This window comes from Burkholderia sp. JP2-270, from assembly GCF_003233675.1.
Taxonomy (GTDB): Bacteria; Pseudomonadota; Gammaproteobacteria; order Burkholderiales; family Burkholderiaceae; genus Burkholderia; species Burkholderia pyrrocinia_C.
Map to the genome: position 1 here is coordinate 346029 of NZ_CP029826.1, position 57671 is coordinate 403699.

Annotated in this window: 47 protein-coding genes and 1 pseudogene (1 of these 48 only partly in view); 16 read left to right on the forward strand and 32 right to left on the reverse strand. The window is 68.4% G+C overall.

Annotated features, from left to right (window positions below):
* Positions 1 to 187 precede the first annotated feature (187 nt).
* The gene (locus DM992_RS34215) at positions 188 to 2146 is read left to right on the forward strand and encodes a phosphatase PAP2 family protein (RefSeq protein WP_111020709.1); all 1959 of its coding nucleotides are present in this window, start codon (positions 188 to 190) and stop codon (positions 2144 to 2146) included.
* Positions 2147 to 2182: 36 nt separating this feature from the next.
* Here DM992_RS34215 and DM992_RS34220 read toward each other — a convergent pair whose 3' ends face one another.
* From DM992_RS34220 to DM992_RS34260, 9 genes are read right to left on the reverse strand one after another with little or no spacing between them, the layout of a single operon-like run.
* The gene (locus DM992_RS34220) at positions 2183 to 2476 is read right to left on the reverse strand and encodes a hypothetical protein (RefSeq protein WP_111020710.1); all 294 of its coding nucleotides are present in this window, start codon (positions 2474 to 2476) and stop codon (positions 2183 to 2185) included.
* A 55-nt stretch (positions 2477 to 2531) separates the two neighbouring features.
* The gene (locus DM992_RS34225; RefSeq protein ID WP_111020711.1) at positions 2532 to 4055 is read right to left on the reverse strand and encodes an altronate dehydratase family protein; all 1524 of its coding nucleotides are present in this window, start codon (positions 4053 to 4055) and stop codon (positions 2532 to 2534) included.
* Positions 4052 to 5215, reverse strand: coding sequence for a mannitol dehydrogenase family protein (locus tag DM992_RS34230; RefSeq protein WP_111020712.1), 1164 nt, complete (start codon positions 5213 to 5215; stop codon positions 4052 to 4054). Before DM992_RS34230 ends, DM992_RS34225 begins: the two co-directional genes overlap by 4 nt.
* Positions 5216 to 5246: 31 nt before the next feature.
* Positions 5247 to 6257, reverse strand: a complete 1011-nt coding sequence (locus tag DM992_RS34235; RefSeq protein ID WP_111020713.1) for a zinc-binding alcohol dehydrogenase family protein — start codon at positions 6255 to 6257, stop codon at positions 5247 to 5249.
* A 22-nt stretch (positions 6258 to 6279) separates the two neighbouring features.
* Positions 6280 to 7155 (reverse strand): amidohydrolase family protein, encoded by an 876-nt coding sequence (locus DM992_RS34240; RefSeq protein ID WP_111020714.1) that lies wholly within the window; start codon positions 7153 to 7155, stop codon positions 6280 to 6282.
* Positions 7152 to 8168 (reverse strand): aldo/keto reductase, encoded by a 1017-nt coding sequence (locus DM992_RS34245; protein ID WP_111020715.1) that lies wholly within the window; start codon positions 8166 to 8168, stop codon positions 7152 to 7154. Before DM992_RS34245 ends, DM992_RS34240 begins: the two co-directional genes overlap by 4 nt.
* Before the next feature lie 49 nt (positions 8169 to 8217).
* Positions 8218 to 9165, reverse strand: coding sequence for an ABC transporter substrate-binding protein (locus DM992_RS34250; protein WP_111020716.1), 948 nt, complete (start codon positions 9163 to 9165; stop codon positions 8218 to 8220).
* Positions 9166 to 9203: 38 nt separating this feature from the next.
* Positions 9204 to 10235 (reverse strand): ABC transporter permease, encoded by a 1032-nt coding sequence (locus tag DM992_RS34255; protein ID WP_111020717.1) that lies wholly within the window; start codon positions 10233 to 10235, stop codon positions 9204 to 9206.
* Positions 10228 to 11781, reverse strand: coding sequence for a sugar ABC transporter ATP-binding protein (locus tag DM992_RS34260; protein ID WP_111020718.1), 1554 nt, complete (start codon positions 11779 to 11781; stop codon positions 10228 to 10230). Before DM992_RS34260 ends, DM992_RS34255 begins: the two co-directional genes overlap by 8 nt.
* Before the next feature lie 233 nt (positions 11782 to 12014).
* Here DM992_RS34260 and DM992_RS34265 point away from each other — a divergent pair, with 233 nt between their 5' ends.
* The 7 genes from DM992_RS34265 to DM992_RS34295 all read left to right on the forward strand — a co-directional run bounded on the left by DM992_RS34265 (position 12015) and on the right by DM992_RS34295 (position 20976).
* A complete protein-coding gene (locus tag DM992_RS34265) occupies positions 12015 to 12716 on the forward strand; it encodes a FadR/GntR family transcriptional regulator (RefSeq protein ID WP_111020719.1) in 702 nt (233 codons plus the stop codon).
* 306 nt (positions 12717 to 13022) lie between these two features.
* Positions 13023 to 14066 (forward strand): helix-turn-helix domain-containing protein, encoded by a 1044-nt coding sequence (locus tag DM992_RS34270; protein WP_239511520.1) that lies wholly within the window; start codon positions 13023 to 13025, stop codon positions 14064 to 14066.
* A 288-nt stretch (positions 14067 to 14354) separates the two neighbouring features.
* Positions 14355 to 15794 (forward strand): APC family permease, encoded by a 1440-nt coding sequence (locus tag DM992_RS34275; protein ID WP_111020720.1) that lies wholly within the window; start codon positions 14355 to 14357, stop codon positions 15792 to 15794.
* Positions 15795 to 16055: 261 nt separating this feature from the next.
* On the forward strand, positions 16056 to 17501 hold the full coding sequence (locus DM992_RS34280; RefSeq protein WP_111020721.1) for an aldehyde dehydrogenase family protein: 1446 nt from the start codon (positions 16056 to 16058) through the stop codon (positions 17499 to 17501).
* Positions 17502 to 17556: 55 nt separating this feature from the next.
* Positions 17557 to 18921 carry an aspartate aminotransferase family protein gene (locus DM992_RS34285; RefSeq protein ID WP_111020722.1) on the forward strand — a complete coding sequence of 455 codons (1365 nt, stop codon included), beginning with the start codon at positions 17557 to 17559 and terminating at the stop codon, positions 18919 to 18921.
* 148 nt (positions 18922 to 19069) lie between these two features.
* Positions 19070 to 19633, forward strand: a complete 564-nt coding sequence (locus DM992_RS34290; RefSeq protein ID WP_111020723.1) for a cytochrome b/b6 domain-containing protein — start codon at positions 19070 to 19072, stop codon at positions 19631 to 19633.
* Between the two features lie 194 nt (positions 19634 to 19827).
* Positions 19828 to 20976 carry a porin gene (locus DM992_RS34295; protein ID WP_111020724.1) on the forward strand — a complete coding sequence of 383 codons (1149 nt, stop codon included), beginning with the start codon at positions 19828 to 19830 and terminating at the stop codon, positions 20974 to 20976.
* 59 nt (positions 20977 to 21035) lie between these two features.
* Here the strand turns inward: DM992_RS34295 and DM992_RS34300 are convergent, their stop codons facing one another.
* On the reverse strand, positions 21036 to 22091 hold the full coding sequence (locus tag DM992_RS34300) for a porin (protein ID WP_111020725.1): 1056 nt from the start codon (positions 22089 to 22091) through the stop codon (positions 21036 to 21038).
* Positions 22092 to 22404: 313 nt separating this feature from the next.
* Between DM992_RS34300 and DM992_RS34305 the strand changes: the two genes are divergently transcribed.
* The gene (locus DM992_RS34305) at positions 22405 to 23133 is read left to right on the forward strand and encodes an IclR family transcriptional regulator (RefSeq protein ID WP_111020726.1); all 729 of its coding nucleotides are present in this window, start codon (positions 22405 to 22407) and stop codon (positions 23131 to 23133) included.
* A 14-nt stretch (positions 23134 to 23147) separates the two neighbouring features.
* Here DM992_RS34305 and DM992_RS34310 read toward each other — a convergent pair whose 3' ends face one another.
* The 9 genes from DM992_RS34310 to DM992_RS34350 all read right to left on the reverse strand — a co-directional run bounded on the left by DM992_RS34310 (position 23148) and on the right by DM992_RS34350 (position 32231).
* Entirely contained in the window at positions 23148 to 24605 is a 1458-nt protein-coding gene (locus DM992_RS34310; protein WP_204356212.1) for an NAD-dependent succinate-semialdehyde dehydrogenase, read from the reverse strand.
* An 84-nt stretch (positions 24606 to 24689) separates the two neighbouring features.
* Complete coding sequence (locus tag DM992_RS34315; RefSeq protein WP_111020728.1) at positions 24690 to 25022, reverse strand: NIPSNAP family protein; 333 nt, start codon at positions 25020 to 25022, stop codon at positions 24690 to 24692.
* On the reverse strand, positions 25012 to 26643 hold the full coding sequence (locus tag DM992_RS34320) for a bifunctional 3-(3-hydroxy-phenyl)propionate/3-hydroxycinnamic acid hydroxylase (protein ID WP_111020729.1): 1632 nt from the start codon (positions 26641 to 26643) through the stop codon (positions 25012 to 25014). Before DM992_RS34320 ends, DM992_RS34315 begins: the two co-directional genes overlap by 11 nt.
* A gap of 3 nt (positions 26644 to 26646) precedes the next feature.
* Positions 26647 to 27525 (reverse strand): alpha/beta hydrolase, encoded by an 879-nt coding sequence (locus DM992_RS34325; protein ID WP_204356205.1) that lies wholly within the window; start codon positions 27523 to 27525, stop codon positions 26647 to 26649.
* Positions 27526 to 27552: 27 nt separating this feature from the next.
* A complete protein-coding gene (locus DM992_RS34330; protein WP_111020731.1) occupies positions 27553 to 28158 on the reverse strand; it encodes an amino acid synthesis family protein in 606 nt (201 codons plus the stop codon).
* A gap of 49 nt (positions 28159 to 28207) precedes the next feature.
* A complete protein-coding gene (locus tag DM992_RS34335; RefSeq protein ID WP_111020732.1) occupies positions 28208 to 28723 on the reverse strand; it encodes a VOC family protein in 516 nt (171 codons plus the stop codon).
* A 12-nt stretch (positions 28724 to 28735) separates the two neighbouring features.
* Positions 28736 to 29773: a sialidase family protein gene (locus DM992_RS34340; RefSeq protein WP_111020733.1), complete on the reverse strand. Its 1038-nt coding sequence runs from the start codon at positions 29771 to 29773 to the stop codon at positions 28736 to 28738.
* Between the two features lie 15 nt (positions 29774 to 29788).
* Positions 29789 to 30601 (reverse strand): SDR family oxidoreductase, encoded by an 813-nt coding sequence (locus DM992_RS34345; RefSeq protein WP_111020734.1) that lies wholly within the window; start codon positions 30599 to 30601, stop codon positions 29789 to 29791.
* Between the two features lie 49 nt (positions 30602 to 30650).
* Positions 30651 to 32231 (reverse strand): acetolactate synthase large subunit, encoded by a 1581-nt coding sequence (locus DM992_RS34350; protein WP_111020735.1) that lies wholly within the window; start codon positions 32229 to 32231, stop codon positions 30651 to 30653.
* Positions 32232 to 32635: 404 nt separating this feature from the next.
* On the opposite strand from DM992_RS34350, the gene DM992_RS34355 reads away from it, so the two are divergent.
* Positions 32636 to 34741 (forward strand): TonB-dependent receptor, encoded by a 2106-nt coding sequence (locus DM992_RS34355; protein ID WP_111020736.1) that lies wholly within the window; start codon positions 32636 to 32638, stop codon positions 34739 to 34741.
* A 30-nt stretch (positions 34742 to 34771) separates the two neighbouring features.
* Here the strand turns inward: DM992_RS34355 and DM992_RS43105 are convergent.
* From DM992_RS43105 to xylA, 7 genes and pseudogenes are all read right to left on the reverse strand, one after another.
* Positions 34772 to 34961: pseudogene (locus tag DM992_RS43105) on the reverse strand (ArsB/NhaD family transporter); the annotation flags it as partial.
* A 486-nt stretch (positions 34962 to 35447) separates the two neighbouring features.
* Positions 35448 to 35777, reverse strand: a complete 330-nt coding sequence (locus DM992_RS34365; RefSeq protein WP_111021594.1) for a hypothetical protein — start codon at positions 35775 to 35777, stop codon at positions 35448 to 35450.
* Between the two features lie 35 nt (positions 35778 to 35812).
* Positions 35813 to 37015, reverse strand: a complete 1203-nt coding sequence (locus tag DM992_RS34370; protein ID WP_111020737.1) for a sugar ABC transporter permease — start codon at positions 37013 to 37015, stop codon at positions 35813 to 35815.
* Positions 37012 to 38571, reverse strand: coding sequence for a D-xylose ABC transporter ATP-binding protein (gene xylG, locus DM992_RS34375; RefSeq protein ID WP_111020738.1), 1560 nt, complete (start codon positions 38569 to 38571; stop codon positions 37012 to 37014). Before xylG ends, DM992_RS34370 begins: the two co-directional genes overlap by 4 nt.
* A 60-nt stretch (positions 38572 to 38631) precedes the next feature.
* Positions 38632 to 39660, reverse strand: a complete 1029-nt coding sequence (xylF, locus tag DM992_RS34380; RefSeq protein ID WP_111020739.1) for a D-xylose ABC transporter substrate-binding protein — start codon at positions 39658 to 39660, stop codon at positions 38632 to 38634.
* 93 nt (positions 39661 to 39753) lie between these two features.
* Positions 39754 to 41244, reverse strand: a complete 1491-nt coding sequence (xylB, locus tag DM992_RS34385; protein WP_111020740.1) for a xylulokinase — start codon at positions 41242 to 41244, stop codon at positions 39754 to 39756.
* Positions 41245 to 41248: 4 nt separating this feature from the next.
* Positions 41249 to 42571, reverse strand: a complete 1323-nt coding sequence (gene xylA / locus DM992_RS34390) for a xylose isomerase (RefSeq protein ID WP_111020741.1) — start codon at positions 42569 to 42571, stop codon at positions 41249 to 41251.
* Between the two features lie 273 nt (positions 42572 to 42844).
* On the opposite strand from xylA, the gene DM992_RS34400 reads away from it, so the two are divergent.
* Both DM992_RS34400 and DM992_RS34405 read left to right on the forward strand, forming a co-directional pair.
* Positions 42845 to 44038 carry a DNA-binding transcriptional regulator gene (locus DM992_RS34400; protein WP_111020742.1) on the forward strand — a complete coding sequence of 398 codons (1194 nt, stop codon included), beginning with the start codon at positions 42845 to 42847 and terminating at the stop codon, positions 44036 to 44038.
* A gap of 27 nt (positions 44039 to 44065) precedes the next feature.
* Positions 44066 to 45154, forward strand: coding sequence for an aldose epimerase family protein (locus tag DM992_RS34405; RefSeq protein WP_111020743.1), 1089 nt, complete (start codon positions 44066 to 44068; stop codon positions 45152 to 45154).
* 123 nt (positions 45155 to 45277) lie between these two features.
* On the opposite strand, the gene yjfF is transcribed toward DM992_RS34405, so the two are convergent.
* The 4 genes from yjfF to DM992_RS34425 form a co-directional block, all read right to left on the reverse strand.
* Positions 45278 to 46366, reverse strand: coding sequence for a galactofuranose ABC transporter, permease protein YjfF (yjfF, locus tag DM992_RS34410; RefSeq protein WP_111020744.1), 1089 nt, complete (start codon positions 46364 to 46366; stop codon positions 45278 to 45280).
* The gene (locus tag DM992_RS34415) at positions 46363 to 47403 is read right to left on the reverse strand and encodes an ABC transporter permease (RefSeq protein WP_111020745.1); all 1041 of its coding nucleotides are present in this window, start codon (positions 47401 to 47403) and stop codon (positions 46363 to 46365) included. The genes yjfF and DM992_RS34415 overlap by 4 nt, the downstream gene beginning before the upstream one ends.
* Complete coding sequence (locus tag DM992_RS34420) at positions 47400 to 48914, reverse strand: sugar ABC transporter ATP-binding protein (RefSeq protein ID WP_111021595.1); 1515 nt, start codon at positions 48912 to 48914, stop codon at positions 47400 to 47402. Before DM992_RS34420 ends, DM992_RS34415 begins: the two co-directional genes overlap by 4 nt.
* Positions 48915 to 48975: 61 nt before the next feature.
* The gene (locus tag DM992_RS34425; RefSeq protein WP_034182440.1) at positions 48976 to 49938 is read right to left on the reverse strand and encodes an ABC transporter substrate-binding protein; all 963 of its coding nucleotides are present in this window, start codon (positions 49936 to 49938) and stop codon (positions 48976 to 48978) included.
* A 523-nt stretch (positions 49939 to 50461) separates the two neighbouring features.
* On the opposite strand from DM992_RS34425, the gene DM992_RS34430 reads away from it, so the two are divergent.
* Positions 50462 to 51547 carry a DNA topoisomerase IB gene (locus DM992_RS34430; protein WP_111020746.1) on the forward strand — a complete coding sequence of 362 codons (1086 nt, stop codon included), beginning with the start codon at positions 50462 to 50464 and terminating at the stop codon, positions 51545 to 51547.
* Positions 51548 to 51675: 128 nt separating this feature from the next.
* On the opposite strand, the gene DM992_RS34435 is transcribed toward DM992_RS34430, so the two are convergent.
* Positions 51676 to 51903 carry a hypothetical protein gene (locus DM992_RS34435; protein ID WP_111020747.1) on the reverse strand — a complete coding sequence of 76 codons (228 nt, stop codon included), beginning with the start codon at positions 51901 to 51903 and terminating at the stop codon, positions 51676 to 51678.
* Positions 51904 to 51918: 15 nt separating this feature from the next.
* Entirely contained in the window at positions 51919 to 52194 is a 276-nt protein-coding gene (locus DM992_RS34440; protein ID WP_111020748.1) for a DUF4148 domain-containing protein, read from the reverse strand.
* A 269-nt stretch (positions 52195 to 52463) separates the two neighbouring features.
* On the opposite strand from DM992_RS34440, the gene DM992_RS34445 reads away from it, so the two are divergent.
* The 3 genes in view from DM992_RS34445 to DM992_RS34455 are tightly spaced (at most 49 nt apart) and all read left to right on the forward strand, a layout consistent with a single transcriptional unit that may run on beyond the window.
* Positions 52464 to 55703, forward strand: coding sequence for an efflux RND transporter permease subunit (locus tag DM992_RS34445; RefSeq protein WP_111020749.1), 3240 nt, complete (start codon positions 52464 to 52466; stop codon positions 55701 to 55703).
* 49 nt (positions 55704 to 55752) lie between these two features.
* Positions 55753 to 57114 (forward strand): efflux RND transporter periplasmic adaptor subunit, encoded by a 1362-nt coding sequence (locus DM992_RS34450; protein WP_111020750.1) that lies wholly within the window; start codon positions 55753 to 55755, stop codon positions 57112 to 57114.
* A gap of 31 nt (positions 57115 to 57145) precedes the next feature.
* Positions 57146 to 57671 carry the 5' end (the start) of an efflux transporter outer membrane subunit gene (locus DM992_RS34455; protein WP_111020751.1) on the forward strand. It continues 1004 nt past the right edge of the window, so 526 of the gene's 1530 nt are visible here — the first part of the coding sequence; its start codon is at positions 57146 to 57148; its stop codon lies off the right edge, out of view.

Consider the following 57671-nt stretch of genomic DNA (forward strand, 5'->3'; position numbering starts at 1 on the left):
CAGCGTCGCACCACTACCGACATCCATATTGCTCGACACCCGTCCCGTTCAGGAACACAAACTAAACATCATTCCCCGAAAGCGGGACGCTCTCGATCGTGCCGAATGACGTGAAGCGGTTTCGTAACCGTCGCGTCACGATCGGCCACCACAATGCTCCGTCTTCTACCCTCAGGATGGAGTTTGCATGTTTGCGTCACCGAGCCGTCTCCCGCTGCACATCGCAGCGCTGTCGACCGCGATCCTACTGGCTGCCTGCGGCGGCGACGATGTCGTCGCAACGAACTCGACGAACGCCGCGGTCCCGGCGCCGCCGGCCGACCCCGGCTTCGTCGACAGCGCGCCCGTTCCGAGCGTGCCCGCGTTCGTCGACAACGTCGCGACCAACCAGCGCGGCGACGCTCGTTATGCAACGCTGTCGACCAACGCCGCCGTGCGCGTGGTGAGCCGCTTCCTCGACCTGTGGCAGCCGTCGACGATGCTCGTCGATGCGGGCGTGACCGCGCCGGCCAACGGCGCGTTTCCGGCCGTCTCGCCTTCCACCTGCACGGGGTTGCCCGGCAGCGGCACGCCGTGCGGCACGATCCTGAACGACGCGGTGCTGTCGGCGAACGTGCAGTACGTGATCAACGCGACGACCGCGCGCACGCCGCAGCAAGCCGACGCCGCCTATTACGACGACCGGCGTGGCAAGGGCTACAGCGTGACGGACGGCATGGGGCCGCTTACCGCGGCATGGCGCACCGCGGCCCAGCAGACGACCAGCATCACCAGCGTGCCGGCCGATGCCACGACCGTGCTGTACAACGACACCGGCAACAACGTCGGCGTGGGCAGCAGCAGCGGCAACGCGAGTTTCGGGAAAGTCGTCGACCTGCTCAACGAAATGGGCAACAACGCGTCGACCGAACCCGCGAAGCGCTTCTACAAGTATGCGCGGCCGTATCGCTGGAGCCCGAGCGTCGTCGTCGCGCCCACGCTCGTGCCCGCGGAAAGCACGACGCCGGCGACCGACGGCGGCTTCATCAGCGGCCACCAGGCCGAAGCGATGCGCGATGCCGTGACGATGGCGTGGCTCGTGCCCGAGCGCTTCCAGGAAATGGTCGGCCGCGGCCTCGAACTTGGCGAGAACCGGATCCTCGCCGGCATGCACTCGCCGCTCGACGTGATCGGCGGCCGCATGCTCGCGCTGGCCGTCAGCGCGGCCAACCTCGCCGCGTACGCGAGCGATGCGCAGGCCGCGTATGGCCAGGCGCACCAGACGCTGCAGCAGCTCACCGGCACCACCGATGCGACCTTCCCGGCGTTCGCGCGCTCGGGCGCGACGGCGACCGACCGGTTCGCCGACTATGCGGCGAACAAGGCGGCCTTCACGCGCCGCATGACGTACGGTTTCGGCGCGATCGACGCGACCGGCGCACCGCCGGTCGTGCCGAAAGGCGCGGAGATCCTGCTTCAGACGCGCTTCCCGTACCTGGGCGCGGACCAGCGGCGCGTCGTGCTGAAGACCACCGAACTGCCGTCCGGCTATCCGGTGATGGACGACGCGGAAGGCTGGGGCCGGCTGAACCTGTTCGCCGCCGCCGACGGCTACGGCGCGTTCAACGGCAACGTGACCGTCGCGATGGATGCGTCGAAGGGCGGCCTCAACGCCGCCGACCTGTGGCGCAACGACATCGCGGGCGCCGGCAAGCTGACGCTGCAAGGCAGCGGCACGCTGACGCTGGCGGGCAACAACAGCTATACGGGCGGCACGCAGGTCAGCGGCGGCACGCTCGCCGCCGCTTCCACGATGGCGTTCGGCAACGGCGACGTGTATGTCGGTTCCGGCGGCGGCATCCGGATCGCGGCCGGCGCGCCCGTCACGATCACAACCCGCTACACGCAGCTCGACAACACGACGCTCGAACTCGACATCGACGGCAACGGCGGCGGACGCCTGCGCGTGGGCGGCGCGTTCACCGTCGCGGGCGGCACGCTGCACGTGAAGTTCGTGAACGGCTATGCGCCGAAAGCCGGCGACACCATCGCGCTGATCGACGCGGCAGCAGGCGCCGCGAAGTTCTCGACGGTGACGGTCGACGGCTTCAAGGCGACGCCGGTCTATACGGCAACGGGCGTGTCGATCACGCTGCCGGCGGCATAAGCGGCTGCGGGCATCGATCCGTGCCGGCGGCCTCGGCTATGCAAAGCGGCCGGATGCCGGCCCTTCGTCGCGCATGCCGGCTTCGCCCGACGGGTGAAGCCGCGTGCCGAAGCGCCGTTGCAGATCGATGATCGCGGGCAGGTTGAAATCATGGACGTCGGGCACCGTGCCGCCTTGCCGGCGGGTCACCTCGGCACAAAGCTCCAGCGCACGGGCGCGGGTCTCGGCGAGCAGCCGCAGCGCCTCGCCGAGCAGCCCCTTCTCCAGGTCCGACAGATGAAAGTCCCGGCTGGTCTCGCCGACCGCCGGTTCGCGCATCAGGGTATGCATCGCCGGTTCTCCTTCGCAGTCCGATTGCGCGGGCGGCCGCACGCCGCCGCGCGTCTCACATGATCGCGCCGCGCAGCCACGGCACGAACTCGCGGTCGCCGATGCCGTTCTCTTCGCTGCAGGTCTTGCGTCCGGACGCGACGTCGAGCATCAGCCGGAACAGGCGTGCGCCCGCGTCGTCGACGCTCAGCGAACCGGTGACGATCCCGCCGCTGTCGAAATCCATGTCCGATCGCATCCGCTCGTACAGGCCGGTCGTCGTCGCGATCTTGACCGTCGGCACCGGTTTCGACCCGAACACCGAACCGCGCCCGGTGGTGAAGCAGACGAGATTCGCGCCGCCGGCGACCTGCCCGGTCGCAGACACCGGGTCGTAGCCGGGCGTATCCATGAAGACGAGGCCGGGCTGCCGCACCGGCTCCGCGTAGTCGTAGACCGCGCGAAGCGTCGAGCGTCCGCCTTTCGACACCGCGCCGAGCGACTTCTCGAGAATGGTCGTGATGCCGCCGGCGATATTGCCGGGCGACGGGTTGTTGTTCATTTCGCCGCCGTTGTCGGCAACGTAGCGCTCCCACCACTGCAACCTGCCGCGCAGGCGCTCGGCCACGTCGCGCGACGCCGCACGCGCGATCAGCAGATGCTCCGCGCCGTAGATCTCGGGCGTCTCGGACAGAATCGCGGTTCCGCCGTTGCGCACCAGCAGATCGACGGCCGCGCCGAGCGCCGGGTTCGCGGTCATCCCGGAGTAGCCGTCGGACCCGCCGCATTGCAGGCCGACCGTCAGCCGCGCTGCCGGCACGGCGCTGCGACGGGCGCCATCGGCTGCCTCCAGCAACTCGCGCACGATCGACATGCCGCGGGCAACCGTCTCGCGCACACCGCCCTCGTCCTGGATGACCAGCGTGCGGACCGTGCCCGGCGCCGACGCGTCGAGCCGTGCCGCGAGCGCCCGGACCTGGTTGACCTCGCAACCGAGGCCGACGAACAGCACGCCGGCGAAATTCGGGTTGCGCGCATAGCCGACGAGCGTGCGCCGCAGCAACTCGACCCCGTCCCCGGTCGCCGACATCCCGCAACCGCTCTGATGGGTGATCGCGACCACGCCGTCGACATGGCCGAACGCATCGAGCGCATCGTGCCGATACGCATCGGCGATCGCATCGCATACGCTCGCCGAACAGTTGACGCTCGCGATCACGCCGATGTAGTTGCGGGTACCCACGCTGCCGTCGGGCCGCACGAATCCGTCGAAGGTATCGCTGCGGTCGGCCGGTGCGTCGCGCGCCGCGCCGACGGGCCCGTCGTCGTGCGCATGCCGCTCGGGCATCCCGACATTGTGCACGTGCACGTGCTCGCCCGCGGCGATGTCGCGCAGCGCGATGCCGATCGACTGGCCGCATTTGACGACCCGCTCGCCGCGCGCGATCGGCGCCGTGGCGATCTTGTGGCCGGCCGGCACCGCGGCCGCCGGCCGCAGCGGCGTGCCGTTCACGTCGATCGGCCCGTCCGGCGCTAGCGCGTCGAGCGCGACGGCGACGTTGTCGTTGCGGTCAAGGATCACGACTGCCGGCTGGTTCATGGTGCGGTTCTCCCGGTGGTTGCCCCGCGCATCGGATCGCAGCGGGCAGCGATGTGCCGCAAGCGCGGCTGCTCGGCCGGCAGTGCCAGCGACTCCGCGAGCGCGAGCAGCGGTTCGATCCGCCGCGCCACCTTCTCGCGATGGTTTCCGGCGATATCGGCGAGGCGGTGCGCGAGATACGGATTGAGAAAGCGCTCGCGCACGCTGTCGACGTAGCGTTCGGCCGTTTCGCGCAAGCCCAGCGCGGCGAATACCGGTGCGACTTCATCGCGCCACACCGCCTCGAGGCCGTCGCGCAGCCGCACGTCGCTCATGGCGTCGAGCACCGTTTCCGATGCGGGGCGCCCCGTGACGAGCCACTGCTCCGCGAGCCAGCTGTGCCCGAGGTTGAGGAAAAACAGCTTCAGGCGCTCGTGGCTGCGCAAATCGTCGGTGACGACGATCTGCGCGTGCCGGCACGGCAGCGTCATGCCGGCACGCCGTTCGATCGCCCACAGGGCATAGGGCTCCGCGACCGCGCCGACCGGATGGATCGGCTCGGACACGATGCGGTCGACAAGCGAGTTGACCCAGACGCAGCGGTCGTTCAGATAGTCGGCGAACGTGTCGGGCAGCCGCCACTGGCGCGCGAGGTCGAGCACGATGCCGCGCAGCGTGTCGCCGTTGTCCGCGACCAGCTCGCACGGCAGCACGCAGACGCCGTCGTCGGGCCGCACCCGCCAGCGCGCATGAAGCAGCGCGAGCAGCTTCGCGGGAAAGCCGTGCGGCGCCTGCTCCGGGCGATCCAGCAGGTCCGCAGAATCGCGCGGGTCGGTGCGATAGCCCGCGTCGCCGGTGTTCGACACGATGACGCGCACCGTCTCGATCGCCGCGCGCCGAATCTCGGCCCAGTCGGCCTCCGCATCCCACGCGCGGCGCACCGCGCGGCACTCGACCCATTCGTCCACGACCCGGCCGCCATCGCGTCCGCGAATCCGCACCGGATAGTGATCGGCCGCGCGCAGCGCGTCGATGCGGGCGCGGCTGGCCGGATGGCCGGTCGTCTGCACGATGCCGATACCGCCCAGCGCGTCGCCTTCGTCGAGCGCCTGCGACACGAACAGGTCGACGTGCGCGAGCAGGAAACGGCTCGTGCCGAACTGCAGGATCGGCGGCGTCATGACGTGCGCTCCGGACGTCGCGTGAGGCGGATCAGCATTCGACGAGCGCCTTCACGACGGTCTGCCCCGCGTCCAGCAGGCGCGGCAGCGCGTCCGGCACGTCCTCGAGCCGCATCCGGTGCGTATTCAGCGCGCGGTCGGGAACGCGCCCCGCGCGCATCGCGTCGAGCACGGTCGCGAAATCCTCGGCCGTCGCATTGCGGCTCGCGAGCAACGTGGTTTCCCGCTTGTGGAATTCCGGATCCGAAAACGCGACGTGCCCGCGCACGATCGAGATCAGCGTGTATTTGCCGCCGTGCGCGACGAATTCGAAACCGCGGTTCATCGCATCGAGGTTGCCCGTCGCGTCGAACACCGCATCGAAATACTCGCCGTCCGTCAGCGCCGCGAGGCGTGCCGCGTCGTCCGGCCCGACCTCCACCGCCGCGTCGACACCCAGGTGCTGCCGGCAAAACGCCAGGCGGTCGGCCCGCGTGTCGAGGCACGTCACGTCGGCGCCGCGCAGCTTCGCGAAGATCATCGCGGCCATGCCGATCGGCCCGGCGCCGACGACCAGCGCCCGCTGCCCGGGACGGACCTCCGCGCGCCGCACCGCATGCGCGCCGATCGCGAGGAATTCGAGCATCGCCGCCTGGTCGAGCGAAATGCCGTCGGCCTTGTGAACGAACTGCGCGGGCACGCTGAGATATTCGGCCAGCGCGCCGTCGCGATGCACGCCGAGCACCTTGATGTTCATGCAGCAGTTCGTGTTGCCATGACGGCATGCCACGCAGTGCCCGCACGAGAGATACGGCATCACGTACACCGCATCGCCGACGCCGAGCCCTGACTCGGGCTCCGCCTCGACCACGACCGCGGACAGTTCATGGCCCATCACGCGCGGATACTCGAGATACGGCTGGGTGCCGGTGAAGATGTGCAGGTCGGTGCCGCAGATGCCGACGCGTTGCACGCGCAACAACACTTCGCCGCTGCCGCGCACGGGCAGTTCGCGATGCTGCACGCGCAGCACGCCGGGGGATTCGCAAATCACGCTGAGCATGTCGGGGTCCTTTCGATCAGGGTCATGCGCCGCTGCTCGCGGCGTCGATCCGGTAGAAGCGGCGCGCGTTGCCGCCGAAGAGGTCGGCAAGCGCCGCGGAGCCGAGGAACTGCGCGCAGTCGTCCTCGCACGCGGCCAGCCAGTCGCCGTAGCCGCCGCACGCAGACGCAACCCGCAGCACCGGCCAGTCGCTGCCCCACATCAGTCGCGCCGGCCCGAACAGGTCGGCCAGCGCACGTACATAAGGCCGCGTGCGGGCGCGCACGGCGTCCGTGCCGGCCGACGGCCCGGCCTCGGTCCACAGGCCCGACAGCTTGCAGTGCAGGTTCGGCAGGCTCGCGAGGCGGCGCATCGCCGACAGCCACGGCTGCAGCTCGCCGCGCTCGACGAACGGCTTCGCGCCATGGTCGATCACGATCGGCAGATCCGGGTAGCGCCGCGCGAACGCATGCAGCGCATCGAGATGGCGCGGCATCACCAGCGCATCGAAACGCAGCGCATGCTCGAGCATCGCGGCGACCGCGCGATCCAGCACCGGATCGTCGATCCACGCATCGTCGGGCAGATCCTGCAGCATCGGTCGCAACCCGCGCGCCTTCGGCGCCGCCGCAAAGGCCGCGATCCGCGCGGGCGCGTCGGCGGCCTTCAGGTCGATCCAGCCGACCACCGCGCCGACCGTCGGGGTTTCGTCCGCGAGATCGAGCAGGAAGCGCGTGTCGGCTTCGCTCGGCAGCGATTGCACGAGCACGGTGCCGTCGATGCGCGCCGCGTCGAGCAGCGGCGCCAGATCGGCGGGGCCGAAATCGCGGTGAATCGCGTCGAGTTCGGCCGGTGGCCAGCCGCCGGCCCGTGCACCGATCCGCCAGTAGTGCTGATGTGCGTCGATGCGCGCCGTCATGCGCGCGCTCCCGGAACCGGGGCGCGCGCCGCGATCAGCCCTTCGTCGCGCAGCGCGGCCCACAGTTCGGCCGGCACGGGGCGCTCGAACCATTCGATGTTCTGTCGCAACTGGGCCACGCTGCGCGCGCCGACCACGCACGACACGACCGCCGGATGGCCGAACGGAAACTGCAGCGCGGCGGCGGCCAGCGGGACGTCGAAGCGCATGCACAGCGTGCCGAGCCGCGTGGCCTTGTCGATCACGTCGGCGCTTGCATCCGCATAGTTGAACTTGCCGTTGCCGGCCAGCACGCCTGAATTGAATACGCCGCCGACCACGATGCCCGTCCCCGCGCGGCTGCACGCGTCGAGCAACGGTTCGAGCGCCGTCTGTTCGAGCAGCGTGTAGCGGCCGGCCAGCAGCACGGCATCGAGCGCCGCTTCGTTCAGCGCAGCGGCGGCGACTTCCCATTCGTTCACGCCGAGGCCGAACGCGCCGATCTCGCCGCCCGCACGCAGCGCATCCAGCGCGCGAAACCCGCCGCCGCGGGTCAGCTGTTCCCAGTAGTGCGCGTCACGATCGCCGTGCGTCATCGCGCCGATGTCGTGCACGTACAGGATGTCGATCCGCGCGAGCCCGAGCCGCTGCCGGCTGTCGTCGTGCGACCGCATGATGCCGTCGTAGCTGTAGTCGTAGACGGGCCGGAACGGCAGCGGCTCGGCCCAGCCGTCGTCGCCAGGGCGCACGCTCGCGTCGGCGCGCATCAGGCGCCCGACCTTCGAGCTGAGCGTGAACGCGCCGCGCTCGCGCGGGGCGAGCCCCGCGCCCACGCGCCGCTCGGACAGCGTGTAGCCGTAATACGGCGCGGTATCGAAGTAGCGCAGGCCGGCGGCCCACGCGGCTTCGACGAGCGAGCCGGCATCGGCGGCCGACATCGGGCGATAAAGGCCGCCGAGCTGCGAGCAGCCGAGGCCAAGCGCGGACACCGTCAGCCCGCTGCGCGGCAATGCGCGCATATCGTTTGCGTTCATGAGTCGTGACAGGGTGCGGGAAATAGGCACAGGCGGCTTGCGCGGTCGCTCAGTACAGGACGTTCCTGGCCGCCTCCGAATCGAGGTTCTGCTTGTCGACCATCACGACGCCGGTATCGATCAGCTTCGGCGCCGGCTTGCGTTCGACGACGTCGAGCGCCGTGCGCACGCCCTGGTTCCCCATCTGCCACGAGCCCTGCACGGCGATCGCCTGCACCGTGCCGTCGCGCACGAAGCCCTGCAGGTCCTCGTTGCCGTCGAACCCGATCGCCACCACCTTGCCCGCCTTGCCCGACTGCTTCAGCGCGCGGCCCATCCCGACCGCGGTCGGCTCGTTCGCGCCGAAGATGCCCTTCAGGTCGGGGTTCGCCGACAGCACGTCGGTCGTCTGGTTCAGCGCGTTCGCCATTTGCGATTGCGAGTAGTACGGGCCGACGACCTGCAGCTTCGAATGGCTCGCGATGTACTTGCGGAACCCGCCGACGCGGCTGACTTCGGAACCCGCGCCCGGCACGTACGACATGATCGCGATCTTGCCAGACTGCCCGACGCGGTCGATCAGCGCCTTCGCGCAAAGCGCGCCCGCCTTCTCGTTGTCGGTCGACAGGAATGCCTGGTAATACGGCTTGCCGGCGTCCGAGATCGCCGAGTCGATCAGCACGACCGGAATGTGCGCTTCCCACGCCTTCTTGATCGCGGGCACCAGCGCATCGGGATCGGACGGCGCGAGCACGATGCCCGCCACGTGGCGCGTAACCGCGTTGTCGACCATGTTGACCTGCCCGCTGATGTCGGACTCGGCCGCGGGGCCCTGGAACGTCATCGTGTAGCCCTTGGCGCCGTCGAGCGCCGCCTTCGCGCCTTTCTGCACGTTCTGCCAGTAGTTCGAGTTGACCGTCTTGACGATCACGGCGATCTCGCCGCCCGCCGCGTACGCACCGCTGTTGCACACCGCGAACAGGCATGCCGATGCTGCCAGCAGGATGGATTTGTTCATGTCTCGCTCCGCTTCTCGTTGGTGGGAACTGCTGCCGGTCAGGGCCGGCGATTGCGCAACTGGTCGATCCAGACCGTGCCCAGGATCACGACGCCGATGATGATCTGCTGGATGAAGCTCGACACGCCGTTCATGTTCAGGCCGTTGCGCAGCACGCCGATCACGAATGCACCGATCGCCGTGCCGGAAATCGTCCCGACGCCGCCCATCAGCGACGTGCCGCCGATGACCGAACTGGCGATGGCGTCGAGCTCGTACATGACGCCTTCGTTGGGCTGCCCGGTGACGAGCCGCGACATCAGCACGCAGCCGGTCACGCCGGCGAGCGCGCCGGACAGCACATACGTGAAGAGCTTCACGCCCTGTACGTTCACGCCCGACAGCCGAGCCGCCTCCGCGTTCGACCCGACCGCGTAGATATGGCGGCCGAGCGACGTTCGCGACAACAGCACGGAAACCACGACGAACAGCACGACCATGATCACGACCGGATACGGAATGCCGGGAAACGTCGTGTCGGGGAAGCCGTCCGCGCCGATGCGCGAGATGCGCAGCAGCGCGCCGTTGCCGAGCGCGCCGAACGCGTCGCCGAGATCCGATACCGGCCGTGCGCCCGTGATCTGGAGCGCGATGCCGCGCGCGACGAGCATCATGCCGAGCGTCGCGATGAACGGCGGCAGGCCCATGCGCGTCACGCACATGCCGTTGACGAACCCGCACAGCGCGCCGACCAGGATCCCGGCCGCCATGGCCGCCGGCACCGGCACGCCCGCCTTGACCAGCAGCGCGGACGAGACGCCGGCCAGCGCGAGCACCGAGCCGACCGACAGGTCGATGCCGCCGGTGATGATCACGCAGGTGGCGGCCACGCCGAGATACGCGATGGAGGTCACCTGCAGGCCGACGGTCATCAGGTTGTCGACCGAGAAGAACGCCGCGCTCGATACGGAAAACGCGAACACGAGCGCGACCAGGCTGCCCAGCGCCGCGAACTTCTGGATGAGATCGCGCCGCCGCTGTCGCGCCGCCCTTTCGTCGGCCTGGCTTCGATCCGATGTCATTTCAAGCATGGGAACGCCCCGACGCATAGTGCATGATCTCCTCCTGACTGGTGTGTTTGGTGTCGAGAAATGCGGTCAATCGACCTTCGTGAAAAACGGCGATCCGGTCGGTCATGCCGAGCAGTTCCGGCAGTTCCGAACTGATCAGCACCACGCCGACGCCGTCGGCGGCGAGCCGGTCCATCAGCCCGTAGATCGCGAACTTCGCGCCCACGTCGATGCCGCGCGTCGGCTCGTCGAAGAACAGGATCTTCGAACCGCGGTAGAGCCATTTGCCGATGACGACCTTCTGCTGGTTGCCGCCGGACAAGTTGCGCACGATCTGCTGCACCGACGGCGTGCGAATCGCGAGGTCCTGCACATAGCGCCGCGCCACATCGAGCTCGTCGTCGAAACGCAGGAAGCCCAGGCGCGACGCAATGCCCCGCACGTTCGCGAGCGTGAGGTTCGCCGCGACGGGCATCGGCAGCGCCAGCCCCTCCTTCTTGCGGTCCTCCGACAGATACGCGATGCCGTGGTGGATCGCCTCGCGCGGCGAGCGGATCGTCACGGGCCGGCCGTGCAGCGCGATCGTGCCGCCGTCCGGACGGTCCGCGCCGAAGATCGCACGCGCGACTTCGGTGCGCCCGGCGCCCATCAGTCCCGCGAAACCCAGGATCTCGCCCTTGCGAAGCGCGAACGACACCGGCCCGAACACGCCGTCGCGGCGCAGCTCCCGCACGTCGAGCAGCACTTCGTCGGTCGGCGTCGACTGCCGCGACGGATACGCGTCGTCGAGCGTCCGTCCGACCATGCGCGCGACGATGTCGTCGATGCTCACGTCGACGAAATCGTCGGTCGAGATGTGGCGCCCGTCGCGCAGCACGGTCACGCGATCGACGATCTGCGCCATTTCGTCGAGCCGGTGCGAGATGTACAGAATCGCCACGCCGTCGGCACGCAGTTCCTCGATGATGCGAAAGAGCTGAACCGTTTCCGACTCCGTCAGCGACGACGTCGGCTCGTCCATGATCAGCACGCGCGCGTCGTGCGACAGCGCCTTCGCGATTTCGACCATCTGCTGCTGCGCGATGGACAGCACGCCGACCTTCGTCGTCGGTGCGACGTTCAGGCCGATCCGCGCGATGCAGCGTGCCGCATCCGCATTGAGCCGTTTCGTGTCGACGAACGGCCCGCGCCGCGGCTCGCGCGCGAGGTACAGGTTCTCCGCCACGCTCAGGTGCGGCACGAGATTGAGTTCCTGGTGGATGATCGCGATGCCGGCCGCCTGCGCTTCGGAGGCCGAACGAAACCGCACCGGCGCGCCGCGATAGCGAACGACGCCCTCGTCGGGCAGGTACTGACCGCTGATGATCTTCATCAGCGTGGACTTGCCCGCGCCGTTTTCACCGCACACCGCATGCACCTCGCCGCGGCGCAGGTCGAGCCGAATCCCGTCGAGCGCGAGGACGCCCGGGAAGCGCTTGCGAATCCCTTCCAGGCGCAGGATCTCCCGGTCCGCTTCGACCTGTGGGGCCTGTGGGGACTGACCGGGCAGATTGCGAGGCATTGCCATTGCGTCTCCTTGGGAAGGGCCGACCTCGATTCCATCTGGTCAGTCCAATTTCGATGGATTACATCAAGCCAGCCACTTTTGGTCAAGCCAATTTACGTATTTACATCCCATCTTACCAATAGTAAAAACCCGGACATCGGCACGAACAGGCCGCTGTACAGGGCGATGAGGCGAGCGTGATAGACTTTGCGACGCGCGCTTGCGCCGAAAGCGCATTGACCAAGATCCATCGGATGAAATCGACAGAACCCAAGCGGCTTTACCAATCGGTCGCGGCCCAGATCGTCGCGTTGATTCGTCAGGGCGAATTCGCGATCGGCGAACGCCTGCCGCCCGAGCGCGAGCTGGCGCTGACGCTCGGCGTATCGCGTCCGTCGCTTCGCGAGGCGCTGATCGCACTGGAAATCGGCGGCCAGATCGAGATCCGGATGGGCTCCGGCGTCTATGTGCGCGACACGGCGGCCGACGACGTCGGCACGATGGGCACGCTCGGCGACAGTCCGTCGGAACTGATGCAGGCACGCGCGGCCATCGAAGGCAGCGTCGCCGCGCTGGCCGCCGCGCGGATGACGGCCGCGATGCTCGATCGCCTGCGCCGCACGGTTCAACGCATGAAGCGGCTCGCGGAGGCCGGCAAATCGCCTGTCGAAGCCGACCGGCAGTTCCACATGCTGATCGCGGAAGCCGCCGGCAATTCGGTGCTCACGCGCTTCGTGGGCGAGCTGTTCGACAGCCGCCACGACCCGATCGCCGCGGCGATGCGCGGTCATGCGGAGAATCCACAGACCTGGACCGCCGCCGTGCAGGAGCACGAGGACGTGCTCCACGCGTTGCAGGCCGGCGATCCGATCGCGGCCCAGACGGCCATCCGCGCGCATCTTCGCGCGTCCGAAGCGCGATGGATCGACGGTGGCCTGAAAGCCGACCCGGAATAAGCGGCATACGGGCGCTTTCGCGCCCTTGTCGCAACGCGTCGCGCGGCAGCATGTGCAAACCCCACCTCGGAATTAAATTGAATCCCTGATAATGGGATTTCTATAATATATTCCAGCATCCATCGTAGATTATTATGTGAATTGTCCCGTATTTCGGGCCTCCATTTCATTTCCCTTGCGGTCGCCCGTCGCCATCCGCGCCGCACGGCAACCGGGTCTTGCCGCCGCGTCACCCGGCGGTTTTTTTCTGGATATGATCGTCGGCACGACCGGTCGGGTTGCACGACACCTTCCGGGAGATTCCGGGTGGATCGCGTGCATGGCGCGATCGCGCTGCCCGCGCCCGGGCAGCGTGCGCCGGCTTCGGCCGGCACCGAATTTGAGAAGGGACGCATTGGCCATACCATGAACCTGCACGCTGAAACACTGTGCTTCTCGGATGTGTTCCTCCATTCCCAGGCGATCGTGAACTGGTCGCAGCACTACGACCAGATCAGCCCCGGCACCGCCACGACCACGCTGCGCCAGGTTGCCGGCCAGCGTTTTCACGTCTTTCGCGAACGCATCAACCAGCGCGTCATGCAGCACGGGCTGGCGCCGCGCGACCGCCTCTGCTTCGCACTGCCGATCGCAAGCGCGGTCGCGCCGGTGGTCCAGGGGCGCACCGTCGAGCGCCCGAGCCTGCTGACCTTGCGCGGCGGCGAGGAGTTCGTCGCCCATCTGCCGTGCGATACCGAAGTGCTCGCCTTCACGATCGATCGCACGCTCACGGCCGATCATGAGCTCGACGAACTCGCGAACCTGCCCTCGCGCATCCTGAAGCAGCCGGTGCTCCCCATTTCACCCGCGCGCTACCGCAATGCGCTGGACGGCCTCGAGCGCGTGCTGTGCCAGGCGCTCGACAGCGGCTCGCTCACGGCACGCGACGCGTTCGACGAACGCGTGCTCGCGCACAGCGTCGTCGGCATCCTGCTCGATCTCGTACAGTCCGACGAATCGGATGCCGGTGCGCTGCCGTCGGCATCGACGCAAAGCTACATCGTTCGCCGCAGCCAGGAGATCGCGCTGCAAAGCGACGACGTGCCGACGGTCATCGATCTCTGCCATCACCTCCGGATCAGCCGCCGCACGCTGCAATACAGTTTCCAGAACGTCGTCGGTACCACGCCGACGGCCTACCTGCGCTCGATCCGGCTGAACGCGGTGCGACGCTTCCTGATGACGACGCCCGGGACGATGCGGATCGGCGACGCGGCGGCGCAATTCGGCTTTTGTCACTTCGGGCGCTTCTCCGCGTACTACCAGCAACATTTCCACGAGCTGCCGTCGCACACGCCGCGCCTGAGCTGAAACCGCGCATACGCGCCGCGGCGTCGCATCCGGGTAATCCCCTGCCGCCCGGCGCATGCGGATTGCCGATAGCGGACAACGTCCGGTTTTTCGGCACCGTAAATTTTGTCGTCGACCCGCTCGCGCGCTCCGTGCGCGTCACCGGGCGGCCGTCGAAGCGCATACCTGTGTCGTCGGCGGACGGCAGCATCCACTGCCGGATCGTCAGGATCGGCCCGCGGCGCAGGGATATTGATCAGGCATGCCGGTGTCGACTCCTGACGGACGATCCGGTCAGCGGGACTACTTATGAACGAATTGTCATCCCGGTCCGAAGCGGGGCTCAGCAAAAACGCCGTCGGACTTTCACACATCGTCTTCTTCGTCGTCGCCGCGGCCGCGCCGCTCACCGCGATGGTCGGCGCGACCCCCGCCGCATTCTCGCTCGGCAACGGCCCGGGCGTGCCCGGCGTATTCGTGCTGGCGGGCGTGATGTACCTGATCTTCAGCATCGGGTATGCGGCGATGAGCCGGCACATCTCCAATGCGGGCGCATTCTATGCGTACATCGCGAACGGGCTCGGGCGCCCCGTCGGCGTGGGCGGCGCGTTCGTCGCGATCGTCGCGTACAACGCCGTGCAGATCGCGATCTACTGCATGTTCGGCTTCTTCCTGAACAACGGCGTCCAGCAGCACTACGGCGTCGACGTGCCGTGGTGGGCGTTCGCGCTCGCCTGCGTCGTCGCCGTCCACTTCTGCGGCGCGCGGCACATCGAGTTCAGCGGGCGGCTGCTCGGCATGCTGATGATCGGCGAGATCGCGATCGTGATGCTGCTCGATCTCGCGATCGTCGTGCACGGCGCGAGTGCCGGCGGCTTCAGCGCGAAGCCGTTCAGCCCCGCGATGGTGTTTGCGCCCGGGCTCGGCACCGCGCTCGTGTTCGTTCTCGGCTCGTACATGGGCTTCGAGGCGACGGCGATCTTCTCCGAGGAAGCCCGCGATCCGAAACGCACGATCCCGCGCGCCACGTACCTGGCCGTGATCCTCATCATGGTGTTCTATGCGCTGTCGTCGTGGGCGATCGTCGAGGCGTGGGGCGAGGGGCAGATCGCCGCGCAGGCGAACCGCGATCCGGCCAACCTGTGGTTTGCCGTCAGCGGCCGGCTGCTCGGCGCCATCGCGACGGACGCGATGAACGTGCTGCTCGTCACGAGCCTGTTCGCGGCCATCCTGTCGTTCCACAATACGATTACGCGCTATTTCTACGCGATGGGCCGCGAACGCGTGCTGTGGCGCAAGCTCGGCCAGACCTGCCCCGTGCATCGCTGCCCCGACGTCGCCGGGAAAGTGCAGACGCTGATCGCGCTCGCGGCCATCACCGGCTCCGCCGCCTTCCGCCTCGATCCGTTCGCGGTCGTGTTCTCGTGGATGAGCGCGCTGGCGACGATCGGCATCATCGCGGTGCAGATCCTCGTGGCGGCCTCGGTCATCGCGTTCTTCGCGCGCGACCACCGCGACGCCGGCCTCGTGCACCGCCTGATCGCGCCGCTCGTCAGCGTGATCGCGCTCGGCGCGTGCCTCGTGCTGGTCGTGCGCAACCTGTCCGTGCTGAGCGGATCGGATTCGACCTTCGTCGCAATGTTTCCGTATTTCCTGCTCGCCATCGGCGCGCTCGGCATCCGCGCCGCGCTGCGCTTGAAGCGCAGCGATCCCGACCTGTACCGCGAACTCGGACGCGCCGTCCAGTAGTCGCCGTCCAGTAGTCGCCGTCCAAACGGTGCCGCACCCCTGACGCTTTCCCGCCGCCGGCGCGACACGCATCGATGCGTCGCGCCGGCGCCGCTGCGCGGGTATTCCCTATCCCGATCGCGCGGCAACGATTGCCGATAGCGGACAAGGCCCGCCATTTCATCGACATACAGTGGATCCGACGTTGAAGCCGGGCCGTGGCAACCACCATCGCCTCGACCGGCCCGGCCCGACGATTCGCCCTTGGGAAATACGGACACCATGATGAAAATTCAGAACCTGATCGGCGGCCGGCATTGCGACGCATCTGCCGGCCGCACCTTCGAAAAGCTGGCGCCGGCGACCGGCGACTACGTCGCCGCCGTGCCCGCGTCGACCGCCGAAGACGTCGATCGCGCGGTGCGCGCCGCACACGGCGCACTGCACGACGACGCATGGGGGCGCGCGGGCGGCGCGGCCCGGGCCCGCTGGCTGCTTCGGCTCGCGGACCTGGTCGAGCGCGACAGCGATGCGCTGGCAGGACTCCTGGCCGTCGAACAAGGCCGTCCACTTGCCGAGATGCGCATGATGGACCTCCCGATGAGCATCGACACGCTGCGCTACTTCGCCGGCTGGGCCGACAAGCTCGAGGGCCGCACGATTCCGACCGACGGCTTCATGGGCCGCCCGACGCTCAGCTACACGCGGCGGGCGCCGGTGGGCGTCGCCGCTCAGATCATCCCGTGGAACGCGCCGCTGATGATCGCCGTGTGGAAACTCGCGCCGGCGCTCGCGGCCGGCTGCCCGGTGGTCATCAAGCCGTCGGAGGACACGCCGCTGGCGCTGTCCCGGCTCGGCGAACTCATCTGCGAAGCCGGCCTTCCCGCCGGCGTCGTCAACATCGTCCATGGCGTCGGTTCGGAAGTCGGCGCCGCGCTGGTCGCGCACCCGCTCGTGAGCAAGATCAGCTTCACCGGCAGCACCGAAGTCGGCCGCGCGATCGCCGGCGCTGCGGCCAGGACCTTCAAACGCGTCACGCTCGAACTCGGCGGCAAGGCCGCGCAGATCGTGTTCGCGGATGCCGATCTCGACCGCGCGATCCCGTCGCTGATGGCCGGCATGTTCGCGAACCAGGGGCAGACGTGCGCGGCCGGCTCGCGCGTGCTCGCGCACCGCTCGATCGCCGGTGCACTCGAAGAGCGGCTCGCCGACGCCGCCCGCACCATCCGTGTCGGCCCGCCGTCGGAGCCCGGCGTGCAAATGGGCGCGCTCATCAACCCGCGCCACCTCGCACGCGTGCGTGCGCACGTCGAAGGCGCGCTCGCCGAAGGCGCGGTCCTGCTCGCCGGCGACGAACAGGTGCCGCCGCGCGGCTGCTTCATGCGCCCGACGATTCTCGGCGGCGTGCATCCGGACATGCGGATCGCCCGCGAAGAAGTGTTCGGCCCGGTCGGCATGGTCATGCCGTTCGACACCGAGGACGACGCGGTCCGCATCGCCAACGACACGCCGTTCGGCCTGTCCGCGTCGGTCTGGACGCAGGACGTCGGCACCGCGCACCGCGTCGCCGAGCGGCTCGAGGTCGGCGCCGTCGCCATCAATGCATGGAGCCCGATCGACGCACGCCTGCCGTGGGGCGGCACCAAGCAGAGCGGGATCGGGCGCGACCTGTCGACGGCCGCGCTCGATTCGTACCTCGAGGAAAAGATCATCACCGCAGCCCTGTGATCCCGCGGCGCACGTCGCGCCGCAATGCGTTCAAGCACTTCGTGAGAGAACCACCATGGACTACCAAAAGCGACAAAAGCGATTCTGGCACCCGATGAGCTCGGCGGCCGCCGGCCATACGACCCCCACCGTGATCATCGAGCGCGGCGACGGCAACTACGTGTACGACGTCGAGGGCCACCGCATGCTCGACGGCGTCGGCGGGCTGTGGAACGTCAACGTCGGCCATAACCGGCCGGAAGTGAAGGCCGCGATCGCCCGCCAGATGGACGAGCTGTCCTACTACCAGACCTTCGACGGCGTCGCGCATCCGCGCGTGTACGACCTGGCCGACCGCCTGTGCGCGATGTTCGCGCGGGAGGACATGCAGCGGGTGATGTTCGGCAGCGGCGGTTCCGACGCGGTCGAGACCGCGCTCAAGATGGCGCGCCAGTACTGGGTCGCCGCGGGCGAGCCGTCGCGCACGAAATTCCTGTCGCTGCGCAACGGCTATCACGGCGTGCACGTCGGCGGCACGTCGATCGGCGGCAACGGCGTCTACCATTACAATCACGGTCCGCTGCTGCCCGGCTGCGTGCTGCTCGACACGCCGTGGCTCTATCGCAACCCGTGGAACTGCGACGATCCGCAGCAACTCGTCGAGCATTGCATCCGGCAGCTCGAGGAAACGATCGCGTTCCATGGCCCGCAGACCATCGCCGCGTTCGTCGCCGAACCGGTGCAGGGCGCCGGCGGCCTGATCGTCCCGCCCACCGACTACTGGGCGCGCGTGCGCGCCGTGTGCGACCGCAACGGCATCCTGCTGATCGCCGACGAGGTGGTCACCGGTTTCGGCCGCACCGGCAGCATGCTCGGCAGCCGCGGATGGGGTGTCACCGCCGACATCCTGTGCGTCGCCAAGGGCATTTCCGCCGGCTACGTGCCGCTCGGCGCGACGCTGTACAACGGGCGCATCGCACAGGCGATCGAACATGGCAAGGGCTTCTCGCACATGGTCATGCACGGCTATACGTACAGCGGGCATCCGCTCGCGTGCGCCGCGTCGCTCGCGGTGCTCGACATCGTCGAAGCCGAGGATCTGCCGGGCAATGCTGCACGGGTGGGCCAGCGCCTGCTCGAGCACCTGCTGCCGCTGAAAGCCGACTTCGAGACCGTCGGCGACGTCCGCGGCAAGGGACTGATGCTGGCGCTCGATCTCGTGACCGACAAGGCCAGCCGCACGCCGCTCGATCCGGGCAAGGGCTTCGCGGCGCGCGTGGCCGATGCGGCGCGCAAGCGCGGCGTGCTGGTCCGCGCGATCGCCAACAAGGTCGTGATGTCGCCGCCGTTGACGCTGCAGCAGGACGAGGCCGACTTCATCGCGGTGACGCTGCGCGAGGCGCTGCAGGAGTGCTGCGCGGATTCGCGATCGATCGCCTGACCGCGCGGACAGCCGGGCGCACGGACCTTTCGTCGAAGGTCCGTGCGCCGCGATCCGGCCTCGGTTCGACGAAGATCGCCGCGGGACGTCCAAGTCGACGATCGGCGTCCCGCCTGTCGCAATTTCGCTTTCAAGGAAGACAAGCCAAATGGAAAACCAGGCCATTGCATTCACGGTCGAGAAATACCCGCTCGCGCTTCGGCTGCTTCACTGGGCCAGGGCGATCCTGATCGGCGCGCAGCTCTGGACCGGATGGACCATGGTCCGGCTCGACGACAACCTGCCGGCCAAGTTCGACTGGTACTACCCGACCCACAAGGAGTTCGGCGTGCTCACGCTGCTGGTGGTCCTCACGCAACTGGCGATTCGCTCGATGAAGCCGCTGCCGCCGCTGCCGTCGGGCCTGCCGAGGCTGGACCGGAAACTTGCCAAGATCGCGCACTACCTGCTGTATGCGCTGGCGATCATCGTGCCGCTGATGGGTTATTCGATGTCCAGCACGTATACGCAAAGCGACGGCGTGCCGTTCTTCTTGTTCCGCGTGCCCGAGCTGCTGCCGAAGAACGACCACTGGTTCGAGGCATTCCAGTGGCTGCACAAGACGCTGGCCTACACGCTGCTCGCGCTCGTCGTCCTGCATATCCTCGCCGCGCTGAAGCACCGGTTCTTCGACCCGAACCGCGAAAACGACGTGTTGCGGCGCATGCTGTAACGCTGCGGCAACACCGGGCCGCGATCCCGGCGAGGTTCCGCATGCGGGTCGCTTGACCACGACGGCCCTGTTTCTTTCATTTCAAATATTTCGTTTTACTAACTACAGACGGACCGTTTCGAGCGTCCGGCGTGCCCGCACGCCATCGAAAACGGCACCGCACGGCCCTATCGGCCCTCACCTGGAGATCGACGATGAAGAAGATGATTGCAGCCGTATCGGCCGCGGGCGCGATGGGATTCAGCCTGACGGCGCACGCGCAGAGTACCGTGACGCTTTACGGGTTGATCGACGAAGGCGTCAATTTCACGAGCAACGCGGGCGGCAGCAAGGCCTACCAGATGGTCAGCGGCGACACCGTCGGCAGCAACTGGGGGCTGAAAGGCACGGAAGACCTCGGCGGCGGGCTGAGGGCTGTGTTCCAGCTCGAGAATGGCTTCAACACGAACACGGGCGCGCTCGGCGTGACGTCGCGGATGTTCGGCAGGCAGGCTTACGTCGGGCTCGATTCCGACCGGTTCGGCACGCTCACGTTCGGCCGCCAGTACGATCCCACGCTCGACATGTGGAGCACCTTCACGGCCACCGGAAACTGGCTCGGCGACTTCGGCGCCCACCCGTACGACAACGACAATGCCGACTGGGACTACCGCATCCAGAACAGCGTCAAATACGTGTCGCCCACGTACGCCGGCTTCAAGGGCGAAGTGCTCTACGGCCTCTCGAACCAGGCGGGCAGCTTTGCCAGAAACCGGGTGTACAGCGCCGCGCTGCAGTACCAGATGGGCGCGTTCTCCGCCGCCGTCGCGTACCTGAAGGCGAACAACGGCGGCGCGACCGCGGGCGGCGCGTTGTCCAGCGACGATACGGTCTTCAGCGGCCGCTCGCAGCAGACCATCGATGCCGGCGCGTCCTACAAGTTCAGCGACAAGCTGACGCTGTCCGCCGCGTATTCGCACGTCGACGTGTACAGCCCAGAATCGAATCTCTACTTCGCGAACCAGCCGCAGGCCGGCTCGCAGAACGCGTGGAAATTCGACAACTTCGAGGTCAACGGCCAGTATTTCTTCCGGCCCGACTTCTGGTTCGGCGCCGCCTATACGTATACGCGCGCGCATGTCGCGACCGCGGCGGGCGACGCGTCGCCGAGCTGGCACCACCTCTCGATGATGCTCGACTACGACCTCAGCAAGCGGACCTCGACCTACATCCAGGGCGCGTACCAGCATGCGACCGGCAACACCGGCACCGACTTCGACTACGCGCACGTGCTCGGCACCGCCGGGCAATCGTCGGGCCGCAATCAGCTGGCCTTGCGCGTCGGGATGATGCATCGGTTCTGATGGCAGCAGAACAGGGGCTGGCGCGCGACGTGCGCGGCAGCCCGTGCTTTCCCGCACCGTCAGAACTGATGCCGCACCCCGACGCGAACCGCGGTCTGCGTCGAGCCGGCCGCCGCCCCGCCGAGCGCGGCTTCAACCTGGGCGCCGTAAGCGCTGTCGTGCCCGCGAGCGAACACCGCGTACAGGCCGGTGCGCTTCGACAGCGAATAGTCGGCGCTCAGCGTGACCTGATTGGCCGAGCCGACGTCGCCGCCGCGCTGCTGGAACTGGAAACCGCCGCCCAGCTGCAACGACGGCGTGACCGCATAGGTCAGCCCGCCGTCGTAGGTGGTTGCCCGCAGCGGTGCGGCTGCGCTGATCCGTACGTCCGACACCATGCCGAAGACGCGGAACTGACCGAAGTTGTAGCCTGCCCCGCCGGAGAAGTTGCGAAGATTGCCGCCGGCGGTCACGTCGTGCTGGCCGAAATAAGCGAGCGCGGCGCTGAACGCACCCTGCGTGTAGGACAACATCGCGCTCTGTACGCTGCTGCGCGCGACCGTGCCGGGCACGTTGCCGAACCCCCACATGCCGCCAAACGCCAGCCCGCCGAAGGTCGGACTCACGTACTTCACCGCATTGTTTACCTGAACGCCCCACACGCGGTTGTCGAGCGCGCCCCCTGCCGACGCATTCGTCGGCAACCCCCATGCGAGCAGGCCGGCCGGCGTGTTCGCGCCGACCGCAAAGGCCGGCATCAGATCGCCGACGAAATCGAACTGGCGCCCGAGCGTCACGGTGCCCCAGTCGCCGCCGAGCCCGACGTACGCTTGCGAACTGAACGCGGAGCCCGGCACGGTCAGCGCGCCGTCCGACGTCTGGAACTGGCTTTCGAGCCGGAACACGGCAAAGTTAGCGCCGCCGAGATCCTCCCTGCCCGTCAAGCCCCACACGTCGTTGCGCGACACGCCCGCCTGCAGCGCGAGCTGACGGCCGCCGCGCGGCGCGGACGCAACGTCGCTCGTATAGGTCACGCCGGTGTCCAGCGAACCGTAGAGCGTCACGCTCGATTGTGCGAACGTCGGTGCAACAGCACCGCAACCGCACAACGCAACCATTCGAAACCACACCTTCATCTTCTTCTCCTCATCAAATTTTCCCGGTCGATGCACTCGTGAGCCGACCGGCACGCCGGCGGCATCGATCCGGCATGATTCGTTGCATCAACATAGGATTCCATATCGATCGGAGTCGGCACGAACCACCCTGCCGCTACCGGCCTGCGTCCCGCATATTCCTTGACGCGAATCCGATTGCCGCGCGCGCGACTTAAGTTAGACTACGGCCCTGTCGCCGCCGCTGCCGCATTCGTGCCGCGGCTCGGCCGCCCGAACCGCTGCCGATCTTCCCGTTCCATTGCCGCAAGCCGCCTGAATCCCGGATCACGTCATGTCGAGCCTCACCAAAATGCTGTCCATCCTCGACGTCTTCTCTTCGTCCGCGACGTCGATGACGGCCGAGGAGATCGCCGAACTCATGGGCTTTTCGCGCACCACGTGCTACCGCTACGTGAAGGAACTGGCCTCCGTCGGCCTGCTCGTCAGCAGCAACGGCCGCTATACGCTGGGCCCGCGCATCATCCATCTCGACTACAACATGCGGCAGTCGGACCCGACGCTCACCGCCGCGAAACCCGTGATCCAGAAACTGGTGCAGGTCACCGGCGGCGACGCGCTCGTGTCGACGCTGTTCGACGAGCAGATCATCAACGTCATGCACGAAACCGGCGCCGAGAACCTGCAACTGGGCTTCGGGCGCGGCCGCATCATGCCGCTGTTTCAGGGCGCGTCGTCGAAAGTGATCGTGGCCGCAATGTCGCGTGCGCGCCTGAAACGCCTGCACGAACGGCACAACGCCGAGCTCGGCGAGTTCGCGGCCGACTGGACGCAGTTCTGGCGCGCCTGCCAGCAGATCGCCGACGCCGGATACTGGATCTCGCGCGGCGAGCTCGACGAAGGCTTCGTCGGGATTGCCGCGCCGATTCGCACCGCCAGCAGCGGCGAAATCAACAGCAGCCTGTCGCTGGTCTTTCGCGCCGAACACTTCGCGCTGTTCGACGAGCACGTGCTCGGCAAGCTCCTGATCGATGCCACCGCTCAGATCGGCGCAGCCACCTGAAGATTCGCGCGGCGTCAATTCATCTGCGTGATGAATTTGGTGACCAGGTAACCGTCGAACGTCTCCGTGCCTCCCTCGCTGCCGAAGCCGCTGTCCTTCACGCCGCCGAACGGGATCTCCGCCGGCCCCATCCCGAAGTGATTGATGTTGACCATGCCCGCTTCGAGCGCGCGGCCGATCCGGTGCGCGTTGCGCGCCGAAACGGTGAACGCGTAGGACGCGAGGCCGAACGGCAAGCGATTGGCCTCGGCCAGCGCATCGTCGAGTTCTTCGAACGGCACGATCCCAACGATCGGGCCGAACGGCTCCTCGTTCATCAAGCGCGACTCGCGCGTCGGGCTCAGTACGACCGTCGGCGCGAAATAATGCCCCGGTCCCGGCCCCGGCAAGCGCGTTCCCCCCGCGGCGATCTCCGCGCCGTTCGCCTTCGCATCGGCGACGAATGCGTCGATCTCGGACACGCGTCGCGCATGCGCGAGCGGCCCCATCGTGGTCCCTTCTTCCAGCCCGTAGCCGACGCGAATCGTGCCGACCGCATCGAGATACGCGGTGACGAACCGTTCGAACACCGGCCGTTGCACGAAGAACCGCGTCGGCGATACGCACACCTGCCCGGCATTGCGAAACTTGTACGCGGCCAGCATCGTCGCGGCGCGCTCGATGTCCGCGTCCGCGCAGACGAGCACCGGCGCGTGCCCGCCGAGCTCCATGGTCATGCGCTTCATGTGCGACGCGGCGAGCGCCGCCAGTTGCTTGCCGACCGGCACCGACCCGGTGAACGAGATCTTGCGCACCAGCGGCGACTCGATCAGCCGCGTCGACACGTCGCCCGGCACGCCCCACACGATATTCAGGCAGCCCGCGGGCAACCCGGCATCGTGGAAGATGCGCGCGAGCGCAACGATCGCGCTCGGCGATTCCTCGGGCCCTTTCAGCACCAGGGTGCAGCCCGACGCAAGCGCGGCCGCTATCTTGTGCATCGCTTGGCTGAACGGGAAATTCCATGGCGAAAACGCCGCGCACACGCCGATCGGTTCCCGCAGTACCGTCTGCGCGACGTCCGGGGAACGCGCCGGAATGACACGGCCGTAAGTGCGCCGCCCCTCCTCCGCATGCCATTCGAGCTGTTCGGCGGACGACACGACCTCGGCGATCGCCTCGCGAAGCGGCTTGCCCTGGTCCATCGTGATGTGGCGGCCGATGGCCTCGGCACGCTCGCGCACGAGCGCAGCGGCGCGGCGCAGGACGTCCGAGCGCGCGAGCGGCGACTCGCGCCGCCACACCGCGAACGCACGATGCGCGGCGTGCACCGCGGCGTCGATATCGTCCGGTGTCGCATGCGGCAACTCGCCGAGCACGCGGCCGGTTCCCGGATCGAGAACGGGCTGCGTGCGCCGGCCATCGGACTGCAGGAACCGGCCGTCGATATATAGGTGGAGCGGCGCGTAATCGCGTTGCGCGTCAGGCGCCATGCGGGAAGTCAGCGGCGTGAACGGAATCAAGACGGATACCTCGGTAGAGACTGCACGATGGGCGCGGACGGTGCGACGATCGCATCACGCGGGCTGGCTCGGCGCACGCAGCAGGCCGCCGATTTCCTGCCGGAGAATCCGGTTTTCCTGCGTGACGAGCAGATGCCGGACCTTGCCGCGAAACGTCCTGAACTCGGGGTCGGCCATCAGCACGGCGCGGCGCCGCGCGCGATCGTCCAGCGAATCGAATGCCCACAGATAGACGAGCTGGTTCAGCGGCCCGACTTCCGTCGCAAAACAGCCGACCATCGTGCCGAGCGCCTGCTCCTGCGCCGCGCGCCCGCATTCCGCGTACAGCCGCAGATATTCGGCGACGGCGCCCGGCACGAGCGTATAGGTGCGTTGCTCAACAAACATGCGCTTCCTCCGATTGTCGCGGCGCGAACGCCTGAAAGGCCGCGCTCACGCGGGCCATCCCCACGGCATCCGTCTGCGCCGCCACGTAGCGGTCGGGGCGCACCACCACGAGCGGGCCGGCATGCCGGTCGAACCAGTCCGCCAGCACGTTGTCGACGTCCTCGACGCACGTGCTGCCGTGCGCACTGCTCACCCGCCCTGCGCGGCCGGGCCCGCTGCGCGAACGGCTGACCTGCACGAACGTCGCGCCCAGCGCCGCCCAGTACGCACGATCGTCGTCGCTCAGGCACGCCTGCGGATCGCATTGCCAGCCGACGATCGAGAACCACGGGCCCAGCACATCGTCGAGCTTGCGACGCACGCCGTCGGCCGTTTCGACATCGGGCTGCGCGATCATCCTGCCGACTGCGTCGCCCGGCGCCCCCGGCAGCACGACGCCCCGCGTATAGCTCGGCATCGGCTTGAAACGCATTTGCAGGATGTAGTCCTTCAGGCCCGGCGCATAGCGCGCGAGCCCGAGGAAACGATCGCGCAGGAATGCGACGAGCCGATTGGTCGGCATCAGCATCGCGCCGAACGTGTCCGCCAGGTCGATCATCGCCTTCGCGTGGTCGCGCCGCTCCGATTCGTAGCTGCGGATCACGCCGGGATGCAATGCGCCGTTGACGACGCCCGCCAGTTTCCACGCGAGATTGCCGACGTCGCGCAAGCCCGCATTCAGGCCCTGGCCGACCCACGGCGGCGTCAGGTGGGCCGCATCGCCGACGAGCGCCACGCGGCCGACCACGAAACGTTCGGCGAGGCGTGAATGGTGCGTATAGGTCCGTGCGCGCACGATCTCGATGCGATCGACGTCGTCGACGTACGGCGCGATCAGCGCGCGGACCGATTCCGGTCGCGCGATCGCCTCTTCGTCCTCGTGCGGGAACACGAGAAACTCCCAGCGCCGGAAATTGAACGGCAGATAGATGCAGACGTTCGGGCGGCGCGGGTCGCAGTTCAGCGCCGTGCACGGCTGGTCGAGCCCGGCGTTCTTCACGTCGACCACGACCCATTTGATCGGATGCGTCGTGCCGGCCAGCCTGACGCCCAGCAATTCGCGCATCGGGCTGCGCCCGCCGTCGGCCGCCACCACGTAGTCGGCCTCGAGCGCATACTGCTGCCCGTCGGCACGGTGCACCTGCAACGTGACGCGTGCGTCGTCCTGTTCGACACCGACCACTTCTTCGCTGGTCCGCAGCGACACGTGCGGATAACGAGCCAGCCCGTCGCGCAGCGTGCGCTCGGCGAGCTGCTGCATGAAGATGTTGCGCCGCCACCAGCCGAATTCGCGCATCGACGGGCGGATGTCGGCGAAGCATTCGCCATTCGCCTTGAACATGCGCAGCGGCACGTTCTGGATGATGTCGCGGCTCAGCTCGTCGGCGAGGCCGGCCGTCTGAAACATCCGCAATGCTTCGTCGTCGATGCCGACCGCGCGCGGAAATTCGACGATCTGCGGCGCCTTCTCGACGATCACCGTCGCGACGCCGTAGAGGCCGAGCAGGTTCGCCATCGCCACGCCGTTCGGCCCCGCGCCGACGATCGCGACCGACGTCCGGTCCGGATTGTTCGCTTTCATGCGTCAGCCTCCCGCTCGCCACGCCGGATCGTCGAGACGATCGAGCCACGTGCGCAATGCATGGTTGAACGCGGCGGGCTGATCGTCATGCACGTAATGCGTCGCGCCGGGAATGTCGATCCGTTCGATTCCGGCGTTGGCCGCCGTCATTTCGGCCGCCACTTCCGCGGACAGGAAATCGGATGCGCCGCCGCGCAACAGCAGCGTCGGCACGTGCAGGTTGAGGACCAGCGGCCACAGATGGACCAGTTGCTCCGGCGTCGCGGCCAGCCGTGCCGCCGCAATCCCGTCGGCGTCGTGCCGCCACACGATCCGCCCTTGCGCATCCTCCTTCAGCGAGTGCGTCATGCGCGAATCGAGCGCGGATTCCGCGATGTTCGGCCGCTGGCGTCGCCAGAACGCGCGCGCATCGTCCCACGACGCGAACGCGTCCGGCGTTTCCTTCAGCTCGCGCTTGATGCGCTCCGAACCCTGCGAGCCGGCCGACGCACCGGGGCCCATGTCCTCGATCACGAGGCCCGCGAGCCGTTCCGGTTGCGCCGCCGCGTAGACGAACGCATTGGCGCCGCCCATCGAATGCCCGACCAGCACGAATCGTTGCAGGCCGAGTGCGCGCACCAGCGCGTCGAGATCGAGCACGTAGGCCGCCGCGTAATAGTCGCGCCGCGGGTCCCAGTCGCTCCAGCCGCGCCCGCGCTGGTCGAGCGCAACGACCCGGTAGCGGTCGACCAGCGCGTCGGCGACGGGTTCCCAGGTATGCGCGTAACTGCGCAAGCCGTGCAGCATTACCACGACCGGCGCATCGTCGCGCCCCCAGCTCACGTAGTGCAGCCGCAGCCCGTTGCTGTCGACCCATCCATCCTTGACGGATGCCGTATTCATCATGTGCTCCCCGGCCCGCATCCGCGCTCAGACCAGACCGTCGCGGCCGACGATCTCGCTCGCCTTCAGGCCGCCGAGCCGCGCATGCAGGCGGCCGCGCGTCGCGAACGCGAAGATCACCAGCACTTCGTCGTCGTTGGGCGCATCGGGGAACAGGCACGTCACCGTGTCGTAGTGCGAGCGCACGTAGAGCGCATCCTTGTGCGCGAGCGGTACGTCGATCACCGTGTTGACCGGGCCGCGCTTGCCGCTCGACGGCACCCACGACTTTCCGCCGCCCAGCGCCGCACGAATCGGCTCCGCGAAGATCGACGTGAGGAACGCATTGCCGTGTTCGTACTCGCCGGCCGAGCCGACCAGGCATGCCTTGCCGTAGCTCTCGATCGCACGGCCCGCGGCGAGCTCCTCGATGCGCTGCGCGAACGCCTTGCCGAGCGCCGGCGACGGGCGCACGAGATCGTCGAGGTTTTCGCTGAAGCGCCCCGCGTACGGGTTATGGACGGCCGCGGCGATCACGATCTTGCGCAACGGCTCTCCGTCAGCGAGCTGACCGGATTCGTTCGCGAGCGTATCCTCGATCTGCGTGTACCACTTGCGGATATGAAAGCCTTCGAAATTTGCGATCTTACTCATCAGGAATCCTCTATGAAATATCGGTTATACGGAAATGAAACACGGCGCCTCAGTCGAACAGCGGCTCGAGCTGCACGGGATCGCTGGGCGCGTTGTACCGGTGCAGCACACGCTTGCCCTCTTCGTCGTCCGTGACGGTTTCGCAGAAGAATTCGAGGCGGTTGCCGTCCGGGTCCGCGAAATACACGCCGATCCCGACCTTGTGATCGGTGATCTTGACGATCGGCACGTTGCGGCGGATCAGCATGCCGTACAGGCGGCGCAATTCGGTCAGGCCGCCGGCGATTTCGAGGCCGTAGTGCTGCAGGCCGATCGTGCCGAGCTCCGCGTCGGACGCCGCGCGAATCAGCGCGATGTCATGGTGCTTCTGGCCGAAGGACATGAACACCCACTGCTCGCCGCGCGCGGTCTCCGTCATGCCGAGTACCTCGGCGTACCAGGTGCTCGAGCGCACGGGGTCGCGCACGAACAGCGACAGGTGGGTGCGCTGCACGTGCGGCGTCGGCAGCGGCAGCCCGCTCGCGTTCGCACGCTCGGCGTGTTGCCGGATATCGGACGGTGTCATCGCTCGCTCCGCTCAATTGGTCGACTGCGCGTGGGCGACGAGCGGCGCTTCGAACGGCGTCCACGCGACGGCCGTGATCTCGCTGAAATCACGCCATTCCTTGCTCCAGTTCCGGCCGCCGTCGTGCGAACGGAACAGATGCCCGTACTTGGTGCCCGCATAAACGAGCTCCGGCCGGGCGGCATGGACGCCGAACGCCCAGAACGTGGAATTCGGCGGCGTGTGCAGATCCGTCTCGTGCCACGCATAGCCGCGATCGGTCGAGCGGTAGATGCGGCTGCGGCTGCCCGGCGTGCCGTCGCCGATCGCCATCAGCAGTTCGCCTTCCGGCTTCGGCAGCTGCACGACCGTGCGCGTGTAGTACAGCCCGTCGAAGCGATCGCGCGACAGCTTGCCGTCCCACGTCCGGCCGTCGTCGTCGCTCACGTGCACCGCGTTCACCGTCAGCAGCACCGTGGTCTTAGGCCGGTCCGGCGTGGCGGACAGCACGGCGATCGCATGAATGTCGCTGTTGCGGATCGCCGTGCCGGGGCCGTCCACTCGCGTCCAGCTCGCACCGGCATCGCGGCTGCGCCATGCGCCGCCCTCCTCCACGCCGTACCAGACGTTGCGGGTGTCGTCCGGGTCCACGCAGATCGTCAGCAGCCGCGGGCGATTGACGCCCGAGCAAAACTCGGGGAACTCGGGAGCCGTTCTCTCCCAGGTCACGCCCGCGTCGCTCGACTTGTACAGTGCGGCGCGCGACGGTGCGCCGGTGCCCGCATAGAGCACCGCGGGGTTCGCCGGATCGATCGCAATCGACCAGACCGTCAGCCCGTTCAGCAGGTTCTCGGGCCGAAACCAGTGCGCGCCGCCGTCCTCGCTGATGGACAGTCCCGAATCGGCGCCGGCATAGACACGCGACGGCGTCGCGGGGTCCACCGCGAGCGCGCGCACGATGCCGTCGAACTCGATCGGTTCGGCGAGCCCGAGGCGATGCCAGGTCTTGCCGTCGTCGTTCGAGCGCAGGATGCCTTGCCCGGCCGTGGCGACCAGTACGGTTGCGGTCATGAAATGCTCCTTGTGTCAGAGAAAAATGCCGCGCGTGAGCCCGCCGTCGCAGCCGATCGACTCGCCGGTGATCGAGGCGGATTTCGGCGACGCGAGAAACGCGACGATCCACCCAATCTCTTCGGGCTGCAGCACGCGCCGGATCGGCGTGACCTTCACGTAGTTGGCCTCGACCTCCGCGGCCGTGAGCCCCTGCTTCTGCGCCTCGTTCTCGTAGAGTTCGTGGATGTGCGGCGTCTCGACCACGCCCGGGTGAATCGTGTTGACCGTGATGCCGAACGGGCCGAGCTGGTCGGACAGCGTCTTGGTCAGGTGCACGATCGCCACGTTGCGCATGCCGGACAGCTGCTTGCTGCCGCGGCCCGTCAGGCCGCCGATATTGACGATCCGGCCGAAGCCGTGGCGCCGCATGTAGGGCGCGGCCGCCTTCGCGCAACGCAGGTAGCCGACCACCTTGATGTCGATGTCCTGCAGCAGCCCCTGCGGGTCGGCGTTTTCCAGCTCCGCCCGCACGAGGCCGCCCGGATGCGCGGCGCCGTTCAGCAGGATGTCGAGCCGGCCGAAGCGCTCGACGCTTGCGGCCATCGCCGCTTCGACGGACGCCATGTCGGTCGTGTCCACCGTGACGGGCAGGATTGCACCGGCCGCGTTGCCCAGCGGTGCGAGCGCCGCGCGAATCTCGGCGGCCGCCGCTTCGAGGTGTTCCATGCGTCGCGCGGCGATCGTGACGTTGACGCCTTCGCGGGCCAGCTCGAGCGCGACCGCCTTGCCGATGCCCATGCTGCCGCCGGTGATGAACGCGGCTTTTCCGTGGAGTTGCAGATCCATAGCGATGAAAGGTGAGAGTCGGGATTGAAGGGGAAAGCGGGTTGCGCGATCAGGACAGGCACATTTCGATGAGCGTCGGCCCGTCGGCGTGCGCGAGCGCGTCGTCGAGCGCTTGCGACAGCGCTTGCGCGGTGCTCGCACGCTCGGCCGGCACGCCGTAGCCGCGCGACAGCGCGAGCCAGTCGATCGGCGGATCGTCCAGCAGCGTCAGGCGGCTCGCGTGCGGCGTGTCGGCCGGCAGGCCGCTGCGCGCGAGTTCGGTCTGCAGGATGCCGTAGCGTCGGTTCGATGCAATCAGCATGACGATCGGCAAACGCTCGCGCGCCATCGTCCACAGCGCCTGGATCGTGTATTGCGCACTGCCGTCGGACTGCAGCGCGAACACGCGGCGTTCCGGGCACGCGACGGCGGCGCCGAGCGCCACCGGTAGGCCCTGGCCGATCGCGCCGCCGGTATTCGTGAGGATCGTGTGACGGCGCGCGCGCGCCGACGCAGTCACGAACGGATAACCGCAGGTGCCGCCCTCGATCGACACGATCGCGTCGTCGGGCAATGCATTCGCCAGCACGCGACCGACCGCCTGCGGCGTCAGCGGCCCGTCCTCCACCTGCCAATGCTCGACCTGCACGCCGCCGGCGTTTGCCGGCGCGCCGATGCGATCGGCCAGCGCTTCCAGCGCGTCGTCCGCCGCGTCGCCCGGTTCGGCCAGCGTCACGATGTCCTCGGGGCGCGCGAGTTCGCCCGGAATGCCTTCGTAGCCGAAGTAGGTGACGGGCGCGAGCGCGCCCGCCAGCACCACGCGCCGGTCGGCCAGCGCGGCCAGCGCCGGCTCGGGGAAATAAGGCAGGCGGTCGATGTCCGGCAGGCCGCCGCCGCGCTCCGCGCGCGCCGGGAAGGTCTCGCTGAAGCTGGTCGCGCCGGTCGCCGCCGCGATGCGCGCCGCCGCGCGCTGCCCGCGGGCCGACAGTGCGCGGCCGCCCATCAGCAGCACCGCGCGATGGCCGCTGAGCAGCAGATCGGCGACTCGCGCGACCCGTGCTCGATCGAACGACACCGCGGTCGGGCGAACGACGGCGGGCGACGCCGCGTCGCGCACCTTCGCCGACTGGAGATCGACCGGCAGCACGAGCGTCGCGACACCGCGCTGCGCGCCCATCGCGGCCGAGATCGCGTCGGCCGTATCGGTCGCGAGATCCGTGTCGCGCGCCACGCTGCGGAACCACACCGACACCGGGCGCGCGAGCGACTCGATGTCGGACGTGAGCGGCGCGTCGTACTTCAGATGGTCGCGCGTGTGATCGCCGACGATGTTCAGGATTGGGGTGCGGGCGCGGCGCGCGTTGTGCAGGTTGGCGACGCCGTTCGCATGGCCGGGCCCGAGATGCAGCAGCGTCATCGCGGGTTTGCCGGCCATGCGGCCGTAGCCGTCCGCGGCGCCCGTGCAGACGCCCTCGAACAGCCCGAGGATCGAGCGCACGCCCGCCACGGTGTCGAGCGCGCCGACGAACGGCATCTCGGTGGTACCGGGATTGGCAAAACAGACGTCGACACCGGCATCGCGCGCCGTCTCGAGCACGATGCTCGCGCCGCTTCGTGTTCCGGTATCGGTGTCCAACTGTGGGATGTTCATGCGGCCGCTCGACGGTTTGAATGAAGTGGAATTTACTTTAATCCCGAAATACGGGATTTGTCAAACAACCAAAACGTCACCACCCATCCGATATTATTCACGTTTACCCGATTTTATTCGTGAATTTTTGCCATTAGCCACCACTATCCGGCCCTGCGAGCCTCGTCAAGGCTCAACTCAATTCCCGCCATTCGGAATTTACTTATACCAATGGCCGTACAAGCGCAGCCGACCGCCACCCCGCTGCCGACCGCTTCGCATCTCACGCTGCAGCCCCATCAACTTACGATTGCAAATGCCTCTCATTTGCATTAAATTCCGGCGCGAATGTACGGTTTGGAACACAGACGTCGGCGCGAGGCCATCCGCCCAGCCCGAATGCAGATCACATCAAAGGACGGGGTATGAGCAGGAAGAACTGGGCGGCCGCACCGATGGCCATCGTCGTCGGCACGACCGGCCTGAGCGCCGCCGAGGCGCAGGAGGTGTCGCTGCCCGCCATCGAGGTCTCGGGGCAGCGCGCGACCGCGCCGTTTCGCGCGCCCGAATCGATGAGCGCCACACGCACCGAGACGGACGTGATGGAGATCCCGTTCGCGGTCAGCAGCGTCGACGCGAAACTGGCCCGGACCGTCGCCGCCACACGCGGCGAGGACCTGTACGACTGGGTTGCCGGCGTCGCGCGACAGAACAACTTCGGCGGCCTGTGGGACAACTACGCGGTGCGCGGGTTTGCCGGCGACGGCAACACGTCCGGCACCGACTACCTCGTCAACGGCTTCTCGTGGAACCGCGGGATCAGCGTCCCGCGCGACACCGCCAACCTCGAGCGCATGGAAGTGCTCAAGGGACCCGCGTCCGCGCTGTACGGCCGCGGCGATCCGGGCGGCCTCATCAGCTACACGACCAAGCAGCCGCAGTTCGCGCGCTCGAACACCATCGGCGTGTCGGCCGGCAGCTATGGCGCGTTGCGCGAGACGCTCGATTCGACCGGGCCCGTCACGAAATCGCTCGCGTACCGCTTCGTCGCGATGAACGAGAACAACGGCAGCTTCCGCGATACGGTGTCGAGCAAACGCTACCTGTTCGCGCCGTCGTTCACGTGGGACATCGGCGCGGACACGACGCTCCACTACGAGTTCGAGAGCGTGCGCCAGCGCGCACCGCTCGATCGCGGCGTGGTGGCGGTCAACGGGCAGCTCGGCGCGATTCCCGCATCGCGCTTCCTCGGCGAGCCGCGCGACGGCGACTACGACGTGCGCAACACGGGCCACCAGTTCACGCTCGAGCATCGCATCGATGCGAACTGGTCGATCAACGCCGGATTCGCGCAGCGCGACACCGACCTGTCAGGACGCTCGTCCGAAGCGTTCGCGCTGCAGCCGGACGGGCGCACGCTGTGGCGCCGCTACCGGCAAGTCGCGTTTCACTCGAATGACCTGCAGGGCCGCTTCGAAACGACCGGCAAGTTCCGCACCGGCGGCATCGGCCACACGCTCGTGATGGGCGTCGACGCGTATCGCTTCAACTACGACCAGTTCGTCGCGCGCTCGACGCCGACCGCCGCCGCGCCGTATGCGATCGACATCTTCGATCCCGTCTACGGCCAGCCGGCGCCCGCGCTGCGCACCGCGACCAGCCTGCTCGAGCGCGACGACGGGCAAGGCGTCTATGCGCAGGACACGCTGGCGTTCGGGCCGCACTGGAAAATCCTCGCCGGGCTGCGCTGGGATCGCTTCCACCAGTCGGTCGAGAATCGCCTGAAGGGCGTGACGAGCAGCCAGTTGCAGACCGCGTTGAGTCCGCGCATCGGCGTCGTGTACGAAATGAGCCCCGCGCTGTCGCTGTATGCGAACACCGCGTATTCGTTCCGGCCGAACAACGGCGCCGATGCCGGCGGCCGCGCGTTCGACCCGGAGAAGGGGCACGGCTACGAAGCCGGTGCGAAATGGGCCGGCGCGCGCTGGCTCGCGACCGTCGCGGCGTTCTACGTCAACAAGCGCAACGTGCTGACCGCCGATCCGGCGAATGCCGGCTTCTCGCGCGCGGCCGGCGAGGTGCGCAGCCGCGGCGTCGAATTCGAATGGAACGGCGATCTGGGCCATGGCTTGCGCGGCATCGTCAACTTCGCGTACGTCGATGCCGAGGTCACGCGCGATGCCGTGCTGACGCCCGGCGCGCGCCTCGTCGACATTCCGAAGCTGAGCGGCAGCGCGCTGCTCATGTACGAAACCGCGCTGCCGTTCGCGGACAAGGCCGGCATCGGCACGGGCTTGATCTATGTCGGGCGCCGCGCCGGCAACACCGCGAACACGCAGGACGGTTTCGAGCTGCCGGCCTATGCGACCGTGCAGCTGAACGGCTATGTGCAGGTCAACAAGCACCTGCGCGCGTCGGTCGTGCTGAACAACCTGTTCAATCGCACGACCTACGTCAGCTCGTACAACAGCCTGTGGGTCACGCCGGGCGCGCCGCGCAGCCTGTTCGCATCGCTCGCCTACTCGTTCTAGTCGAATCGGTCGCCTGGCGTGCGTCGCGCGTCAGGCGCCGAGCGCAAGCCGCGCGGCCAGCGCGAGCAGCAACGCCGGCAACATCACGCATGCGCCGACCGCGAGAAATTCGCCGAAGGCCGACCCGCTACCCTTCGCGCCGGATCGCCGCGAGCCACAGAATCGTCGCGAGCGATCCGGTGACGGACAGGTTCGGGCCCAGGTCGACGCCGATGAGTATCTCAGCTAACCGAACAACCCGCTGTGACATTCAGATGACTTGCAACCCGAATCGGATCCGAGCGACGGAAAACTGACGACGCATTATCCGCACAACTGAGTAACTTTCCAGTGCACAAATATTCCGGCGTGGTATCGGCCCGTCGGTCGACGTGCGAACGCGCCGGTTCGACAACCCACGCCGGATTCGATGCCCGCGCGCAATGCATGCGTGATCCGACAGTTGCCCGAGACTCTCTTTTCCGGAATATTCAGCAAGGAGTCCGTATATCGTGCGCATCGATCCATACCGACGCGCAAACGGGTCGGGCAGCGGACAATCGTTCGGAGAAAGGGAGCGGTAAAGTCTGCGCGGGGTGCACGGGATGCGCGTGACGTACTGGATGTGCTGGACTCACGGGATTGATCGGACAACAACGTGTGCGGACCGGCGCGAGCAACCGAACCAAACGGCGCACGGACGGCGCAACGCCGCAGCTCTCGCGCGTCAGCGCACCGCGACAGGCGCTGCGTCGCGCATGGTGTCGCCGCATCGCGCCGCGCGCTCGACGACACGCGCCGGCCGAATGATGCCGGTCAGCGCGAAATAGTTCGCATCGGGCCTCGGCAGGTTGCGCTCGTCCGCCATGCGCATCGCGAACGCGAGCGCTTCGGAGCGCTCGCGCAGCAGCGCGCGCAGCGCATCCGCGATGACGCGGCGGTCACGCGGATCGTCCAGGCCGAGCACCGACCCGTGGTGCCGTTCGACGTCCGGCTTCGCGAGCGGCGCGGCCGCCAGCGCGGAGATACCGGGCATGGGAACCGGGTTCCGTTTCATGTCGTCCTCTCGTTGACCGGCGGCCGGGCGCCGCGTCACCGCCGGTTCGACCGCGACACCACGTCGATCCACACCGCCAGCACCAGCACCGCGCCCTTGACGATCATCTGCCAGTAAGCGTCGACGTCCAGCATCGACATGCCGTTGTCGAGGCTCGCCATCACGAGCGCGCCGATCAGCGCGCCGTAGACGGTGCCCGACCCGCCGCGCATCGACGTGCCGCCGATGAAGCACGCGGCGATCGCGTCGAGTTCGCCCATCGAGCCCGCGGACGGCGAACCGGCTGCGAGCCGCGCGGTGTTCACGATGCCGGCGAACGCGCACATCAGCCCCATCAGCGCGAAGATCGCGAGCTTCACGCGATCGGTATCGACGCCCGACAGCCGCGTCGCCTCGAGATTCGAGCCGACCGCGTAGATGCGCCGGCCGAACACGGTCTGCGTCGCGATCCACGAGAAGATGCCGAGCAGCGCGAGCAGCAGCAGCACCGGCACCGGAATGCCACCGTAGCGGTCGAGCGTCGCGACGAACGCGAGCAGCACCGCACCCGCGCCCGCGATCTTCACGACGTCCTGCCACAGCGGCGCGACCGCGAGCCGGTAGCGGCGCCGCGTGCCGCGCTGCCGCACGACCAGCAGCACGACGAGCGCGAACAGCAGCAGCGCGAGGCCGTCCCCCGCCACGCGCGGCAGATAGCCCTGCCCGAGGAACACGAAGCCGTCCGACACCGGCGCGATCGTCGAGCCGCCCGTCACGCCGAGCAGGATCCCGCGAAACGCGAGCATCCCGCCCAGCCCGACGATAAACGACGGCACGCGCCGGTAGGTCGACCACCAGCCGTTGAAGAGCCCGATCAGCACGCCGAGTGCGAGCACGGCCGGCACCGTCGCGGCGACCGGCCAGTGGCGGTTCACGTCGAGGATCGCCGCGACGCCGCCGAGCAGCCCGAGCAGCGAACCGACCGACAGGTCGATCTCGCCCGCGATGATCACGAACACCATCCCGCACGCGAGCATGCCGGTGATCGACATCTGCCGCAGCAGGTTCGACACGTTGCGCGGCGTGACGAACGCGCCGTCGGTCAGCACCGAGAAGAACGCCCAGATCGCGACGACCGCGAACAGCAGCGCGAGGATCTTGTAGCGCACGAAGACCTGGCGAAGCGGACGGCCAGTTGAACGGCTGCGCGCGTCGGCGTCCGGCGCCGCCGGAGTAGAGGAGGAAAGTTCGGAATTCATGTCGTACTCGATGCGGTGGGTTCGGTCGGACGCCGCGCGGGCTTCAGCGCGGCACCGAGGATCTGTTCCTGCGTGAGGCCGTCGTTGACGAAATCGCCGCGCAGCTCGCCTTCGCCGATCACCAGCACGCGGTCGGCAAGCCCGAGCACCTCGGGCATTTCCGACGACACGACGATCAGCGCGACGCCGCGCTTCGCGAGCGCGAACACGAGCCGGTAGATCTCGGCCTTCGCGCCCACGTCGACGCCGCGCGTCGGCTCGTCGAGAATCAGCACCTGCGGCTCGGCCAGCAGCATCTTGGCGAGCACGGCCTTCTGCTGGTTGCCGCCGGACAGGCTCGAGATCGGCAGGAACGGGTGCGCGGCGCGCACCGACAGCCGCTGCATCTCGGTGCGGATCGCGTCCAGTTCCGCGGCCGCGTCGATCCGCCCGCGCGCCGCGAAGCGCCGCAGCACCGCCAGCGTGATGTTGTGGCCGACGCCGAGCTGCGGCACGATGCCGTGGCGCTTGCGATCCTCGGGCACCATCGCGATGCCGGCGCGGATCGCGTCGGCGGGCGAGCGGATCGTGAGCGGCCGGCCGTTCATCAGCACGGTCGCCGTGCACGCGCCCGGATACGCGCCGAAGATCGCCTGCATCAGCTCCGTGCGGCCCGCGCCGACGAGCCCGGCGACGCCGAGGATCTCGCCGCGCCGCACGCTGAACGACACGTCATCGACCCGCTTGCGGCGCGTGTTCGTCACGTCGCGGCAGGTCACGTGACGCGCTTCCAGCACGACGTCGCCGATCTCGTGCGGCTCGCGCGGATACAGGTCGCGGATCTCGCGGCCGACCATCATCGAAATGATCCGGTCGGTCGTCAGCGTGCGCATCGGCTCGGTCGCGACATGGCGGCCGTCGCGGATCACGGACACCGTGTCGCACACGGCCTCGACCTCGTCGAGCTTGTGCGAGATATACACGCACGCGACGCCGCGGCGCTTCAGGTCGCGCACGATGTCGAGCAGGATGCGCGTTTCGGAAGCGCTCAGCGACGACGAAGGCTCGTCGAGGATCAGCAGCTTCGCGCGCTTGTTCAGCGCCTTCGCGATCTCGATCAGCTGCTGGTGGCCGCCGCCGTAGTTCATCACCGGCTGCGCGACGTTGATCGAGTCGATCCGCAGTTCGTGCAGCAGCTCCTCGGCACGCTGGACCATCGCCGCGTAGTGCATGCGGCCGCCCGGCAGCGTGATCTCGTTGCCGAGGAAGATGTTCTCGGCCACCGACAGTTCGGGCACGAGCATCAGCTCCTGGTGGATGATCACGATGCCCGCGCGCTCGGTGTCGCGCACGCCGGACGCGACGAGCGGCGCGCCTTCCCAGCGGATCTCGCCGTCCCACGTGCCGTGCGGATAAACACCCGACAGCACCTTCATCAATGTCGATTTGCCCGCGCCGTTCTCGCCGCACAGCCCCACGCACTCGCCCGGCCGCACCGTCAGGTCGATGCCGTCGAGCGCCTTCACGCCGTCGAAATCCTTGACGATGCCACGCATCGTCAGCAAGGGTTCGGTCATTCGCTCATGCCTCGCAGTATGCGCGCGGACGCACCGGTGGGCCGTCCGCGCGCCGCGCCGTTACTGGCTCGCCAGCTGCGCCTGGGTATAGAAGCCGTCCTTCACGACGATGTCGACGTTGCGCTTGGTCAAGAGCGTCGGCTGCAGCAGCACCGTGTCGACCTTCTTCTTGCCGTTGTCGTATTGCGCGTTGAACGCGGGCTTCGTGCCCTTCGCGAGATCCACCGCGAGCTTCGCCGCTTCGCTCGCGATCAGCTTGAGCGGCTTGTAGACGGTCATCGTCTGCGTGCCGGCGATCACGCGCTTGACCGCCGCGAGGTCCGCATCCTGCCCGGACACCGGCACCTTGCCGGCCAGATGCTGCGCGGCGAGCGCCTGGATCGCGCCGCCCGCGGTACCGTCGTTCGATGCGACGATCGCATCGATCTTGTTGTTGTTCGCGGTCAGCGCATCCTCGACGATCCGCAGCGCGGTCGACGCACTCCACTCGGGCACCCACTGCTGGCCGACGACCTTGATATCGCCGCGATCGATCGCCGGCTTCAGCACCTTCAGCTGCCCTTCGCGCAGCATCTTCGCGTTGTTGTCGGTCGGCGCGCCGCCGAGCAGGAAATAGTTGCCCTTCGGCTTCGCATCGTAGACACCCTGCGCCTGCAGCTCGCCGACCTTCTCGTTGTCGAACGAGATGTACGCATCGACGTCGGCGTCGAGAATCAGCCGGTCGTACGACACCACCTTGATGCCCGCCTTGCGTGCTTCGGCGACGACGTTGCCGAGCGTCTTCGAATTGAACGGCACGATCACGATCACGTCCACGCCGCGCGAGATCAGGTTCTCGATCTGCGAGATCTGCCGCGCCTCGCTCGCGTCCGCCGACTGCACGGACACCTTCGCGCCGAGCTGCGTGGCGGCGGCCACGAAATAGTCGCGGTCGCGCGACCAGCGCTCGACGCGCAGGTCGTCGATGCAGAAGCCGATTTCCGGCTTGTCCTTGCTCGCATGCGCGAGCGGCGCGCCAAGCGTGAGAGCCGCCAACGTGGCGGCGCCTGCCAGCGCACTCAATACGGTACGACGCGTTACGGATTTCATGTCTCCAACTCCTTTCTTTATTGGACAACCCCACGAACGCCGGGCGGCCGCCGAAACGCGCCGCCCTTTGTCTGGCCACCACACGGCGCGGCGTTATGCGGTCTGACCCGCGCCTGCCGAAAACACCGGTTCGAGCGCGCGATACAGCGCGCGAAACGTCGGCCGCCGCGCGTCGCAATACCAAGCGTGGCGCGCCATGTCGGGCTCGCGCACGGCCACCACCGGCGGCTGCGGGCACACCGCGTCGAGCGGCGCATCCGGTTCGAGCGCGAGATGAGCGAGCCGCGCGGCGCCGAGTGCCGGGCCGACTTCGCCGCCCGCGCGCAACGTCAGCGCACGGCCGCTCAGGTCGGCGAGCATCTGCGTCCAGTACGCGCTGCGCGAACCGCCGCCGATCACCGTGATGCCGTCGGGTGCGAGCCCGGCCGCATGCAGCGCGTCGATCCCGTCGAGCAGCGCGAAGCCGACACCCTCGAGCGTCGCGTTCGCGAGATCCGCGCGCTGCGTGTCGGGCGTCAGCCCGTAGAACACGCCCTTCGCATTCACGTCGTTGTGCGGCGTGCGCTCGCCGCTCAAATAAGGCAGGAACCACGGGCGCTCCGCGCGCGCGTTCGCCTCGGCGTCGGCGAGCAGCGCGGCCACACCTTCGTAGCCGGCCAGCTGCGCGGTGAAATCGATGCAGCCGGCCGCATTCAGCATCACCGACATCAGGTGCCAGGTATGCGGCAACGCATGACAGAAGCTGTGGACCGCCGATTCGGGATTCGCGCGAAAACCGTCCGACACCGCGAAATAAACGCCCGACGTGCCGAGCGACAGCAGCGCATCGCCGGGCCGCACGATGCCGACGCCCACCGCGCCGGCCGCGTTGTCGCCGCCGCCCGCGACGACCGGGATCTCGCGCAACCCCAGCGTGCGCGCGACGGCCGGCAGCAGCATGCCGGTGATGCGGTTGCCCTCGAACACGGCGGGCATCTGTTCGCGCGACAGCCCGCTCGCGGCGAGCAGCGTGTCGTCGTAATCGCGCTTCGCGACATCGAGCCACAGCGTGCCGGCGGCATCCGACGGATCGGTTGCAAACGCACCGGTCAGCCGGTAGCGCAGATAATCCTTCGGCAACAGCACATGCGCGATCCGCGCGAACACGTCAGGCTCGTGCCGGCGCACCCACAGCAGCTTCGGCGCGGTGAAGCCCGGCATCGCGAGGTTGCCGGCGACGGCGCGCAGCGCGGGCGCCAGCCGCTCGAGCTCCGCGCACTCGGCATCCGCGCGGCCGTCGTTCCACAGGATCGCGGGGCGCAGCACGTCGCCGCGCGCATCGAGCAGCGTCGCACCGTGCATCTGCCCGGTCAGCCCGAGCGCGCCGATGTCGTGCGGATCGATGCCGGCCGCGCGCGCGTCGGCGACGAGCGCCGCCAGCGCGCCGCATGCCGCGTCCCACCAGTCGAGCGGCGCCTGTTCGGACCAGCGCGGCCGCGGCCGGCTCACCGTCAGCGGCCGGCTCGCGCTGGCCCGCACCGCACCGTCGCGGTCGAGCAGCACGGCCTTCACGCCCGACGTGCCAAGATCGAGTCCGATGTACATGGCGTCAGCGCAGTCCGTAGATTGCCTGGTTCACGATGTTCTCGAGCCGTTCCTGCGCGCCGCTCGCATGCCGCGGGTTCACGCCGCGCGCGAGCGCATCGGCGGCGAGCGATTCCAGCGTGTAGCCGCCCGACAGGATTTCGCGGCCGAACGCGCTGTCCCACTGCGCGTAGCGTTGCCGGCGGAGTGAGTCGAGCCGGTCGTTGCCGACCAGCACGGCCGCGCGCTCGAGCGCGAGCGCGAGCACGTCGATTGCGCCGACATGGCCGTAGAACAGGTCTTCCGGATCGACGCTCTGGCGTCGCACCTTCGCGTCGAAGTTCATGCCGCCGGTGGTAAAGCCGCCGTGGCGCAGGATCTCGTAGAACGCGAGCGTCAGTTCCTCGACGCTGTTCGGGAACTGGTCGGTGTCCCAGCCGTTCTGCGGATCGCCGCGATTCGCATCGACGCTGCCGAACACGCCGAGCGCGAACGCGTTCGCGATCTCATGATGGAACGAATGGCCGGCGAGCGTCGCGTGGTTCGCCTCGATATTCACGCGGATCTCGTTCTGCAATCCATATTGCGTGAGGAAACCGTGTACGGTCGCGACGTCGTAGTCGTACTGGTGCTTCGTCGGCTCCTGCGGCTTGGGCTCGATCAGCAGCGCCCCTTTGAAGCCGATCCGGTGCTTGTGCTCGACGACCATCGACAGGAACCGGGCGAACTGCTCGCGCTCGCGCACTAGATCGGTATTGAGCAGCGTCTCGTACCCTTCGCGGCCGCCCCACAGCACGTAGTTCTCGCCGCCGAGCCGATGCGTCGCGTCGAGCGCATGGCGCACCTGGGTCGCAGCCCACGCGAACACGTCGGGGTTCGGGTTGGTCGCCGCGCCCGCCGCGAAGCGCGGATGCGAGAACAGGTTCGCGGTGCCCCACAGCAGCCGGACGCCCGTCGCCTGCTGACGCTCGCCCAGGTAGTCGGTCATCCGCGCGAAGTTCTCGACGTACTCGTGCAGGCTGTCGCCCTCCGGCGACACGTCGGTGTCGTGGAACGTATAGAACGGCGTGCCGAGCTTCGTGAAGAACTCGAACGCCGCATCCGCCTTCTGGCGCGCCCGCTCGAGCGGGTCGCCCGGCTGCTGCCAGGGCCGCTGGAACGCGCCCTGGCCGAAGATGTCGTGGCCCGGCCACACGAATGTGTGCCAGTAGCACACCGCGATCCGCAGGTGCTCCTCGAGCGTCTTGCCGAGCACCAGCTTCGTGCGATCGTAATACCGGTATGCGAGCGGGTTGTCCGACTGCGGACCTTCGTAGCGAATCGCGGGAATATGTTCGAAATACGACATGGCGTCTCCGTCCGGTTTCTTGTTGCAGTGCGGCGTGCATCGCGTTGGCGTGCAGGCCGAATTCGATCTGGCTGGATCGTGCCCGCGCGCCCCCTCGCCCGCAATTGCGAAATTGCGCAGCACGCTTAACGTTTCTTGCCAGCGCGCTGCGCACGGCACGCGTTCCGTCCTACAATCGCCGGACACCAGACAGATCAGACAGCCGCGCGGCGTTGCCCGCGCGCCCGGAGACAACGGCGCGACGCCCCGGACGGCGCGCGCCTCGAGACCGAGATGAACCGCGCCCCTTCCACCCAGACGCCGCACCGCATCGCGCTGCTGTTCAACGCCAACAAGGTCTACGACCGCGAGATCATCAGCGGCATCGGCCAGTACCTGCGCTCGACGCGCGTGGTATGGGACCTGTTCCTCGAAGACGATTTCCGCTGCCGGCTCGCCGGCATCGAGCGCTTCGACGGCGACGGCATCATCGCGGACTTCGACGATCCGGCCGTCGCCGACGCGCTCGCCGGCTCGCCGCTGCCGATCGTCGCGCTCGGTTCGTCGTACGAAGATCCGGCGCAGTATCCGGACGGCGTGCCGTATATCGCGACCGACAACGCAAAGCTCGTGTCGCTCGCGTACACGCACCTGATCGGCGCCGGGCTGCCGCACTTCGCGATGTACAGCCTGCCCGTCGCGCAGCAGAACCGCTGGGCGCAGCAGCGCGAGCTCGCATTCGACGGCCTCGCGCGCGCGGACGGCGTCGACGCGCCGATCTACCGCGGGCTGTCGACGAGCGCATCGGGCTGGAACCACGCGATCGAGCAGCTGATCGGCTGGCTGCACGCACTGCCGAAGCCCGTCGGCGTGATCGCGGTGACCGACGCACGCGCGCGGCATCTGCTGCAGGCGTGCCTGATCGCGGGCCTCGCGGTGCCGGAACAGGTCGCGATCATCGGCATCGACAACGACCCGCTCACGCGCACGCTCACGCGCATTCCGCTGTCGTCGGTCATCCAGGGCACCGAGGAAATGGGCCGCACGGCCGCGCACCTGCTGCATCAGATGCTGCGCGGCGCGCGTTTTCCGGACCGACGGATTCTCGTGCCGCCCGTCGGGATCAACGTGCTCGAATCGACCCGCCACCAGCCGCTCGCGAGCCCGCACGTGATGCGCGCACGCCACTTCATTCGCCAGTACGCGTGCCAGGGCATCAAGACCGAGCAGGTCGCCGACTACGTCGGCGTGTCGCGCTCGCTGCTCGAAGAGCACTTCCGGCGCGAACTGCAGCGCACCGTGCACCAGGAAATCCTGCGCCACAAGCTCGAAGCGGCGCAGGCGCTGCTCGCCGGCCGGCAGGCGTCGAGCGCCGAGGTCGCGATCCGCTGCGGGTTTACGTCGATCCAGTACATGTACGCGGTGTTCCGGCGCGAGCTGGGCTGCACGCCGCGCGAATACCAGGAACGCGCGATCGCCGCGCACTGAAGCCCGCCGTTCACATCGAATCCGCCCATGCACATCGATACCGATTCCTCCCATCTGACGCCCGGCGTCGCACGCGTGCCTTCCGAGCCGTGGGGCACGCTGCCCGACGGCGACCCGGTGCGGCGCTATACGCTGCGCAACACGCACGGCATGCGCGTCGTCGTCAGCGACCTCGGCGCGACCGTCGTGTCGTGGCTCGCGCCCGACCGCACCGGACGCTTCGCCGATATCGTGCTCGCGCACGACACGCCCGCGGAGTATGTCGAATCGGGTGCCTACCTCGGCGCGACGGTCGGCCGCTGGGCGAACCGGATCGCCGGCGCGCGCTTCACGCTCGACGGCGTCGACTACCTGCTCGATCGCAACGAGAACGGCAATCTGCTGCACGGCGGCGCGAGCGGCTTTCACCGGCAGCGCTGGGAAGTCGTCGACGACTGCGGCGGGCTGACGCTGCGGCTCGATTCGCCCGAAGGCGACGCGGGTTTTCCGGGCAACGTGAGCGTGCAGGTTCGTTATGCGCTCGACGACGACGGCACGCTGACGATCGACTACACCGGCGTCACCGACGCGCCCACGCCGCTCAACCTCACGAATCACAGCTATTTCAACCTCAGCGGCCGCGCGGGCAGCGACGTGCGCGGCCATGTGCTGAGCATCGACGCCGACGCGTTCCTCGAAGTCGACGACGCGCTGATCCCGACCGGCACCGCCGACGTGACCGGCACGGCTTTCGATTTCCGGCACAGCGCGCCGCTCGGCGCGCGCCTCGACTGGCCGCATGCGCAGCTTGCAAGGGCGCTGGGCTTCGATCACTGCTTCGTGCTGCGCGACGGCGCGCGCACGGTCAGGCCCGTAGCAAGCATCTACGATCCGGAAAGCGGCCGCGAGCTGGTCGTGTCGACCGATCAGCGCGGCCTCCAGCTCTATACCGGCAACTATCTGGACGGCGTACGCGTGAGGGGCGGCGCGCGGTGCGCGCAACACGCCGCGCTGTGCGTCGAAGCCGGCGGATTTCCGGACCAGGTCAACATGGCCGACCTGCGCGACGGCGTGATCCTTCATCCGGGCGCCGTCTATCGCCAGACTACTCTGTACCGGGTAGCCGTTCGCGCGTGACGCGCGCGCCGGCCGCCTTCGACAACAAACACCGGCGGCCAGGCATCGGCCACGTACGTCGTGCGTGCCGCAGCCCCGTTGCCCGTCACCGAGCGGTGCGCGCCGTGCGCTCCACGACACGCATTACACGCGCCGCATCGTCGATACCAGCGCCGCGTCCTCGCCGGGCTCGGCCGGCCGCGCGTGTGCGGCGCCGCGCTTCGGCTGCTGCGCGCCGAGCCCCGTGCCGCCCGTGCGCCGCCGCGTTGCATGCCGCTCGATGACCCGCTGCAGCACGCAGAACACGCACAGCAGCGCGCCGATCACGATGCGCGTCCACCACGAACTCAACGTGCCGTCGAACGTGATCAGCACCTGGATCGTGCCGAGGATGCCGACGCCGAACACCGAGCCGACCACGTAGCCCACGCCGCCCGTGAGCAGCGTGCCGCCGATCACGGTCGCGGCGATCGCATCGAGCTCCATCCCCTGCGCCTGCAGCCCGTAGCCCGACAGCACGTACAGCGTGAACACCACGCCGCCGAGCGACGAGCACAGCCCGCTCAGCGCATAGACGCCGATCTTCGTGCGCGCGACCGGCAGCCCCATCAGCAGCGCCGAACGCTCATTGCCGCCGATCGCATACACGTTGCGGCCGAAACGCGTGAAATGCGCGACGTAGATCGCGACGGCCAGCGTCGCGAGCGCGATCAGCGCGCCCGCGCTCAGCGTGCCGCCGCCGACCGGCACGCTGATGCCCGCGATCGCATGGAACGTCGGCTCGTTGATCGTGATCGACTGCGTCGTGATCAGGAAGCACGCGCCGCGCGCGAGAAACATCCCGGCCAGCGTGACGATGAACGGCTGCAGCCGGAAATAATGGATCAGCGCACCCATTGCCGCGCCGTACAGCGCGCCGAATGCGAGCACCAGCGGCACGATCACCCACACGGGCCAGTGCAGCCGCTCGGCGCCGACCGCGCAGAAGATCGTTGTCAGCGCAACGACCGAGCCGACCGACAGGTCGATGCCGCCCGACACGATCACGAACGTCATCCCGATCGCGACGATCAGCAGGAACGCGTTGTCGACGAGCAGGCCGGTCAGCACCTGCATCGAGAAAAATCCCGTGTACATCACGGATCCGAAGCCGAACAGCGCGGCGAACAGCACGATCGTCACGACGATCGGCAGCGTGCGCGGGTCGGCGAGCCGGCCAAGGAATCGGGTCATCGGGGCGTGGCTCCAGAGGTGGCGCGCGAACGCGCGGAAGGCAGCAGCCGCGACGCGTGCCGGACCACGAGCGCGCGCGCCGCGTCCGACTGGATCAGCGTCACGACGATCACGACGACCGCCTTGACGACCAGCGTCGCCTCCGGCGGCACGCCGATCGAATAGGTCGTGTAGGTCAGCGTCTGGATGATCAGCGCGCCGAGCACCGAGCCGGCCAGGCTGAAGCGGCCGCCGAGCAGCGACGTGCCGCCGAGCGTCACCGCGAGGATCGCGTCGAGTTCGAGCAGCAGCCCTGCATTGTTGCCGTCGGCGCTGCGCACGTTGGAACTCGCGAGGATGCCCGCTACCGCCGACATCACGCCGGAACACAGGTACGCGCCGAACACGACCGCGCCCGAGCGCAGCCCGACGAGCCGCGTGGCGACCGGGTTCACGCCGATCGCGCGAATGAACAGCCCGAGCGCGGTGCGGTTCACCAGCAGCGCGGTCGCGGCGATCGTCGCGAGCGCGATCCACACCGAGCACGGTACGGTCGCCAGATAACCGCCGCCGAGCGCGAGATAGCCGGGCGCGCCGATCGGAATGATCTGGCCGCCCGTCAGCAGTTGCGCGATGCCGCGGCCGGCCACCATCAGGATCAGCGTCGCGATGATCGGCTGCATCCCGACGAACGCGACGAGCAGGCCGTTCCACGCGCCCGCGAGCAGCCCGACGCCGAGCGCGGCAGCGAGCGCCGTGCCGACCCGCGACGGATCGGCCTCGAGCACGATCGCCGCGGCCGCGCCGGCGATCGCGACGATCGCGCCGACGGAAATGTCGATCCCGCGCGTCGCGATCACGAGCGTCATCCCGAGCGACACGATCACGAGCGGCGCCGCGCGGTTCAGGATGTCGATCGGCGCGCCGAACAGGTGGCCGTCGAGCAGCGCGATCGACAGGAAGCCCGGACGATGCGCGACGTCGAGCGCGAGCAGCAGCGCAAGCGTCAGCACCGGCCACGCAAGCGGATGACGAAACAGCGTGCGCACACGCATCATGACTGGCCTCCCGCGATCAGCCGGTAAACCTGCTCCTCGGACGCATCGGCGCCGGTCAGTTCGGCGACCTTGCGCCGGTCGCGCAGCACCGCGATCCGGTGGCTCACGCGCACGACCTCGCCAATCTCCGACGAGATGAACAGGATCGCGAGCCCGCTCGCGCACAGCGCGAGCACGCGCTCCATGATGTCGAACTTCGCGGCGACGTCGATGCCGCGCGTCGGCTCGTCGAGGATCAGCAGCTTCGGGTCCGTCGCGAGCCAGCGCGCGAGCAGCACCTTCTGCTGGTTGCCGCCCGACAGCAGCCCGATCGGCTGCTCCGCATCGCGTGCCTTGATGCCGAGCCGCGCGATGTACGACTCGGCGATCTCGCGCTGGCGCGCGCGCCCGATCAGCCGCCACCAGCCGCGCCGCGCCTGCAGCGCGAGGATGATGTTCTCGCGGATCGACAGCGCGGCGACGATGCCCTCCTTCTTGCGGTCTTCCGGGCAATACGCGATCCCGTGCCGGACCGCATCGTGCGGCGACGCCAGCCGCTTGCGCGCGCCGTCGATCTCGATCGCACCGGTGTCGGTGCGCTCCGCGGCGAACGCGAGCTGCGCGGTTTCGGTGCGCCCCGAGCCGAGCAGCCCGGCCAGCCCGACGATCTCGCCGGGCCGTACGTCGAGATCGAGCGGACTCATCATCCCGCGCCGGCCGACCTGCTGCATCGACAGGAACGGCGCGGCCGTGCCGGCCGTGCGCTCGACCGCGGCGGCGCCCGCCTGCAGCGTGTCGGACATCCGCTCGCGGCCGGTCATCTTCGCGACCAGCACGTCGACCGGCAGGTCGCGCGCCAGGTACTCGCCCTCGCGCTCGCCGTTGCGCATCACGGTGATCCGGTCGGACACCGCATAGGTCTGCTCGAGGAAATGCGTGACGAACAGGATCGCGATGCCCGACGCCTTCAGCCGGCGCAGCACGTCGAACAGCCGCGCGACCTCGCCGTCGTCGAGGCTCGACGTCGGTTCGTCAAGTATCAGCACGCGCGCATCGACCGACACGGCACGCGCGATCGCGACCATCTGCTGCACCGCGATCGGATACGCGTCGAGCGAGCGCGTGACGTCGAGCGACAGGTCGAGTTCGGCCAGCGCGGCGCGCGCCCGTGCATGGATCGCGTTCCAGTCGATCGCGCCGCGCCGCATCGGCTGCCGGCCCGCGAAGATGTTCTCGGCGACCGACAGGTTCGCGCACAGGTTCACTTCCTGATAGAGCGTCTGGATCCCGGCCGCCTCGGCCTCGCGCGGCGCGGCGAAGCGCACCGGCTCGCCGCCGACGCGAATCTCGCCCGCATCGTGCGCATGCACGCCGGTGAGCACGTTGATCAGCGTCGACTTGCCCGCGCCGTTCTGGCCCATCAGTGCGTGGATCTCGCCCGGAAACAGCCGGAAGTTCACGCGCTGCAGCGCGCTGACGCCCGGAAACGCCTTGTCGATGCCGATCATCTCGACCACCGGCGGACTCGTCATGAACCCTCCCTCGAAGCGCTCGCCGGCGGCGGCCGCCATGCCGCCGCCCGTGCGGACCATGTCAGTATTTGCGGGTCGGCAGCACCTGCGCCGCGACGCTCATCGGGAACACCGTCTCGTTCGTCACGATGCGCTTGGGCAGCGGCTTGCCGGCGACGACGTCCTTCACCGCGCTCATCAGCTGCGGGCCGAGCAGCGGGCTGCATTCGACGTCGACGTTGATCTTGCCGGCGATCATCGCCTGGAAGCCGCCCTTCGTCGCATCGAACGACACGACGCTCACGTCCTTGCCGGGCTTGATCCCGGCCTCTTCCATCGCCTGGATCGCGCCGAGCGCCATGTCGTCGTTGTGCGCGTAGACGACGTTGATCTGCTTGCCGTAGGTCTTCGCGAACGCTTCCATCACCTGCTTGCCGCCGGCGAGCGTGAAGTCACCGCTCTGCGATGCGATCACCTTGAACTTCGGATTGCTTTTGATCACTTCGAGCAGCCCGGCGCGGCGATCGTTGGCCGGCGCCGAGCCGACCGTGCCCTGCAGCTCGACGATGTTGATCGGGCCCGCGTCGTTCTTGTACCGCTCTTCCATCCAGTGGCCCGCGCGCCGTCCTTCCTCGAGGAAGTCCGAACCGATCATCGTCACGTACAGCGACGGATCCTTCACGTCGACCGCGCGGTCGGTCAGGATCACCGGGATGTGCGCGGCCTTCGCCTCGGTCAGCACCGGCTCCCAGCCCGATTCGACGACCGGCGAGAACGCGATCACGTCGACCTTCTGCGCAATGAACGAGCGGATCGCGCGGATCTGGTTCTCCTGCTTCTGCTGCGCGTCCGAGAATTTCAGGTTGATGCCGGCGTCCTTCGCCGCGCCCTTCACCGACACCGTGTTCGCGGTGCGCCACGCGCTTTCCGCGCCGACCTGCGAGAACCCGAGCGTGATCGGCTTTTGCTGCGCGAATGCGCCGGGCGCGAGTACCGTCGCCGCGGCGACGATCGCACCGGCCGCCAGCTTCCTGATGAATGTCATGGTCCGTCTCCGATGATGTCGTTGTATGCCGCGGCGCTGTTCTGTTTCTGCGTGGCGCGTGCGGTTCAGGGCTGTGCCGGGCAGCGTGTCCGGCCGGGCCGGCCCGGTATGCATGCCCCGGATCAGTCTAGGAACAAGTCCGATAACCTTCCAATGAAATCTTGGATTGAAGCGATATCGGAATCGGCATACGTATAAACACCTAAACGCGCGGGAGAGGCCAGCAGGCTGCGACGTCGCCACCTCGGCCATGGCGAGCCCGCGCTGCCCGCCCCGTCGACGATCGGCTCGCGGCGTTCCCGACACGGCCCCATTTTCAACCTCGCCGGCCGTGCATGCCGTATCGGTTGCCGTGCAACGGAGTCGGGCCGCCGCTTCCGGCGCCGGCGCACGAATCTTGCGCGCGCAAAAAACGACCGCTCAATCGAAGCGGCCCGCCACCGAAAAGGAGAACGATGATGCCCGCCGCACGTGAGCGCAGACCGCTGCGCATGCACGCCCTGCCCGACCGCCGCATTGCAGCATGAAGAAGCGCGCTTCCGCTTCCGCTTCCGCTTCCGCCGCCGCGGCCCGCACCGGCGCGGGCAAGCCCGACCCGCATGCGGCTGCGACGCAGCGTCATGTCGACGATCGGTGTCCCGGCTACACGCGCCGGCGGCTGCGCAGCGGTTTCGCGTACTACCGGCGGAACGGCGCGCGGATTCGCGATGCCGCCGAGATCGCCCGTATCGACTCGCTCGCGATTCCGCCCGCCTATACCGACGTGTGGATCTGCATGGATCAGCTCGGCCACCTGCAGGCGACGGGCCGCGACGCGCGCGGGCGCAAGCAGTATCGCTATCACCCGCAGTGGCGGGCGACGCGCGACGCGACCAAGTATGCGCGGATGGCGGCCTTCGCGCGCGCGCTCCCGCGCATTCGCGCTCGCGTCGCGCGCGATCTCGCGCGCTCGGGCATCCCGCGCGAGAAGGTCGTCGCGACGATCGTCCGCCTGCTCGATACGACGCTCGCGCGGATCGGCAATGCCGAATACGCGCGCGACAACGCGTCGTACGGCCTGACGACGCTGCGCAAGCGCCATCTGACGATCCGGTCCGGCCAGGTGCGCCTGCGCTTCACCGGCAAGAGCGGCGTCGAGCACGACGTCACGGTGGAAGATACGCGCGTGAGCCGGATCGTGCGGCGCTGCGCCGAGCTGCCCGGGCATGAACTGTTCCAGTACCTCGACGCGGACGGCACGCGCCACACGGTCGGTTCGACCGACGTGAACGACTATTTGCGCGACGCGGGCGGCGCCGAATTTACCGCAAAGGACTACCGGACATGGGCCGGCAGCGTGCTCGCTCTCGCGTTGCTGCGGCGTGCGCCGCGTCACGGCGCCGCGCATGCGCACAAGCAGATCGTCGAGACCGTGCGGGCCGTCGCCGCGCTGCTGCACAACACGCCGGCCGTATGCCGGCGCTGCTACATTCATCCGGCGGTGCTCGACGCGTTCGAATCGGGCGAACTCGACAAGCTCAAGGGCGTACGCACGCCGCGCGGCTTGCGTGCGGAAGAAGCGGCGTTCGCGGCATTGCTCGCATCCACCAGCCGGCGAACGGCCGGATGACCGTGCAAACGGCGCCTGCTTCGACGCAACCGGTACGGCTCGAACCCGAGTCGTTTGCCACCGGTTGCCGCGCGTGCGACCCTTCGTGAACCGGCGCTGCACGCCGGGCTCGCGATACCCGACGAGACTCAGCTCCAGCGCGCCGCCGCGTCGCTGCCAGCCTCGCCGCCCCGATTCGACGCAGCGCCGGCGGCATGCGCCCGCGCATCGCCGTGCATCCGCGTCGGATTCAACTCGCGCAGCACACTGGCGCGCCCGCCGTCGTCATCGGAAAGTTGCGGCTGCCCGCGCGCAAACGCCGGCGCGACCGCCGCCGCGAGCAGCGCGGCGATCGCCAGTCGGGAAAGAACCTTCATCGCCCGACTCCCGGCTTACTGCGCGCTGACGGTCGGCACGGACGCCGACGCGGTCGCGGTGCCTTGCTCGCCATGTGCGATCGCATACAGCTCGCGATTGCGCGCGATCGTCCGCGTGCTCGGCGGATAGTCCCAGTTCGACGTGGGCACGGTGCCGTCGCGCTGCGCCTGTACCAGATCGGCGATCACGTCGGCGCGGGTCGGGCCCGACGACGTCTGTGCGAAAGCGGCGACCGGCGTGCCGATTGCGAGTGCGAGCAGCGCGGCGGCTGCGATCAGTCTGCGATTCATGATGAAACTCCCCAGAACGGTTCGATGAGGACGCATCGTCGATGCGCCGCCGGCGGGACCGCGGATGCGATTCGCCGCCTGACACGTTCATTCTGGTGATCGCGGCCGGCGCGACGCTGACCGCCGGATGACAATTCTGAAATCCGCCGCACCGCACGCAGATAACAGCTTCGTAATCTTCGAGTCAGGGCCGGGTCAACGCGGCATCGTCAGACTGCACGCTCGTCGCATCGAATGCGGCACCCCTGCCCTGCTTCGAGGAAAACATCATGTGGATCGTCCGGCTCGCGTTGCGCAGGCCCTATACGTTCGTCGTACTCGCGCTGCTGATCTTCATCGCGGGACCGCTCGCGCTCCTGCGCACGCCGACCGACATCTTTCCGAACATCGACATCCCGGTCGTCAGCATCGTCTGGTCGTACAACGGCTTCTCCGCCGAGGACATGGCCAAGCGCATTACGTCGAACTACGAGCGCGCGCTCACGTCCGACGTCGACGACATCGAGCACATCGAATCGCAGTCGCTGAACGGCGTGTCGGTCGTAAAGATCTTCTTCCACCCCGGCGCGGACATCAATCGCGCGATCGCGGAAGCCGCGAGCAATTCCGCGTCGATCCTGCGGATCCTGCCGCCCGGCACGCTGCCGCCGAACATCATCACGTACAACGCGTCGACGGTGCCGATCCTGCAGCTCGGGCTGTCGAGCGACACGCTCGCCGAGCAGCAGCTGTACGACCTCGGCAACAGCTTCATTCGCACGCAGCTCGCGACCGTGCAGGGCGCGGCCGTGCCGCTGCCGTTCGGCGGCAAGATCCGCCAGATCGTCGTCGATCTCGACACGCGCGCGCTGCAGGCGAAGGGGCTCGCGCCGATCGACGTCGTGAACGCGATCAACGCGCAGAACCTGATCCTGCCCGGCGGCACCGCGAAGATCGGCACGCGCGAGTACAACGTGCAGATGAACGGCAGCACGCAGACGGTCGCCGCGCTGAACAACCTGCCGGTGAAGACGATCGGCGGCAGCGTCGTGTATGTGCGCGACGTCGCGCACGTTCGCGACGGCTACGCGCCGCAGACCAACATCGTACGCGCCGACGGCAAGCGCGCGGCGCTGCTGACCGTCGAGAAGACCGGCAGCGCGTCGACGCTGACGATCATCGACCAGGTCAAGGCGATGCTGCCGAAGATCGCGGCCGGCCTGCCGAAGGCGCTGCACATCTCGGCGCTCGGCGATCAGTCGGTGTTCGTGAAGGCGGCGATCCAGGGCGTCGTGCGCGAGGCGCTGATCGCCGCGTGCCTCACCGCGCTGATGATCCTGCTGTTCCTCGGCAGCTGGCGCGCGACGCTGATCATCGCGGTGTCGATTCCGCTCGCGGTGCTGAGCTCGCTGCTCGCGCTCGCCGCACTCGGCCAGACGATCAACATCATGACGCTCGGCGGGCTCGCGCTCGCGGTCGGGATTCTCGTCGACGATGCCACCGTCGCGATCGAGAACATCACGCACCACCTCGAACGCGGCGCGCCGCTCGAAGACGCGATCCTGACCGGCGCGGGAGAAATCGCGGTGCCGACCTTCGTGTCGACGCTGTCGATCTGCATCGTGTTCGTGCCGATGTTCCTGCTCACGGGCGTCGCGCGCTACCTGTTCGTGCCGATGGCCGAGGCGGTGATCTTCGCGATGATCGCGTCGTATTTCTTCTCGCGCACGCTGGTGCCGACGCTCGCGATGGCGCTGATGCGCGCGAAGGGGCACGGCCGGCCGCCGCGCGGCGTGTTCGCGCCCCTCGTGCATTTGGCACGTTTCCAGGCCGCGTTCGAGCATCGCTTCGAGGCAGTGCGGCTGCGCTATCGCGCATTGCTGTCGGCGGCGATCGCGCGCCGCCGCCGTTTCGCCGCGGCCTTCCTGCTCGCGTGCGCCGCGTCGACCGCACTGTTTGCGTTCGCCGGCCAGGATTTCTTCCCGTCGGTCGACACCGGCGAGATCCGCCTGCACCTGCGCGCGCCGACCGGCACGCGGATCGAGGAAACCGCGCGCCTGACCGACGAAGTGGAAGCGCGCATCCACGACGTGATTCCCGCGAACGACATCGCGAGCGTGCTCGACAACATCGGCGTGCCGGTGAGCGGGATCAACCTCACGTACGACTCGTCGGACCCGATCGGCACCGGGGATGCGGACGTGATGATCACGCTGAAGCCGAACCATGCGCCGACCGCCGCCTATGTCGCGAAGCTGCGCAACCTGCTCGCGCAGTCGTTCCCCGGCGTGACGTTCGCGTTCCTGCCGGCCGACATCGTCAGCCAGATCCTCAACTTCGGGCTGCCCGCGCCGATCGACATCCAGATCGTCGGCAACAAGCTCGACCAGAACCGCGCGGTCGCGAACGCGCTGCTCGCGAAGCTGCGCGGCGTGCGCGGCCTCGTCGACGCGCGCATCCAGCAGCCCGGCGACGAGCCGGCCATCAACGTGAACGTGGACCGCACCAAGGCGATCCAGGCCGGCCTCGAACAGCGCGACGTCGCGCAGAACCTGCTGATCGCGCTGTCCGGCAGCTCGCAGACGACGCCGAACTTCTGGCTCGACCCGCGCAACGGCGTCAGCTATCCGCTGCTGGTGCAGACGCCGCAGTATTCGGTCGATTCGCTGCAGGCGCTCGCGAACGTGCCGCTGCCGGCGGGCACCGCGCGCTCGCCGCAGACGCCGGCCGGCGGCCCGGCGGCCGGCGCGCCCGCGCAGAACCTGCTCGGCTCGCTCGGCAGCTTCTCGCGCGCGACGCAGCAGGCGGTCGTGTCGCACTACAACGTGCAGCCGGTGCTCGACATCTTCGCGTCGGTGCAGGGGCGCGATCTCGGCGGCGTCACGACCGACGTGACGAAGCTCGTCGACGCTGCGCGCGCGCAGTTGCCGCCCGGTTCGTCGATCGTGCTGCGCGGCCAGGTGCAGGCGATGCACGAATCGTTTGCCGGGCTGCTCGGCGGCCTCGCGCTCGCGATCGCGCTCGTCTACCTGCTGATGGTCGTCAACTTCCAGTCGTGGCTCGACCCGCTCGCGATCGTCGGCGGCCTGCCCGCGTCGCTCGCCGGCATCGCATGGATGCTGTTCGTCACGCGCACGACGCTGTCGGTGCCCGCGCTGACCGGCACGATCCTGTGCATCGGCATCGCGACCGCGAACAGCATCCTCGTCGTCAACGCGGCGCGCGAGCTGATCGCGGGCGGCGCGTCGCCGTGGCAGGCCGCGCTGGACGCGGGTTTCAGCCGCTTCCGCCCGGTCGTGATGACCGCGCTCGCGATGCTGATCGGCATGCTGCCGATGGCGCTCGGCCTCGGCGACGGCGGCGAACAGAACGCGCCGCTCGGCCGCGCGGTGATCGGCGGGCTGGCGTTCGGCACGCTGTCGACGCTGCTGTTCGTGCCCGTCGTGTTCGGCTTCATCCACGCATGGCTCGACCGGCGCCGCGACGCGGCCGCCACGCGCCTCGCGCAGGACACGCCGGCGCTGCGCTGATCGCGGCTTCACTTCGACTCCCTTCGACTCGCCCGACCCGGAACCCATCATGAACGATTCGACCGAACCTCTCGCCCCGCCGCCGGCCGCCGAAGCGGACACGGCACCGTCAACCGCACGCGACACGGCGCCCGACACCTCGCCGCCGCGCCGCGGCCGCAAGCTGGCCGTCCCGCTTGTCGCGATCGCAGTGGCCGCCGCGCTACTGGCCGCCGGCATCGTGCCGCGCATCGACGCGCGCGCCGCGCAGCGCGTGCAGGTCGCCGCGCAGCAGGCGCTGCCGGTGTCGGTGATCCTGCCTGGCGCGGCGCCCACCGACCAGACGCTGACGCTGCCGGGCGCGGTGATGCCGTACGCGGAAGCATCGATCTATGCGCGCACGAGCGGCTATATCGCGCACTGGAGCGCCGACATCGGCGCGCACGTGAAAGCCGGGCAGACGCTCGCGCAGATCACCGCGCCCGACCTCGACGCGCAGTTGCGGCAGGCGCGCGCCGACGCGGCGACCGCGCAGGCGAACTACGACTACGCGAAATCGACCGCGCAGCGCTGGCAGGACATGCTGAAGACGCAATCGGTGTCGCAGCAGGACACCGACACGAAGGTCGCCGACATGAACGCGAAGCGCGCGATGCTGGCCTCCGCACAGGCGAACGTCGCGCACCTGACCGAGCTGGTGTCGTACGAATCGGTCGCGGCGCCGTTCGACGGCGTGATCACCGCGCGCAACGTCGACGTCGGCACGCTCGTCACCGCGGGCGGCACGCCGGGCAGCCCCGGCCTGTCCGGCGAGCTGTTCCATCTCGAACAGACCGGCACGCTGCGCGTGTTCGTCGACGTGCCGCAGGACAGCGCGGCAGGCGTGACGACCGGCACGTCCGTCTACCTGACCACGCAGCAGTATCCGGGGCGGCGCTTCGCCGCGCGCGTCGCGCGCAGCGCCGGCGCGATCGATCCGGTCACGCGCACGCTGCGCGTCGAGATCGACGTCGACAATGGCGACGGCGCGCTGCTGCCCGGCGCGTATGCGCAGGCGCACCTGCTCGTGCCGAGCGCGGCCCCGGCGTTCGAGCTGCCGGTCAGCGCGCTGCTGTTCAGGCCGAACGGCGTGACGATCGCGACCGTCGCCGCGAATGGCACCACCGCGCTGAAGACCGTGCAGATCGGGCGCGATTTCGGCACGCGCGTCGAGATCGTGTCGGGACTCGCCGCGAGCGATCGCGTAATCGACAACCCGGGCGATTCGATCGCCGCCGGCGAGACCGTGAAGATCATGTCGGCCGCACCGGCGGTGCAAACGGGCCCGGTAACCGGTGCGACGGCAGCGTCTGGCGGGGCTGCGTCGACGCCCGTCGCCGTCGCGGTGCCGGCTTCGATGCCGGCAGCAGCTTCTACACACGCCCGAGGTTGATCCACCCATGAAAACCAGCGAGATATCCGTCATGCGCTTCGTTCGTCCGCTTCCGTTCGCCCGCCGCGTCGTCGTGCTCGGCGTCGCCGCCGCGTTGGCCGCGTTGTCCGCATGCTCGACATTGCCGCCCTATTCGCCGCCCGCCGTCGCGGTGCCCGCGCACTATGCGGGCATACCGGCTTCGGGCATACCGGCTTCGAGCACCCCCGCCGCCCAGCCGGGCTGGAACGTCGCGGCGCCGTCCGATGCCGCGCCGCGCGGCCCGTGGTGGACCGTCTTCGACGATGCCGGCCTGAACACGCTCGAAGCGCGTGTCGACGTGTCGAACCAGACCGTGAAGAAAGCCGTCGCCGATCTCCAGCAGGCGCGCGCGATGGTCGACTATCAACATGCGGGGTTCCTGCCGACCGTCACGGCCGGCGTCGCGCAGAGCCGCGCGCGCGTGTCGCGGAACAGGCTCGGCTCGTCGCTCGCCGGTAAAACAACCCCCGACTATCAGGCCGGCGTGGCCGCAAGCTGGGAGCCCGACCTGTTCGGCCGCGTACGCGACGCGGTGA

Coding starts and splice junctions, on each gene's coding strand:
- DM992_RS34370 (WP_111020737.1), bottom strand. CDS start 37,015: ATGAATTCCGAACTTTCCTCCTCTACTCCGGCGGCGCCGGACGCCGAC.
- DM992_RS34420 (WP_111021595.1), bottom strand. CDS start 48,914: ATGACGAGTCCGCCGGTGGTCGAGATGATCGGCATCGACAAGGCGTTT.
- xylA (WP_111020741.1), bottom strand. CDS start 42,571: ATGTCGTATTTCGAACATATTCCCGCGATTCGCTACGAAGGTCCGCAG.
- xylF (WP_111020739.1), bottom strand. CDS start 39,660: ATGAAATCCGTAACGCGTCGTACCGTATTGAGTGCGCTGGCAGGCGCC.
- DM992_RS34315 (WP_111020728.1), bottom strand. CDS start 25,022: ATGTTTGTTGAGCAACGCACCTATACGCTCGTGCCGGGCGCCGTCGCC.
- DM992_RS34425 (WP_034182440.1), bottom strand. CDS start 49,938: ATGACATTCATCAGGAAGCTGGCGGCCGGTGCGATCGTCGCCGCGGCG.
- DM992_RS34415 (WP_111020745.1), bottom strand. CDS start 47,403: ATGATGCGTGTGCGCACGCTGTTTCGTCATCCGCTTGCGTGGCCGGTG.
- xylB (WP_111020740.1), bottom strand. CDS start 41,244: ATGTACATCGGACTCGATCTTGGCACGTCGGGCGTGAAGGCCGTGCTG.
- DM992_RS34330 (WP_111020731.1), bottom strand. CDS start 28,158: ATGAGTAAGATCGCAAATTTCGAAGGCTTTCATATCCGCAAGTGGTAC.
- DM992_RS34305 (WP_111020726.1), top strand. CDS start 22,405: ATGTCGAGCCTCACCAAAATGCTGTCCATCCTCGACGTCTTCTCTTCG.
- yjfF (WP_111020744.1), bottom strand. CDS start 46,366: ATGACCCGATTCCTTGGCCGGCTCGCCGACCCGCGCACGCTGCCGATC.
- DM992_RS34445 (WP_111020749.1), top strand. CDS start 52,464: ATGTGGATCGTCCGGCTCGCGTTGCGCAGGCCCTATACGTTCGTCGTA.
- DM992_RS34290 (WP_111020723.1), top strand. CDS start 19,070: ATGGAAAACCAGGCCATTGCATTCACGGTCGAGAAATACCCGCTCGCG.
- DM992_RS34440 (WP_111020748.1), bottom strand. CDS start 52,194: ATGAATCGCAGACTGATCGCAGCCGCCGCGCTGCTCGCACTCGCAATC.
- xylG (WP_111020738.1), bottom strand. CDS start 38,571: ATGACCGAACCCTTGCTGACGATGCGTGGCATCGTCAAGGATTTCGAC.
- DM992_RS34400 (WP_111020742.1), top strand. CDS start 42,845: ATGAACCGCGCCCCTTCCACCCAGACGCCGCACCGCATCGCGCTGCTG.
- DM992_RS34225 (WP_111020711.1), bottom strand. CDS start 4,055: ATGAACCAGCCGGCAGTCGTGATCCTTGACCGCAACGACAACGTCGCC.
- DM992_RS34345 (WP_111020734.1), bottom strand. CDS start 30,601: ATGGATCTGCAACTCCACGGAAAAGCCGCGTTCATCACCGGCGGCAGC.
- DM992_RS34365 (WP_111021594.1), bottom strand. CDS start 35,777: ATGAAACGGAACCCGGTTCCCATGCCCGGTATCTCCGCGCTGGCGGCC.
- DM992_RS34325 (WP_204356205.1), bottom strand. CDS start 27,525: ATGAATACGGCATCCGTCAAGGATGGATGGGTCGACAGCAACGGGCTG.
- DM992_RS34405 (WP_111020743.1), top strand. CDS start 44,066: ATGCACATCGATACCGATTCCTCCCATCTGACGCCCGGCGTCGCACGC.
- DM992_RS34235 (WP_111020713.1), bottom strand. CDS start 6,257: ATGCTCAGCGTGATTTGCGAATCCCCCGGCGTGCTGCGCGTGCAGCAT.
- DM992_RS34250 (WP_111020716.1), bottom strand. CDS start 9,165: ATGAACAAATCCATCCTGCTGGCAGCATCGGCATGCCTGTTCGCGGTG.
- DM992_RS34310 (WP_204356212.1), bottom strand. CDS start 24,605: ATGGCGCCTGACGCGCAACGCGATTACGCGCCGCTCCACCTATATATC.
- DM992_RS34280 (WP_111020721.1), top strand. CDS start 16,056: ATGATGAAAATTCAGAACCTGATCGGCGGCCGGCATTGCGACGCATCT.
- DM992_RS34220 (WP_111020710.1), bottom strand. CDS start 2,476: ATGCATACCCTGATGCGCGAACCGGCGGTCGGCGAGACCAGCCGGGAC.
- DM992_RS34435 (WP_111020747.1), bottom strand. CDS start 51,903: ATGAAGGTTCTTTCCCGACTGGCGATCGCCGCGCTGCTCGCGGCGGCG.
- DM992_RS34355 (WP_111020736.1), top strand. CDS start 32,636: ATGAGCAGGAAGAACTGGGCGGCCGCACCGATGGCCATCGTCGTCGGC.
- DM992_RS34340 (WP_111020733.1), bottom strand. CDS start 29,773: ATGACCGCAACCGTACTGGTCGCCACGGCCGGGCAAGGCATCCTGCGC.
- DM992_RS34275 (WP_111020720.1), top strand. CDS start 14,355: ATGAACGAATTGTCATCCCGGTCCGAAGCGGGGCTCAGCAAAAACGCC.
- DM992_RS34320 (WP_111020729.1), bottom strand. CDS start 26,643: ATGAAAGCGAACAATCCGGACCGGACGTCGGTCGCGATCGTCGGCGCG.
- DM992_RS34430 (WP_111020746.1), top strand. CDS start 50,462: ATGAAGAAGCGCGCTTCCGCTTCCGCTTCCGCTTCCGCCGCCGCGGCC.
- DM992_RS34260 (WP_111020718.1), bottom strand. CDS start 11,781: ATGGCAATGCCTCGCAATCTGCCCGGTCAGTCCCCACAGGCCCCACAG.
- DM992_RS34285 (WP_111020722.1), top strand. CDS start 17,557: ATGGACTACCAAAAGCGACAAAAGCGATTCTGGCACCCGATGAGCTCG.
- DM992_RS34335 (WP_111020732.1), bottom strand. CDS start 28,723: ATGACACCGTCCGATATCCGGCAACACGCCGAGCGTGCGAACGCGAGC.
- DM992_RS34215 (WP_111020709.1), top strand. CDS start 188: ATGTTTGCGTCACCGAGCCGTCTCCCGCTGCACATCGCAGCGCTGTCG.
- DM992_RS34450 (WP_111020750.1), top strand. CDS start 55,753: ATGAACGATTCGACCGAACCTCTCGCCCCGCCGCCGGCCGCCGAAGCG.
- DM992_RS34350 (WP_111020735.1), bottom strand. CDS start 32,231: ATGAACATCCCACAGTTGGACACCGATACCGGAACACGAAGCGGCGCG.
- DM992_RS34265 (WP_111020719.1), top strand. CDS start 12,015: ATGAAATCGACAGAACCCAAGCGGCTTTACCAATCGGTCGCGGCCCAG.
- DM992_RS34295 (WP_111020724.1), top strand. CDS start 19,828: ATGAAGAAGATGATTGCAGCCGTATCGGCCGCGGGCGCGATGGGATTC.
- DM992_RS34300 (WP_111020725.1), bottom strand. CDS start 22,091: ATGAAGGTGTGGTTTCGAATGGTTGCGTTGTGCGGTTGCGGTGCTGTT.
- DM992_RS34240 (WP_111020714.1), bottom strand. CDS start 7,155: ATGACGGCGCGCATCGACGCACATCAGCACTACTGGCGGATCGGTGCA.
- DM992_RS34255 (WP_111020717.1), bottom strand. CDS start 10,235: ATGCTTGAAATGACATCGGATCGAAGCCAGGCCGACGAAAGGGCGGCG.
- DM992_RS34245 (WP_111020715.1), bottom strand. CDS start 8,168: ATGAACGCAAACGATATGCGCGCATTGCCGCGCAGCGGGCTGACGGTG.
- DM992_RS34230 (WP_111020712.1), bottom strand. CDS start 5,215: ATGACGCCGCCGATCCTGCAGTTCGGCACGAGCCGTTTCCTGCTCGCG.